57 protein-coding genes, 1 tRNA gene and 1 pseudogene (2 of these 59 cut by a window edge) are annotated in these 55741 nt (G+C 62.5%); 27 read left to right on the top strand and 32 right to left on the bottom strand.

Going from position 1 to position 55741, the window contains the following annotated elements:
- The 4 genes from clpX to PZL22_RS24335 all read right to left on the bottom strand — a co-directional run.
- Positions 1-725, bottom strand: the 5' portion of a protein-coding gene (clpX, locus tag PZL22_RS24350) for an ATP-dependent Clp protease ATP-binding subunit ClpX (protein WP_003531807.1). The gene continues 553 nt to the left of window position 1, outside the view; the window shows 725 of its 1278 coding nt (coding positions 1-725); it begins with the start codon at positions 723-725; its stop codon lies off the left edge, out of view.
- Positions 726-1019: 294 nt separating this feature from the next.
- On the bottom strand, positions 1020-1646 hold the full coding sequence (clpP, locus tag PZL22_RS24345) for an ATP-dependent Clp endopeptidase proteolytic subunit ClpP (RefSeq protein WP_003531805.1): 627 nt from the start codon (positions 1644-1646) through the stop codon (positions 1020-1022).
- A gap of 276 nt (positions 1647-1922) precedes the next feature.
- Complete coding sequence (locus PZL22_RS24340) at positions 1923-3488, bottom strand: phospholipase D family protein (protein WP_003531803.1); 1566 nt, start codon at positions 3486-3488, stop codon at positions 1923-1925.
- Between the two features lie 108 nt (positions 3489-3596).
- Complete coding sequence (locus tag PZL22_RS24335) at positions 3597-4454, bottom strand: endonuclease/exonuclease/phosphatase family protein (protein ID WP_003531801.1); 858 nt, start codon at positions 4452-4454, stop codon at positions 3597-3599.
- Positions 4455-4625: 171 nt separating this feature from the next.
- On the opposite strand from PZL22_RS24335, the gene PZL22_RS24330 reads away from it, so the two are divergent.
- Positions 4626-5873 carry a cytochrome P450 gene (locus PZL22_RS24330; protein ID WP_003531799.1) on the top strand — a complete coding sequence of 416 codons (1248 nt, stop codon included), beginning with the start codon at positions 4626-4628 and terminating at the stop codon, positions 5871-5873.
- A 760-nt stretch (positions 5874-6633) separates the two neighbouring features.
- Here PZL22_RS24330 and PZL22_RS24325 read toward each other — a convergent pair.
- Genes PZL22_RS24325 through PZL22_RS24315 form a run of 3 tightly spaced genes read right to left on the bottom strand, consistent with a single transcriptional unit; the run spans position 6634 to position 8740 of the window.
- On the bottom strand, positions 6634-6975 hold the full coding sequence (locus tag PZL22_RS24325; protein WP_003529216.1) for a cupin domain-containing protein: 342 nt from the start codon (positions 6973-6975) through the stop codon (positions 6634-6636).
- Positions 6976-7003: 28 nt separating this feature from the next.
- The gene (locus tag PZL22_RS24320; protein WP_003529218.1) at positions 7004-8284 is read right to left on the bottom strand and encodes an O-acetylhomoserine aminocarboxypropyltransferase; all 1281 of its coding nucleotides are present in this window, start codon (positions 8282-8284) and stop codon (positions 7004-7006) included.
- Positions 8285-8311: 27 nt separating this feature from the next.
- The gene (locus tag PZL22_RS24315; RefSeq protein ID WP_003529220.1) at positions 8312-8740 is read right to left on the bottom strand and encodes a CoA-binding protein; all 429 of its coding nucleotides are present in this window, start codon (positions 8738-8740) and stop codon (positions 8312-8314) included.
- Between the two features lie 191 nt (positions 8741-8931).
- On the opposite strand from PZL22_RS24315, the gene PZL22_RS24310 reads away from it, so the two are divergent.
- Positions 8932-9768, top strand: a complete 837-nt coding sequence (locus PZL22_RS24310) for an EamA family transporter (protein WP_003529222.1) — start codon at positions 8932-8934, stop codon at positions 9766-9768.
- Between the two features lie 86 nt (positions 9769-9854).
- Here the strand turns inward: PZL22_RS24310 and PZL22_RS24305 are convergent, their stop codons facing one another.
- The gene (locus PZL22_RS24305) at positions 9855-10676 is read right to left on the bottom strand and encodes an enoyl-CoA hydratase (RefSeq protein WP_003529224.1); all 822 of its coding nucleotides are present in this window, start codon (positions 10674-10676) and stop codon (positions 9855-9857) included.
- 168 nt (positions 10677-10844) lie between these two features.
- On the opposite strand from PZL22_RS24305, the gene PZL22_RS24300 reads away from it, so the two are divergent.
- From PZL22_RS24300 to argC, 5 genes are all read left to right on the top strand, one after another.
- On the top strand, positions 10845-11276 hold the full coding sequence (locus PZL22_RS24300) for a PaaI family thioesterase (protein ID WP_003529226.1): 432 nt from the start codon (positions 10845-10847) through the stop codon (positions 11274-11276).
- A 219-nt stretch (positions 11277-11495) separates the two neighbouring features.
- Positions 11496-11960, top strand: coding sequence for a 50S ribosomal protein L13 (rplM, locus tag PZL22_RS24295; RefSeq protein WP_003529229.1), 465 nt, complete (start codon positions 11496-11498; stop codon positions 11958-11960).
- A 2-nt stretch (positions 11961-11962) separates the two neighbouring features.
- The gene (rpsI, locus tag PZL22_RS24290) at positions 11963-12430 is read left to right on the top strand and encodes a 30S ribosomal protein S9 (protein ID WP_003529231.1); all 468 of its coding nucleotides are present in this window, start codon (positions 11963-11965) and stop codon (positions 12428-12430) included.
- 154 nt (positions 12431-12584) lie between these two features.
- A complete protein-coding gene (gene speB, locus PZL22_RS24285; protein WP_003529233.1) occupies positions 12585-13541 on the top strand; it encodes an agmatinase in 957 nt (318 codons plus the stop codon).
- 93 nt (positions 13542-13634) lie between these two features.
- Positions 13635-14567, top strand: coding sequence for an N-acetyl-gamma-glutamyl-phosphate reductase (argC, locus tag PZL22_RS24280; RefSeq protein ID WP_003529235.1), 933 nt, complete (start codon positions 13635-13637; stop codon positions 14565-14567).
- 70 nt (positions 14568-14637) lie between these two features.
- Here the strand turns inward: argC and PZL22_RS24275 are convergent, their stop codons facing one another.
- Positions 14638-15741, bottom strand: a complete 1104-nt coding sequence (locus tag PZL22_RS24275; RefSeq protein ID WP_003529237.1) for a COX15/CtaA family protein — start codon at positions 15739-15741, stop codon at positions 14638-14640.
- A 207-nt stretch (positions 15742-15948) separates the two neighbouring features.
- Here PZL22_RS24275 and PZL22_RS24270 point away from each other — a divergent pair, with 207 nt between their 5' ends.
- Both PZL22_RS24270 and PZL22_RS24265 read left to right on the top strand, forming a co-directional pair.
- On the top strand, positions 15949-16161 hold the full coding sequence (locus PZL22_RS24270) for a DUF2842 domain-containing protein (protein ID WP_003529239.1): 213 nt from the start codon (positions 15949-15951) through the stop codon (positions 16159-16161).
- Positions 16162-16172: 11 nt separating this feature from the next.
- Positions 16173-16913, top strand: coding sequence for a metallophosphoesterase family protein (locus PZL22_RS24265; protein WP_003529241.1), 741 nt, complete (start codon positions 16173-16175; stop codon positions 16911-16913).
- A gap of 3 nt (positions 16914-16916) precedes the next feature.
- Here the strand turns inward: PZL22_RS24265 and PZL22_RS24260 are convergent, their stop codons facing one another.
- A complete protein-coding gene (locus PZL22_RS24260) occupies positions 16917-17567 on the bottom strand; it encodes a CatB-related O-acetyltransferase (RefSeq protein ID WP_284718581.1) in 651 nt (216 codons plus the stop codon).
- 281 nt (positions 17568-17848) lie between these two features.
- On the opposite strand from PZL22_RS24260, the gene PZL22_RS24255 reads away from it, so the two are divergent.
- On the top strand, positions 17849-19102 hold the full coding sequence (locus tag PZL22_RS24255) for a GNAT family N-acetyltransferase (RefSeq protein WP_003529244.1): 1254 nt from the start codon (positions 17849-17851) through the stop codon (positions 19100-19102).
- A 2-nt stretch (positions 19103-19104) separates the two neighbouring features.
- Here PZL22_RS24255 and PZL22_RS24250 read toward each other — a convergent pair whose 3' ends face one another.
- Complete coding sequence (locus tag PZL22_RS24250) at positions 19105-21243, bottom strand: GumC family protein (RefSeq protein ID WP_003529246.1); 2139 nt, start codon at positions 21241-21243, stop codon at positions 19105-19107.
- Between the two features lie 209 nt (positions 21244-21452).
- Between PZL22_RS24250 and PZL22_RS24245 the strand changes: the two genes are divergently transcribed.
- The 6 genes from PZL22_RS24245 (at position 21453) to PZL22_RS24220 (ending at position 27939) form a co-directional block, all read left to right on the top strand.
- Complete coding sequence (locus PZL22_RS24245) at positions 21453-22028, top strand: polysaccharide biosynthesis/export family protein (RefSeq protein WP_003529250.1); 576 nt, start codon at positions 21453-21455, stop codon at positions 22026-22028.
- Positions 22029-22033: 5 nt separating this feature from the next.
- Positions 22034-23203: a glycosyltransferase family 4 protein gene (locus PZL22_RS24240; RefSeq protein ID WP_003529251.1), complete on the top strand. Its 1170-nt coding sequence runs from the start codon at positions 22034-22036 to the stop codon at positions 23201-23203.
- Between the two features lie 58 nt (positions 23204-23261).
- Entirely contained in the window at positions 23262-24824 is a 1563-nt protein-coding gene (locus PZL22_RS24235) for an undecaprenyl-phosphate glucose phosphotransferase (RefSeq protein WP_003529253.1), read from the top strand.
- The gene (locus PZL22_RS24230) at positions 24821-26065 is read left to right on the top strand and encodes an O-antigen ligase family protein (protein ID WP_003529257.1); all 1245 of its coding nucleotides are present in this window, start codon (positions 24821-24823) and stop codon (positions 26063-26065) included. The genes PZL22_RS24235 and PZL22_RS24230 overlap by 4 nt, the downstream gene beginning before the upstream one ends.
- The gene (locus PZL22_RS24225; protein WP_003529258.1) at positions 26062-27390 is read left to right on the top strand and encodes a glycosyltransferase family 4 protein; all 1329 of its coding nucleotides are present in this window, start codon (positions 26062-26064) and stop codon (positions 27388-27390) included. The genes PZL22_RS24230 and PZL22_RS24225 overlap by 4 nt, the downstream gene beginning before the upstream one ends.
- A 285-nt stretch (positions 27391-27675) precedes the next feature.
- Entirely contained in the window at positions 27676-27939 is a 264-nt protein-coding gene (locus PZL22_RS24220) for a hypothetical protein (protein WP_003529259.1), read from the top strand.
- Positions 27940-28117: 178 nt separating this feature from the next.
- On the opposite strand, the pseudogene PZL22_RS24215 reads toward PZL22_RS24220, so the two are convergent.
- Positions 28118-28383: pseudogene (locus PZL22_RS24215) on the bottom strand (hypothetical protein).
- 652 nt (positions 28384-29035) lie between these two features.
- Here PZL22_RS24215 and PZL22_RS24210 point away from each other — a divergent pair.
- A complete protein-coding gene (locus PZL22_RS24210; protein ID WP_003529261.1) occupies positions 29036-29311 on the top strand; it encodes a hypothetical protein in 276 nt (91 codons plus the stop codon).
- A gap of 448 nt (positions 29312-29759) precedes the next feature.
- Here PZL22_RS24210 and PZL22_RS24205 read toward each other — a convergent pair.
- Positions 29760-29836, bottom strand: a tRNA-Pro gene (locus tag PZL22_RS24205).
- Between the two features lie 184 nt (positions 29837-30020).
- Between PZL22_RS24205 and PZL22_RS24200 the strand changes: the two genes are divergently transcribed.
- Entirely contained in the window at positions 30021-30236 is a 216-nt protein-coding gene (locus PZL22_RS24200; protein WP_003529263.1) for a hypothetical protein, read from the top strand.
- A gap of 63 nt (positions 30237-30299) precedes the next feature.
- Here PZL22_RS24200 and PZL22_RS24195 read toward each other — a convergent pair whose 3' ends face one another.
- The 6 genes from PZL22_RS24195 to PZL22_RS24170 all read right to left on the bottom strand — a co-directional run bounded on the left by PZL22_RS24195 (position 30300) and on the right by PZL22_RS24170 (position 34802).
- Entirely contained in the window at positions 30300-30830 is a 531-nt protein-coding gene (locus tag PZL22_RS24195; protein ID WP_003529274.1) for a MerR family transcriptional regulator, read from the bottom strand.
- A gap of 142 nt (positions 30831-30972) precedes the next feature.
- Positions 30973-31311, bottom strand: coding sequence for an integration host factor subunit alpha (locus PZL22_RS24190; protein WP_003529278.1), 339 nt, complete (start codon positions 31309-31311; stop codon positions 30973-30975).
- Positions 31312-31404: 93 nt separating this feature from the next.
- Positions 31405-32376 carry a beta-ketoacyl-ACP synthase III gene (locus PZL22_RS24185; RefSeq protein ID WP_003529280.1) on the bottom strand — a complete coding sequence of 324 codons (972 nt, stop codon included), beginning with the start codon at positions 32374-32376 and terminating at the stop codon, positions 31405-31407.
- 18 nt (positions 32377-32394) lie between these two features.
- Positions 32395-33438, bottom strand: a complete 1044-nt coding sequence (plsX, locus tag PZL22_RS24180; RefSeq protein WP_003529283.1) for a phosphate acyltransferase PlsX — start codon at positions 33436-33438, stop codon at positions 32395-32397.
- A 193-nt stretch (positions 33439-33631) separates the two neighbouring features.
- Positions 33632-34183, bottom strand: a complete 552-nt coding sequence (locus PZL22_RS24175; protein ID WP_003529291.1) for a YceD family protein — start codon at positions 34181-34183, stop codon at positions 33632-33634.
- Between the two features lie 82 nt (positions 34184-34265).
- Positions 34266-34802 (bottom strand): ubiquinol-cytochrome C chaperone family protein, encoded by a 537-nt coding sequence (locus PZL22_RS24170; protein ID WP_010969116.1) that lies wholly within the window; start codon positions 34800-34802, stop codon positions 34266-34268.
- 137 nt (positions 34803-34939) lie between these two features.
- Between PZL22_RS24170 and PZL22_RS24165 the strand changes: the two genes are divergently transcribed.
- A complete protein-coding gene (locus tag PZL22_RS24165; protein WP_003529293.1) occupies positions 34940-35446 on the top strand; it encodes an outer membrane protein assembly factor BamE in 507 nt (168 codons plus the stop codon).
- A gap of 72 nt (positions 35447-35518) precedes the next feature.
- Here PZL22_RS24165 and PZL22_RS24160 read toward each other — a convergent pair whose 3' ends face one another.
- From PZL22_RS24160 to ribH, 4 genes are all read right to left on the bottom strand, one after another.
- Entirely contained in the window at positions 35519-37654 is a 2136-nt protein-coding gene (locus PZL22_RS24160) for a sodium-translocating pyrophosphatase (protein ID WP_003529294.1), read from the bottom strand.
- 200 nt (positions 37655-37854) lie between these two features.
- Positions 37855-39081: an MFS transporter gene (locus tag PZL22_RS24155; protein ID WP_003529295.1), complete on the bottom strand. Its 1227-nt coding sequence runs from the start codon at positions 39079-39081 to the stop codon at positions 37855-37857.
- 6 nt (positions 39082-39087) lie between these two features.
- Positions 39088-39570 (bottom strand): transcription antitermination factor NusB, encoded by a 483-nt coding sequence (gene nusB / locus PZL22_RS24150; protein ID WP_003529296.1) that lies wholly within the window; start codon positions 39568-39570, stop codon positions 39088-39090.
- A complete protein-coding gene (gene ribH / locus PZL22_RS24145) occupies positions 39567-40028 on the bottom strand; it encodes a 6,7-dimethyl-8-ribityllumazine synthase (RefSeq protein ID WP_003529297.1) in 462 nt (153 codons plus the stop codon). Before ribH ends, nusB begins: the two co-directional genes overlap by 4 nt.
- Positions 40029-40278: 250 nt before the next feature.
- On the opposite strand from ribH, the gene PZL22_RS24140 reads away from it, so the two are divergent.
- The 3 genes from PZL22_RS24140 (at position 40279) to PZL22_RS24130 (ending at position 42122) form a co-directional block, all read left to right on the top strand.
- Positions 40279-40782, top strand: coding sequence for a cupin domain-containing protein (locus PZL22_RS24140; RefSeq protein ID WP_003529298.1), 504 nt, complete (start codon positions 40279-40281; stop codon positions 40780-40782).
- A gap of 36 nt (positions 40783-40818) precedes the next feature.
- Positions 40819-41358 carry a GNAT family N-acetyltransferase gene (locus PZL22_RS24135; RefSeq protein ID WP_003529300.1) on the top strand — a complete coding sequence of 180 codons (540 nt, stop codon included), beginning with the start codon at positions 40819-40821 and terminating at the stop codon, positions 41356-41358.
- 413 nt (positions 41359-41771) lie between these two features.
- Positions 41772-42122, top strand: a complete 351-nt coding sequence (locus PZL22_RS24130) for a hypothetical protein (protein WP_003529302.1) — start codon at positions 41772-41774, stop codon at positions 42120-42122.
- A gap of 86 nt (positions 42123-42208) precedes the next feature.
- On the opposite strand, the gene PZL22_RS24125 is transcribed toward PZL22_RS24130, so the two are convergent.
- The 7 genes from PZL22_RS24125 to PZL22_RS24095 form a co-directional block, all read right to left on the bottom strand.
- Positions 42209-42829 (bottom strand): riboflavin synthase, encoded by a 621-nt coding sequence (locus tag PZL22_RS24125; protein WP_003529304.1) that lies wholly within the window; start codon positions 42827-42829, stop codon positions 42209-42211.
- Positions 42830-44035 (bottom strand): bifunctional diaminohydroxyphosphoribosylaminopyrimidine deaminase/5-amino-6-(5-phosphoribosylamino)uracil reductase RibD, encoded by a 1206-nt coding sequence (gene ribD, locus PZL22_RS24120; protein WP_284718580.1) that lies wholly within the window; start codon positions 44033-44035, stop codon positions 42830-42832.
- Between the two features lie 17 nt (positions 44036-44052).
- The gene (nrdR, locus tag PZL22_RS24115; protein WP_284718579.1) at positions 44053-44526 is read right to left on the bottom strand and encodes a transcriptional regulator NrdR; all 474 of its coding nucleotides are present in this window, start codon (positions 44524-44526) and stop codon (positions 44053-44055) included.
- Positions 44527-44538: 12 nt separating this feature from the next.
- Entirely contained in the window at positions 44539-45834 is a 1296-nt protein-coding gene (gene glyA / locus PZL22_RS24110) for a serine hydroxymethyltransferase (RefSeq protein WP_003529312.1), read from the bottom strand.
- A 184-nt stretch (positions 45835-46018) separates the two neighbouring features.
- The gene (locus tag PZL22_RS24105; protein WP_003529314.1) at positions 46019-47350 is read right to left on the bottom strand and encodes a L,D-transpeptidase family protein; all 1332 of its coding nucleotides are present in this window, start codon (positions 47348-47350) and stop codon (positions 46019-46021) included.
- 425 nt (positions 47351-47775) lie between these two features.
- Positions 47776-48288 carry a transcriptional regulator LdtR gene (ldtR, locus tag PZL22_RS24100; RefSeq protein ID WP_003529316.1) on the bottom strand — a complete coding sequence of 171 codons (513 nt, stop codon included), beginning with the start codon at positions 48286-48288 and terminating at the stop codon, positions 47776-47778.
- A gap of 130 nt (positions 48289-48418) precedes the next feature.
- Entirely contained in the window at positions 48419-48856 is a 438-nt protein-coding gene (locus PZL22_RS24095) for a DUF6163 family protein (protein WP_010969110.1), read from the bottom strand.
- A gap of 180 nt (positions 48857-49036) precedes the next feature.
- Between PZL22_RS24095 and hemB the strand changes: the two genes are divergently transcribed.
- From hemB to PZL22_RS24075, 4 genes are all read left to right on the top strand, one after another.
- On the top strand, positions 49037-50050 hold the full coding sequence (gene hemB / locus PZL22_RS24090; RefSeq protein WP_003529320.1) for a porphobilinogen synthase: 1014 nt from the start codon (positions 49037-49039) through the stop codon (positions 50048-50050).
- A gap of 82 nt (positions 50051-50132) precedes the next feature.
- Positions 50133-50597, top strand: coding sequence for an RDD family protein (locus PZL22_RS24085; protein ID WP_003529322.1), 465 nt, complete (start codon positions 50133-50135; stop codon positions 50595-50597).
- A 95-nt stretch (positions 50598-50692) separates the two neighbouring features.
- Positions 50693-51472 carry an arginyltransferase gene (locus PZL22_RS24080; protein WP_003529324.1) on the top strand — a complete coding sequence of 260 codons (780 nt, stop codon included), beginning with the start codon at positions 50693-50695 and terminating at the stop codon, positions 51470-51472.
- A gap of 3 nt (positions 51473-51475) precedes the next feature.
- On the top strand, positions 51476-52381 hold the full coding sequence (locus PZL22_RS24075) for a DMT family transporter (protein WP_003529327.1): 906 nt from the start codon (positions 51476-51478) through the stop codon (positions 52379-52381).
- Between the two features lie 203 nt (positions 52382-52584).
- Here PZL22_RS24075 and PZL22_RS24070 read toward each other — a convergent pair whose 3' ends face one another.
- Both PZL22_RS24070 and parC read right to left on the bottom strand, forming a co-directional pair.
- Positions 52585-52923: a helix-turn-helix domain-containing protein gene (locus PZL22_RS24070; protein ID WP_013844272.1), complete on the bottom strand. Its 339-nt coding sequence runs from the start codon at positions 52921-52923 to the stop codon at positions 52585-52587.
- 158 nt (positions 52924-53081) lie between these two features.
- Positions 53082-55358 carry a DNA topoisomerase IV subunit A gene (gene parC / locus PZL22_RS24065; RefSeq protein WP_003529331.1) on the bottom strand — a complete coding sequence of 759 codons (2277 nt, stop codon included), beginning with the start codon at positions 55356-55358 and terminating at the stop codon, positions 53082-53084.
- Positions 55359-55541: 183 nt separating this feature from the next.
- On the opposite strand from parC, the gene PZL22_RS24060 reads away from it, so the two are divergent.
- Positions 55542-55741, top strand: partial view of an aq_1923 C-terminal domain gene (locus PZL22_RS24060; RefSeq protein WP_284718578.1) — the beginning only. The gene runs 991 nt beyond the window's last position; only the first 200 of its 1191 coding nucleotides appear in the window; the start codon lies at positions 55542-55544; its stop codon lies beyond the right edge, outside the window.

Below are 55741 nucleotides of genomic sequence, written 5' to 3'. Positions count from 1 at the left end.
GTATCCACCTGCAGGAATTCCTGCTGCGGATGCTTGCGGCCGCCCTGGGGCGGTACCGAGGCGACGGTACCTTCCATGATCTTCAAAAGCGCCTGCTGCACGCCCTCGCCCGAAACGTCGCGAGTGATCGACGGGTTGTCGGACTTACGGGAAATCTTGTCGACCTCGTCGATGTAGACGATGCCGCGCTGGGCGCGCTCGACGTTGTAATCGGCCGCCTGCAGGAGCTTGAGGATGATGTTCTCGACGTCCTCACCGACATAGCCGGCCTCCGTCAGCGTCGTCGCGTCGGCCATCGTGAAGGGAACGTCGATGATGCGGGCGAGCGTCTGCGCCAGATAGGTCTTGCCGCAGCCGGTCGGCCCGACCAGCATGATGTTCGACTTCGCCAGCTCCACGTCGCTGCTCTTTGCCGCATGTGCAAGGCGCTTGTAGTGGTTATGCACGGCGACCGACAGGATGCGCTTGGCCTGCTGCTGACCGATGACGTATTCGTCGAGGACCTTGATGATCTCCTGCGGCGTCGGAACGCCGTCGCGGGACTTGACCATCGAGGTCTTGTTCTCTTCGCGGATGATGTCCATGCAGAGTTCGACGCATTCATCGCAGATGAACACGGTCGGTCCGGCAATCAGCTTGCGGACTTCATGCTGGCTCTTGCCGCAAAACGAACAATAGAGGGTATTCTTCGAGTCACCGCCGTTGCTACCGCTGACCTTGCTCATTTCCACTTCCTTCCAGCACGCCGGACACCTTCGGAAAGATATCACGGACACTCAGTTCGCCTTGCACGTCGGCTCCAGGCGCCGCCCAAGGCTCTTGGGAGTACTCACCGTCCCGGGCGGAGGCCCGATCACCGGTTGCAACGACTCTCCCGATCAAATCCGAATGCTATGCCCCTTGTTCCAACATAGCATTAAGGATTCATATTAACGGCTTTGCCCCTCGGATAAAGCCCCTTCGCCATTACAAATGTGTCACAATTACATCTGTGGCGACACAAAAGCCCGTGTTCGAACCTATTCCATGCCCTCGACCGCATCGCGCGACGTGATCACCTTGTCGATCAAACCCCAGTCGAGCGCTTCGTCCGCGCTCATGAAATGATCGCGGTCGAGCGTCTGCTCGACTTCTTCGTAGGTGCGGCCGCAATGCTTGACGTAAACCTCGTTCAGCCGGCGCTTCATCTTGAGAATGTCGCGTGCATGCCGTTCGATGTCGGACGCCTGGCCCTGGAACCCGCCGGAGGGCTGGTGGACCATGATGCGCGAATTGGGCGTTGCGAACCGCATGTCCTTGTGACCGGCGGCAAGCAGCAGCGAGCCCATCGATGCCGCCTGGCCGATGCAGAGCGTCGATACCGCCGGCTTGATGAACTGCATGGTGTCGTAGATCGCCATGCCCGCCGTCACGACACCGCCCGGAGAGTTGATGTAGAGAGCGACTTCCTTCTTCGGGTTTTCCGCCTCGAGGAACAGCAGCTGTGCGCAGACCAGCGTCGCCATGTGGTCTTCGACCGGTCCCGTCAGGAAGATGATGCGCTCCTTGAGCAGTCGCGAATAGATGTCGTAGGATCGCTCGCCGCGATTGGTCTGCTCAACAACCATCGGCACCAGCGCCATGGCCGTATCAACTGGATTTCTCATATCGAACCTTCATCAATCGGGACCGCATCCCTTCGCGGACCGGAATCATCGGATAAGCCTCAGACCTTACATAGAGTGTCAATGCCCTTCACTTCAAGACGCGAACATTCGATAAACTGAATAGTCGCAGGCCCGGGGTCCAGAGCTTTTCATCGGCGTGGCGGATTGGCGGTAGAACAATTTTCCAATTCTTGATGCCGTCGCGCATGCCCCCGGCCACCTTCCTCACAGGCATTCGCAATAGCGCGGTAAACGACCGGTAAATTCCGTCGCCTCTCAAAGCTGTGACTCCAACGGCAGAAAGCGGATCACGCCGGCGATCAGCCGCCGGAGAATGCCTGCGTCCGGCTCGCGCCGCAGCAGCCGCAGGGAGCCGTTCGTCCGATCCCGCCATGCGGGCCGGCCGTCCTTCAGCATCAGGCGATAGCTCCGTTCCGGCGCCGTTTCCTCGTCGAATATCGATTGGAGCTCGGCGGCGAGCGCCTCGTCGGAAAAGACGATGCCCATCTCGGTGTTGAGCGACGCGGAACGCGGATCGAAGTTCATGGAGCCGACGTAGCCGCAGAGGCCATCGACGACGAAGGCCTTGGTGTGGAGGCTCGCGTTTCGCGCTCCGAACAGCGACATGCGGTGACGATCGAAGAAATCGCCGCGCTCCTTGAGCTCGTAGAGCTCGACACCGCCGTCAAGCAGCCCTTTGCGATACTTCACGTAGCCGCCATGCACTGCCGCGACATCGGTTGCAGCGAGCGAATTCGTCAGCACCGCCACCCTCGCGCCCTTTCCCGCGAGGAGCGCCAGCACGCGCGTCCCCGCTGCGCCGGGGATGAAGTAGGGCGAGATGATCCGCAGATCACGGCTGGCGCCCTTGATCAGTGGGAACAGTTCGCGCAGCAGCCAGTTCTGCCGCTTCTGCATCAGCGCCTTTTCCGGCGGGTCGAACGCCATGCGCACATCCGCGCTGCGATGGAGGGTCCGGCTTCCCCAGTATGAGCCGGGACCCGCAGCCGCCGCGTCTGCGACCCTTTCCAGATAGAAGCGCGCGGCCGCCGTGCGCGCCAGCCCGTCCAGCGCCTCCCTCAGCGCCGGAAGGTACTGCTTGCGCGGCGTCCTGAGGGCTGCGATCGGCAGCACCGACGTGCTGTTCCAGTAGAGATCGAACATGGCCGTCGCCTGGTCGACGACCGGACCCGCCATCCAGACGTCGAGGTCACGGAAGTTCGACAGTTCGGCCGCGTCGAAATAGGCATCACCGATGTTGCGCCCACCGGATATCGCCAGCCGGCCATCGGCAACCCACAGCTTGTTGTGCATCCGGCGCGTCGCACTGAAGGCCCGTATCGCCATTTCGAACCCGCGGCGGAAGCGGTCCGTTCGTGCCCGGCTTGGGTTGAAGAGGCGCACGTCGACATTCGGATGGGCGTCGAGCGAAATGCAGAGACGATCATGGATTCCTGCATTGATATCGTCGAGCAGCAGGCGGACGCGAACGCCGCGGTCGGCCGCCCGGATGATCTCGCGCGTCAGCAGAAACCCCGTCAGGTCGTCCTTCCAGTAGTAATATTGCAGGTCGAGGCTGCGCCCCGCCCGGCGCGCCGAAAGCGCCCGCGCAACGAAGGCTTCGATGTTATCGGAAATGAGCGCGACCACGCTCTCGCCGGGCTGGGCGGCACCCAGCAGTGGGCCCAATTGCCGATCGATGCCCGTCTCGTCTCCGCCGATGGGGAGCGCGAATGAGGGTTCGGTCCGCGGCCTGCGGCCAAACCAGCCGTAGACATAGAGGACCGCGACCAGGAAGAGCCCGCAGAGCGCTACGAGAAAAAGTGCAACCCACGACCACATCAGATGCTGCCCTGCCGCATGTTTCACCGGAGCCGGATCAAGGGTGAAACATGCAGAAACCAAAGTACGACGGCGACCATTGCGCCTTCTATGAGGCGTGCGACACCGCTATCCCTGCCCCGCATCGGCCAATCGGGCCTCCTCATCCTCGGGGCCGTCCTTCTGGACAACCTTGAGATCGATCGAGGCCTTGACGGGCAGATGGTCCGAAGCCACGCGCGCCAGCGGCGTGTCGTGCACGGCCACCGAGGTCACCAGATGATGCGGATTGCCGAGAACCCGGTCGAGCGGCAGCAGCGGAAAGCGCGAGGGAAAACTGGCAACGGCTGAATGCGACGGGTCGAATATCGGACTGAGGAAGCTGAGCGAGGAGCGTTTGCCCATGCGCCACTCGTTGAGGTCGCCGATCAGCAGCGTCGGCCGGCCGGCACCGTCCGCCGTCGCCTTCAAAAGCGTTTCCGCCTGGCGCGCCCGGGAATGACGCAGCAGGCCCAGGTGAGCGGCGATCACCCGCAACGGTCCCGCTTTCAGGTCGAGATCGACGACGAGGGCACCGCGCGGCTCGACGCCCGGCAATTTCAGCTGCCGCACGTCGGAAACCGCACCCTCACGGATAAGCAGGACGTTGCCATGCCATCCGTGGCCTTTCTCGCTAAAAGGCGAAATCGGAACGGAGACAAGATGCGCCTCACGGCGCAGGTGCTCGAGATCCAGGAGCCCCGCGCGCTCGCCGAATCTCTGGTCGGCCTCCTGAAGCGCGACGATATCCGCACCGATCTCGGCGATAACCTGCGCAATTCGCGGCGGGTCGAAGCGCCCGTCGGTGCCCACGCATTTGTGGATATTATAGGAGGCGATCACGATGTCGCCGCGGTTAACGGCGGCATCACGGTTGACGACCGTGGGCCGCCGCTTTCGTATCGCCGCCATAATGCCCGCGGATAGATTGCCTTGCGCCTTTGCCATGCCGCTCCCTGCTTGCTGCCGCATCATGCTCAAATAGGTCGGGCGGTGCTACCGAAAAAGTATCTATCGCCGATGTTGTTCCTTCCGGTGCCGAGGCACTTGCAGTCAGCCCTCATGGCGCAATAGAGATGCGGATCGCCATCCGATTGCAGCATTCGAAGAGTCGATATCATGTCCATCGCCCCCGGTATCACCATCGACGGCCCCGCCCGGCGCGTCTCCCTTGACGTCCGCAACCCCCGTTTCTTCCGCAATCCGCTGCCGGCCTACGCGGCGCTCCATGCGCAATGTCCGGCCTTTTTCTGGGAAGAGCCGCAGCAGTGGTTCTTTGCGGGCTACGAGCAGGTGAACAGCCTGTTGCGCGACCGTCGCTTCGGCCGACAGATCCTGCATGTCGCGACCCGGGAAGAACTCGGCATGCCGGAGCCGAAACCGCATCTGAAAGATTTCGATGCACTCGAGGCGCACTCGCTGCTCGAACTGGAGCCTCCGGCCCATACGCGGCTGCGCACGCTCGTCAACCGCGCCTTCGTCTCCCGTCAGATCGAACAGCTCAGGCCGGAAATCGAGGCGCTCTCGCATGCGGTGATCGACGGCTTCGAGAAGGATGGCGAGACCGAGCTGTTGAAGACCTATGCCGAGACGATCCCGGTAACCATCATCGCGCGGATGCTCGGCATTCCGGTCGAAGCGGCGCCGCGTCTGCTCGACTGGTCGCACCGCATGGTGAAGATGTACGTGTTCAATCCCAGCCTGGAAACGGAGTTCGACGCCAACAATGCATCGGCGGAGTTCGCCGGCTACCTGAAAGGGATCATAGCCGGGAAGCGGACAAACCCGGCCGACGACCTGCTCACGCATATGATCACCTCGGAGAAAGACGGCGAGCGCCTGTCGGACGCGGAGCTGATTTCGACCACGGTCCTCCTTCTGAATGCGGGCCACGAGGCGACGGTTCATCAGATCGGCAATGCCGTGCGCACGATCCTGCAGTCCGGCCTCTCGCCCGCCGGACTTTTCTCGGACGAGAAGGCGACGGAGCGCACGGTGGAGGAGTGTCTGCGCTTCGCCGCGCCCTTGCACATCTTCCAGCGCTACGCCCTCATGGATATCGAGCTGGAGAACGGCATCGCCCTCAGGAAAGGGGACAAGATCGGCCTCATGCTGGGGGCGGCGAACGTCGATCCGCGCAAATTCTCCTCTCCCGATACGTTCAGGCCGGACCGCAACGAAGGCGCCAATCTTTCATTCGGCGCCGGCCTGCACTTCTGCATCGGCGCACCGCTGGCACGGCTGGAGTTGCAGATTTCGCTGCCGATCCTGTTCCGACGGCTTCCCGGGATGCGGCTCAAGAACGAGCCGCCGGTCAAGGACGCCTTCCACTTTCATGGTCTGGAGCGGCTCGATCTCGTCTGGTGAGCGGCGGCTCGAAATCGCTAACTTCCCCCAACCTCATTCCTGTGCTTGTCACAGGAATCCAGCCACCCCAAGTCCTTGGGCTGAAAGAACTCTTCCCGCGCCGCAGACGCGGCGCTGCTGGATCCCTGTGACAGGCACAGGGATGAGGGCGAAAGGAGGGACGGATGCAGTCCGTCGATACGTCGGTACTATCCACAGGCCGCGCCGCAGTTGAAATATGCCCGCACACCCGCAAGCGGACACTGCCGTAACGCATACCTTCTCCCAACCTCATTCCTGTGCCCGTCACAGAAATCCAGCCAGACCAAGTCCTTGGGCTGAAAGACTCTTCCCCCGCCGCAGACGCGGCGCTGCTGGATCCCTGTGACAGGCACAGGGATGAGGGTGGAAGTGGGGACGGATGCCGTCCGTCGATACGGAGATACTATCCTCAGGCCGAGCCGCAGGTGAAATATGCCCGCACACCCACAAGCGGACACTGCCCGTAACGCATACCTTCCCCCAACCTCATTCCTGTGCCCGTCACAGGAATCCAGCAAGCCCAAGTCCTTGGGCTTAAAGAACTGTTCGGCGCCGCAGACGCGGCGCTGCTGGATCCCTGTGACAAGCACAGGGATGAGGGTGGACGTGGGGACGGATGCCGTCCGTCGATACGGAGATACTATCCTCAGGCCGAGCCGCAGGTGAAATATGCCCGCACACCCGCAAGCGGACACTGCCGTAACGCATACCTTCCCCAACGTCCTCATCGCGGCCGGCGTCAGACGCGGATCACGTAGTCCTTGCGAGTCGTTTCAACGACTTCCCAGGTTCCCTTGAAGCCGGGTCTCAGCACCAGGCTGTCGCCGGCTCTGAGATGAAGGGGTACCCCGCCCTCTTCGGTCACGATCGAATGACCTGAGAGGATGTGGAAATATTCCCACTCGTCATAGACGATGCGCCACTTGCCCGGCGTGGCCTCCCATATGCCCGCATAGAGCCCGCCGGCCTCCTCGAAATTCCAGGTGCGAAATTCCGGATTTCCAGAAATCAGCCTGTCGGGCGCCGGCGCCCCGATCTCAGCTTCGACAGAAGACGGATCGAAATTCAGCATATGGCTCATGGGAAGCCTCCACGTCCTGCAGTGCCTCTCAGGCCTTGCCCAGCGCCTGTTCCAGATCGGCAATGATGTCGGCCACATCCTCGATGCCGACCGACAACCGGATGACGTCGGGTCCGGCGCCTGCGGCGACCTGCTGCTCCGGCGTGAGCTGCCGGTGCGTGGTCGATGCGGGGTGGATGACGAGCGAACGCGTGTCGCCGATATTGGCAAGATGGGAGAACATTTCCAGTGCCTCGACAAAGCGCTTTCCCGCCTCGTATCCGCCCGCGAGCCCGAAGGTGAAAACGGCTCCCGCCCCCTTCGGCGAGTAGCGTTTCTGCAGTGCGTGGTTCGGATCGCCTTCGAGCCCGGAATAGCGGACCCAGGACACTTTTTCATGCCCCTTCAGCCATTTAGCGACCTCCAGCGCGTTGTCGCAATGGCGCTGCATCCTCAGCGGCAGCGTCTCGACGCCGGTCTGGATCAGGAAGGCGTTGAAGGGCGAAATGGCCGGACCGAAGTCCCTCAGACCCAGTACCCGTGCGGCGATGGCGAAAGCGAAGTTGCCGAAGGCCTGGTGCAGGACGACGCCGCCATATTCGGGCCTCGGCTCCGACAGCAGCGGATACTTGCCGGATTTCGACCAGTCGAACGTACCGCCGTCGACGATGATGCCACCCATCGAATTGCCATGACCGCCGATGAATTTGGTGAGCGAATGGACGACGATATCGGCGCCGTGTTCGAGCGGCCGCATCAGATAGGGCGTCGCCATCGTATTGTCGACGATGAGCGGCAGTCCGTGTCGCCGCGCAACGTCAGCGATCGCGGCTATGTCGACGAAGGTGCCGCCCGGATTGGCGAGGCTTTCGATGAAGATCGCCTTGGTGCGTTCGTCGATCTGCGCATCGAAGCTTTCGGGCTCCGCCGAATCGGCCCAGCGGACCTGCCAGTCGAAGGCCTTGAAGGCATGGCCGAACTGATTGGCCGACCCGCCGTAAAGCTGTCTGGCGGAAACGAAATTGTCACCCGGCCTCATGATCGTATGGAAAACCAGCAGCTGGGCCGCATGCCCCGAGGAAACGGCCAGCCCGGCGGTCCCGCCTTCGAGCGCCGCGATCCGCTCCTCCAGCACCGCCTGCGTCGGGTTCATGATGCGGGTATAGATATTGCCGAATTGCTGGAGGCCGAAGAGTGCGGCCGCATGATCCGTGTCGTTGAAGACGAAGCTGGTCGTCTGATAGATCGGCGTCGCCCGCGCACCGGTCGTCGGATCGGGCTGGGCCCCGGCGTGAATTGCAAGCGTGCTGAATCCGGGTCCGGCTTTCATCGTCGTTCCTCCCTCAATTATCAAGGATCATCCGACCAGTCGCGGATATTCGATTGCCGGGCAACGGTCCATGACGACCTTGATGCCTGCGGCCTCAGCCTTGGCGGCAGCTGCGTCGTCGCGGACGGACAGTTGTCCCCAGATGACCTTGGGCAGGGCCGGCAGCGCCAGGATCTCGTCGACGAGCGCGGGCAAGGCCGAAGCCGCACGGAAGACGTCCACCATGTCGATCGGCTCCCCTATATCCGCGAGGCGCGCTACCACCGGCTGGTCGAGGATCGTACCGCCCGCATGGCCGGGATTGACCGGAATGACGCGGTATCCCTTGCGGAGAAGGAAGGCCATGACGCGATAGCTCGGCCGCTCCGGCTTCGGCGAGGCGCCGACGAGCGCGATGGTCTTCGTCTCGCGCAGGATGTCGGCAAGATAATAGTCCGGGTAGGCGTCGTGGTTCATGCTTGTTGTCCGGGCATGTTCATCATGCGGAGCGATAGTTGGCGTGGAGCGGCCGCGAGTCAACCGAGGCACCTTCCCCCGGCCATGCATTTCAACCGTTTCGTTGCGATCGATCCGTAATTCCGGTTGCATTTCGGCAAATGCGAGCCCACAACCGGCTTTCCCGCCCAATCACCCCGCCGAGGTTCATCTTGCCGCCGGACGTCATTGCGCTCGTACTTCTCGGAGCGCTGCTGCACGCGACCTGGAACGCGCTCGTCAAGGCCGGTACGGAAAAATCGCTCGACGCCGCCATGGTGTCGCTTGGCGGCGCGGTCGTGGCGCTCCCCTTCCTGCCCTTCCTCCCGATGCCCGGTTCCGAGGCCGTGCCTTACATCCTGGTTTCGGCACTTTTCCAGTTCGCCTATTTCCAGCTGGTCGCAGCCGCGTACCGCGCAGGTGACATCGGGCTGGTCTATCCCTTGATGCGCGGCGTCGCTCCTCTGCTCGTTGCGGCGACGAGCAGCCTCGTCATCGGCGAGGAACTGACCGGCGGCGCGATGGCCGGCATCATGACGATCTGCGCGGGCGTGCTGACGCTCGCCTTCGAATCCCGCAAGGGCGGCAGGCACGCCATCGTTCTGGCACTGCTCAATGCCTGCGTGATCGCGAGCTATACCTATGTCGACGGGATAGGCGCCCGCATCTCCGGCAATGCCATATCCTACACGCTCTGGATGGCATTGCTGCCGCCGGTCCTGCTCTTCGGCTGGGCCTTTGCCCGGCGCGGCGTCAAGCCGGTCGCGCGGCATGTGAGCCGTCACTGGTGGCGCGGGCTTATCGGCGGCGCCGGATCGATCGGCTCCTATGGCCTTGCGCTCTGGGCGATGACGAAAGCCCCGGTCGCCACCGTCGCGGCGCTCCGCGAAACGGCAATCCTCTTTGCCGTGGTCATCTCCGTCGTGTTCCTCAAGGAGCGCGTCAGCGCCTGGCGCATCATCGCCGCCTGCATCATTGCGCTCGGTGCCTTGCTGCTCAGGCTCGCCTGAGGCCTAGGACATAAAGCGCGCCGCGCTGTAGGTCGTTATCATGCATGTCGTATCCAAAACCGCTGCACACTTTTGGGCGGCATGCACTATTCCTCCTTCCATTCCGGCATGCGCTTGCCGAGAAAGGCACCGATACCTTCCTCGGCATCGCGGGCGAGCATGTTCTCGACCATCACACCGACAGCGAAGTCGTAAGCATCGGCAAGCGGCATTTCCGCCTGGCGATAGAAAGCCTCCTTGCCGATCTTCAGCGCCTGCGGCGACTTCGAGGCGATGATCGACGCATATTTGTCGATGACCTGGCGCAGATATTGCTGCGGGACGATGCGATTGACGAGACCGAACTCCTTCGCTGTCCCGGCATCGATCGTCTCACCGGTCAAAAGCATCTCCATCGCCTGCTTGCGATGGGCGGCGCGCGTCAGGGCGACCATCGGCGTAGAACAGAAAAGACCGATATTCACGCCGGGGGTGCAGAAGGTCGACGTGTCGGTGCAGATCGCGAGATCGCAACTGGCGACCAGCTGGCAGCCCGCGGCGGTCGCGAGGCCATCGACTTCGGCGATGACCGCCTGCGGCAGCCTGGTGATCGTCAGCATGACTTCGGCTGCTAGGCGAATCGTTCGCTCGAAGAACGCCCGGCCTCCGTCGGGGTCGGCCCTGTGGGAGGTCATTTCCTTGAGATCGTGGCCGGCGGAGAAGAGCTTGCCTGTCGCGGCGATCACGACGACCTTGATCTCTTTCGAGACGGACGCCTCCTCGAGCGCCGCCAGCAATGCTTCCATCAGGGCGATCGAAAGCACGTTTGCCGGGGGATTGTTGAGGGTAAGCCGCAGGACCGGGCCATCGAACTCCCGCAGCAAGGGTCCGTTCGACTCTTCTTTCCTGAATGAAACGACGTCCGCCATGGTTCTCTCCCATATCGAAGTTCGTGCCGTGGTACGCCGCCGTCACCGCTCTTTCAAGCCCGCGCGCCGGACTGACCCATAACTGCGTAAGACCAATTTCCCGCTTGCGCGGCGCTGCAGGACGTTCTGTAACGGGTGCAACAAGGCAAGTAACATGGAGAGGACGCGATGACCCTGCAGCCGGTCATGACCGTCGATGAGCTCAACCGCTTTCTCGACACCGATTTTCCGCAGGTCCACACGGACGGGAAGGTCTTCTCGGTGACCGAGACCGGACCGGGCTTCGCCACGATGCGGCTCGACCCGAACGAGCGCCACATCCGTCCGGGCGGCACGGTCTCGGGCCCGACGCTCTTCGCGCTGGCGGACGTGTCGGCCTATATCGCGCTCATCGCGCATATCGGTCCGGTCGCGCTTGCCGTCACCACCAGCCTCAACATCAACTTCCTGCGCAAGCCGGAACCGGAACCACTCGAATGTACCTGCCGGATTCTCAAGCTTGGCAAACGGCTGGCCGTTCTCGACGCCTCGATAAAGCCGGTGGCAAGCCCCGATTTGGTCGCTCATGCGACGGCGACCTATTCCATTCCGCCTCGCTGAAGTGTGGTATTATAAAACCACATCGCTAACCGTTTGAATTCACTTCATCTTCTTTCATGACGCGCGGAAAGTCGGCCTTGACCTTGTTTGCGAGCTTCCGTATAAGCTGCCCCAGATCGCGGTCCGACTGGGCCGCCTTCTTTTTTGCCCTCCTCGAGGTCAAAGCAAGCAACAAGAAACGCCCGGCTTCGTTCCGGGTCCAAACGAAAGAGTTTAGATATGGCAACCTTCGTTCAGAAGCCTGCAGAGGTGGAGAAGAAGTGGATCCTCATCGACGCCGAAGGCCTCGTTGTCGGTCGCCTCGCTTCCCTCATCGCAAACCGCCTGCGCGGCAAGCATAAAGCCACCTACACGCCGCATGTCGACGACGGCGACAACGTCATCGTCATCAATGCAGAGAAGGCCGTCCTCACCGGCAAGAAGTACACCGACAAGAAGTACTACTGGCACACCGGTTACCCCGGCGGCATCAAGGAGCGCACCGCGCGCCAGATCATCGAAGGCCGCTTCCCGGAGCGCGTCATCGAGAAGGCCGTCGAGCGCATGGTTCCGCGCGGCCCGCTCGGCCGTCGCCAGATGAAGAACCTGCGTGTCTACGCCGGCTCGAACCACCCGCACGAAGCACAGCAGCCGGCCGTCCTCGACGTCGCCAAGCTGAACAGCAAGAACACAAGGAGCGCCTGATAATGGCTGACCTTTCCGCTCTCAAGGAAATCGCCACGACCGCGGAACCGGCTGCTCCGGTTCACGTCAAGAAAGTCGACGCCCAGGGCCGCTCCTACGCGACCGGCAAGCGCAAGGACGCCGTCGCCCGCGTTTGGATCAAGGCCGGTTCCGGCAAGATCACCATCAACGGCAAGCCTTTCTCGGACTATTTCGCCCGTCCGGTTCTGCAGATGATCCTGCAGCAGCCGGTCGTCGCGGCTGCCCGTGACGGCCAGTTCGACATCGATGCGACCGTTGCCGGCGGCGGCCTTTCCGGCCAGGCCGGTGCCGTTCGTCACGGCATTTCCAAGGCCCTCACCTACTTCGAACCGGGCCTGCGCCCCGTTCTGAAGCGTGGCGGCTTCCTCACCCGCGACAGCCGCGTGGTCGAGCGCAAGAAGTACGGCCGTGCCAAGGCACGTCGTTCGTTCCAGTTCTCCAAGCGCTAATCGCTGGCAGACTGCACTTTCGAAGGCCGGGCTCGTCCCGGCTTTTTTTCATGCTCCGTGGGCCAAGGGTTCCCGTGCACATGATTTTGACGCCGGGCTCTTGCCTTGCCCCGATCGATTGGCCAACGTCCCGTCCATCCGACGGGAGAACAGCATGGCCAACAAGTCGATCGACCACGCGATCACTGCAAAATCACTGACGACGGCGGCCTCCGATCCGACGCATGCCGGCATCCTTTCCTTCATGCGGCGGAAATACACCAAGGAGCTCAAGGGTGTGGAGGCGGTCGTCTGGGGAATCCCGTTCGATGCGGCCACGTCGAATCGCCCCGGCGCACGCTTCGGGCCTCAGGCGATCCGCCGTGCATCGGCGATCTTCGACAACGATCCGCAATATCCGTTCCAGCGCGACCTGTTTGCCGACATGGCGACGATCGATTACGGCGATTGCCTGCTCGACTACGGCAAACATGCGAGGACTCCCCAGACCATCGAGCGCGAGGCGTCGAAAATCCTGAAGTCGGGCGCCTACCTGCTGACGCTCGGCGGCGACCACTTCGTCACCTATCCCATCCTGAGGGCCCATGCAGCCCTGCACGGGCCCCTCGCCCTCGTCCAGTTCGATGCCCATCAGGACACCTGGCCGGACGAGAAAGGCCGCATCGATCATGGCGCCTTCGTCGGCCGCGCGGCACGCGAGGGACTGATCGACGTGGAACGCTCGATCCAGATCGGCATCCGGACGCATGCACCGGAGGATTGCGGCATTCGGATCGTCTACGGCTACGAGCTCGAGGAGATGCGCGCCGAGGAGATCGCCGATACCATCATCCGCCATGTCGACAATCGCCCCGCCTATCTGACCTTCGATATCGATTGCCTCGACCCGGCCTTTGCGCCCGGCACGGGCACGCCCGTGGCCGGCGGCCCCTCGAGCGCAAAGATACTATCGGTCCTGCGCAAACTCGGAGCGCTTCATATCGCCGGAAGCGACGTGGTCGAGGTGGCGCCCGCCTACGACCACGCGGACCTCACCGCCATTGCTGGCTCGACCATCGCCATGTATATGCTGGGCCTGCGTGCCGAGTGGCTGGCGGAGAGGCGCGGCTGATCGAAGCGGCTGCGTGCGCTCAAGAAATTGATTCAATTCTATGCCAGACTGATTCCGGAAACGCCGCTAACGGACTGCAGGAGCAGGGAAATCATGAAACCGAAGATCTTTATCGATGGCGAACACGGCACGACGGGCCTGCAGATCCGTGTGCGCATGGCCGGGCGTACGGATCTCGAACTCCTGTCCATTCCGGAAGCAGAGCGACGCAATGCGGCGATGCGTGAGGACCTTCTGAACAGCGCCGATATCGCCATCCTATGCCTGCCGGACGACGCCTCGCGGGAGGCCGTTGCCATGGTGGCCGGAAACAATCGCGTGCGCGTCATCGACACTTCGACCGCGCATCGCGTCGCTCCCGACTGGGCCTATGGCTTTGCCGAGATGGACAAGGCGCAGCCCCAGCGGATCCGCGACGCGCGCCATGTCGCCAATCCCGGCTGCTACCCGACCGGAGCGATCGCCCTGATCCGCCCTCTGCGCCAGGCGGGTATCCTGCCGGATGGCTATCCCGTCACCGTCAATGCGGTTTCGGGCTATACCGGCGGCGGCAAACAGATGATCGCGCAGATGGAGGACGATCAGAATCCGGACCACATCGGCGCGCCGCATTTCCTTTATGGGCTTACGCTGAAGCACAAGCACGTGCCGGAAATGAAGATGCACGGGCTCCTCGAGCGCGCACCGGTCTTCAGCCCTTCCGTCGGCAAGTTCGCGCAGGGGATGATCGTGCAGGTGCCGCTCTATCTCGAGGACCTGGCTGCCGGTGCAACGCTCGAAACGATCCATCGTGCCCTCGTCGACCATTATGCGGGACAGTCGATCGTCGAAGTCGTGCCGCTTGACGAGAGCGCCAAGCTCGCCCGGATCGATGCGACGGAGCTCGCCGGCAGCGACGCCATGAAGCTTTTCGTCTTTGGCACCAAGGGCGGAGCGCATGTCAATCTGGTCGCGCTGCTCGATAATCTCGGCAAGGGCGCCTCGGGCGCCGCCGTCCAGAACATGGACCTGATGCTGTCCGCCTGACACAGCAAATCGAGACGAAAACCCCGGCAGCGTTCCTGCCGGGGTTTTCGTTCGTTCGATCGCAGGCAAATCAGTCGCGCATTTCTATCGCCGTGTCTCTCGTATAGGTGCCGACGAAGCCGCGCCAATGGGCGATCGCGAAGCCGAGCACGACGAGCGCACCGCCCTGATGCAGCACGCCCCAGCCGATCGGTACCTGCAGAAGCAGCGTCGTAATGCCGATTGCCGCCTGCACCGTCACCAGCGCGAACAGGAGCACCGAGCGGCGGGCATGTGTCGTCTCCGGCGCGGCGCGGAGCGACGCGATCATGTGCCAAAGCGCCAATGCGAACAGCAGATAGGCGCCGAGACGGTGTACGAACTGCACCGTCTTCGGATTTTCGAAGAGATTGATCCAGGCGGGCTGCTGCACGAACAGGCCGCCCGGCACGATCGCCCCGTCCATCAGCGGCCAGGTGTTGTAGCTCAGACCCGCATCGAGACCCGCGACGATCGCGCCCAGATAGATCTGGAAGAGGCTCATGATCGCTATGGCCCCGGCCATCCCTTGCGACCTTTTCGTCGGATGCGCGTCGTCGGAATGCGGACACAGCCCCCGGTAAATCCACATGCAGGCGGCGAAGATCAGGCAGGCGATGGTCAGATGCGTGGCGAGCCGGTACTGGCTGACTGCAGTCCGTTCCGCCAGACCGGAGGATACCATCCACCAGCCGATGAAGCCCTGAAAACCGCCGAGCGCCAGGATTCCGAGAAGCGGCAGCCGCAGACGTCGCTCGATCCGCCCTGTGACCCAGAAGAAGAAGAGCGGCAGGGCGAAGATCACGCCGATGCCGCGCGCGAGCAGCCGGTGCGCCCATTCCCACCAGAAGATGGTCTTGAACTCATCGACCGTCATGCCCTTGTTGATCTGCTCATATTGCGGAATGCGCTGGTAGAGACGGAATTCCTCCTCCCATTCCTCCGCGGAGAGCGGCGGTATGACGCCGTGGACGGGTTTCCACTCGGTGATCGACAAGCCGGATTCGGTCAGTCGCGTCGCCCCTCCGACGAGCACCAGCGCAAACAGAGCGAAGAGAACGGCGGCAAGCCAGCCGCGGATCTGCCGGCGGTTGCGCTCGGTTCTGCCGATCTCTTTGAGCAGCATCTGTTCTGTTGCCAATTCGGCGTGGGCCATGGCACTCCCTCATCTGTCGCCGGAAACGGTACCGTTATGCCGGCGTTGCCGGTCAGGACGGTCTGAAAGCCGTTGATTTGCACCAGAGTGCCGTGCAAAACAAGGCCGAACCCTTTGCGGCATGCCGTCGCGGGCCGCCCGAGTGCCAGCGTTGCCGCCACTCGGGCCGCCCGAGTGCCAGCGTTGCCGCCACCGAAAGAACGAAAAATGCCCGTACGCCTCCGAAAACTGATCGGCACCGTCCTGCTCATCATCCTCGTCGTCGTCTACGCACTTGCGGCCGTTACCTTCGCTTCCCTGCTGCTCGGCGCGTCTCCCTGGTGGGTGCATCTGCTTTATTTCTTCTTCACCGGCCTGCTGTGGGTTCTTCCCGCCATGCTGATCATCAAGTGGATGGAAAAACCCGCCGCCGATCATTGAGGTTTCCAGGTATGAGAATCGCGGTAATCTCCGATATCCACGGCAACGATCTCGCGCTCGAGGCCGTGCTTGCCGACATCGATGCACAGGGCATCGACGAGATCGTCAATCTTGGCGATCATCTGAGCGGCCCGCTGAATGCCGCCCGGACGGCGGAGATCCTGATCGGCCGCCGTACCGCTGCGATACGCGGCAATCACGACCGCTATCTTCTCACGCTCAGCCCTGCCCGCATGGGATTGTCCGACCGCTCCGCCCATGACGAACTCGATGAGCACCACCTCCACTGGCTGGCCGCTCTGCCGGCGACCCTTGTCTATCGGGACGCTCTCTTTCTCTGCCATGGCACGCCGGCAAGCGACGAGACCTACTGGATGGAGGCGCTGACGGGCGATGGCATCGTTCACATGGCGCGGCGCGCGGAGATCGAGCGCTTTGCCGACGGTATCGAGCATCCAGTGATCCTCTGCGGCCACACGCATGTTCAACGCGCCCTGCGGCTTTCGGGCGGGCGGCTGCTGGTCAACCCGGGCAGTGTCGGCTGCCCTGCCTATGACGACGACCGGCCGGTCGCGCACAAGGTCGAAACCGGTTCGCCGGATGCCCGCTACGCCATTGTCGAGCGGGCCTCCGGCGACTGGAACGTCACCTTCCGCTGTGTCGGCTACGATCACATGGCGGCGTCGCTCCTCGCGGCCGAACGCGGCCGCGCCGAATGGGCAAGGGCGCTCGCGACCGGATTCCTCGACTGACTTCTACCGGGCGCCTTCCAGTGCATCGAGATCGGCGCCGGTTATCGCCGCGATGTTGCGCGTCACCTTGTCGATCGGCCAACGCCACCAGGCAATCGCCTGCAATCGCTCGATCGTCGCATCGGGGAAGCGCAATCTCACCACCCGTGCGGGATTGCCCGCGACGACGGCATAGGGAGGCAAATCCTTCGTAACGACCGCTTTTGCCGCAACGATCGCGCCATCGCCGATCGTCACGCCCGGCAAAATGGTCGCCTCCATGCCGATCCAGACATCGTTTCCGACGGTCGTGTCGCCACGATAACCGGTCCTGTAGGCGTCAGGGTCGAAGCCATCGCGCCAGGCACCGGGGAAGATGCCGAACGGAAAGGTCGAGAAGCCTCCGGTCGCGTGGTTGGCCCCGTTCATGATGAACTGTATGCCGGTCGCCAGCGCACAGAAGCGGCCGATCACCAGCCGATCGCCCACGAAGTCATAGTGATAGAGAACGCACTTCTCTTCGAAGCGCTCGGGACCGTCCGGATCGTCGTAATAGCTGAACTCGCCGGCCTCGATCAGTGGCGAGCGCACGATGTTCCTGAGAAATCCGATGCGCGGGAACTCGGCGACGGGAAAGGCGGCGCCTGGATCAGGCGCGGAATGGATGGGTGGCATTATTCGCTCCAGGGAAATGGTCGTCCTAGCAGACATTCAGGCCGGCTCTGCGGTCCGGCTGCACGAAACCGCTTGAACCCGGACCTTTCTCGGTGGCGCATCTGCCCCTCCATCGAACGGCAGAGAACTTAACGCGCCTGCGCCGGCAATTCCAGCCGCCGCCTGTTTCGGCTTCATATTCCCCTAACCCTGTTGTCTGCCGGGCACGCGAGTGCCTGCCGGATTAATCAGATCTATCGGAATTTCCGCTTCAATGGCTGCATCACGCATGCGGATCGACAATGATGGCAAGTTCCGATTTCACCCTTTCGCCGGAAACCAGCGCCGGGCGGTATCATTCGGCCGGTAGCCTCGCCCATGGAGGCAGCGCTGCCGACCGGATCACCATCTCCGTCCACGCGAACATGGCCGAGATCGAAGCGGAATGGCGCGCGCTTGACGAAAGCAGCGGCAATTCGCTGCATCAGAGCTTCGACTGGTGCGCGGCGTGGACAAAGACGCATGGCAGCGAGGTGCTGATCGTCCGTGGCGCCGCCGGCAGGGAGCCGCTTTTTCTCCTTCCTTTCGAGATCGAACGCAGCCCGCTTCTCCGCGCGGCGCGCCTGATCGGCTCGGAGCACAGCAATCTCAACACCGGCCTGTTCGGCGCCGGCATCGGCAACGTGCCCGCTGCGGAGCTCACGGCAGCGCTGACCGGCGGTATCGGTCGCCAGCTCCGCCGTTTCGCGGACGTGATCGTGTTCGACCGGACGCCGCGGATCTGGCGCGGCGCGCCGCACCCCCTCGCCGTTCTGGCCGGCATCGAGAACCCGAACGCCTCGTTCCAATTACCGCTTCTCGGCACCATGGAGCGCACGCTCGCCCAGGTCAATGCCAAGCGGCGGCGCAAAAAGATGCGCATATCCGAAAGGCGCCTCGCCGAGATCGGCGGCTACGACTATGTGATCGCTCGCGAAGCGCAGGAGGCCCATGCCCTGCTCGAGACATTCTTCCGGCAGAAAGCCGCCCGCTTCGAGACACTCGGCCTGCCGGATGCCTTTCGCGAGGCGGAGACGCGCACCTTTTTCCACGCCCTGATCGATGCCAGGGGCCCCGAGCCCGGCAACCTCCTGGAGCTCAATGCCATAAGGCTGAGGGGCGAACACGCCGGCCGCGTTGTCGCGGTCGCCGGTCTCTCGCGCAAGGGCGACCACGTCATCTGCCAGTTCGGTTCGATCGACGAGGAAATCGCCGCGGATGCCAGCCCGGGCGAGTTGCTGTTCTACAGGATGATCGAGCGTCTTTGCGCAGAAGGCGTCGCCCTCTTCGACTTCGGCATCGGCGATCAGCCTTACAAGCGGTCGTGGTGCACGGTCGAGACGCCGTTGCGCGACATCGTTCTGCCCCTGACGTTCCGCGGCCGGCTGGCCGCCGGCGGTTTCAGGGCGATCGCCCGGGCGAAACGGTTGGTCAAGGCCAACGAAACGCTTTATGCCTTCATTCAACGGCAGCGGCAGCGGCGACAGACATCGGCTGCCAACGCGGATGAAGCGTGACGTTATGCAGCGCGGCGGTCGGGAAAATCTGGGCCGTCCTGCCCCTTCCCGGTCATCAGCACGACGTCGCGATATCCGGCTTCCCCGAAACTCATCAGCATTTCGACGATCTCATCGTCGCTGATCGACGGTGCCGACAGGATGATCTCGGTGCCCTCGTGCCGTGCCACCTTGGCCACGGCCTCCGCGTCGGCCGACCCGCATTCGATCAGGACGAGATCGTAGGCATTGGCGAGCGCAACGATGATGATCTGCAGCCGGTCGATGCCGCGCATCGCCGCATGAGGGTCGGCGTCGCCATGGGGTATGATATGTGCTTCGGACAACCTGTCCGAATGAATCGACTCGGAGAAGGCGACTTCGCCCATGAGCAGATTCGTGACCCCGGCAAGGTCCCGCGATTGTGCCATGAGCCGCGTCGGACAGGCCGAACCGGAAAGGTCGATCAGCACGACTTTCTGCTCGTCCTCGGCCAGAAGGCGCGCCAGCATCACGGTCGCCGTCGATCCCTCGTCGCCGCCCGGGGATACCGAGACCGCAATCCGCACACCGTTGGCACGAAGATGTTCGGCGACCGACTCGATCGAAAAGTCGTGCTTCGATGCCGCATTTTCATCGTCGCCGTTATCCTCAGGCGCAGGTTCCACCGCGAAGAGAGCAGGTGCGGGATTTTCTTCGACGGCACCAGGGACTGAAGGCATTTCTGCCGGCTGACCCGGGGCCGGTGCTTCGGGGACCGAGACCGGCCTTAGCGCCCGGCCGCTGAAAAGTTCGCCGAGCATGATGACGACGCAACTGACCAGGAGGCTCGCAAAGGCAGCGACGATCGTTATCGGCAGCACCTTCGGGAAACTCTGGCTGGTCGGGACCACGGCGCGCGAAATCACACGCGCATCGGCCGGAGTTGCGTTTGCAACGGTACGCGAGGTCGCCTCGCGGTATCGGGCGAGATAGGTTTCGAGCAGTTGGCGCTGCGCCGTTGCCTCGCGCTCGAGCGCGCGCAGCCCGACTTCCTCCTCGCCCGCCTGCGCCGATTGCGCCTTGAGCGTGTTCATTTGCTGAACGAGCTGCTGCTCGCGCAGTTGCCCGACCTTCGCCTCATTTTCGAGGCTCGCAAGAATCTTCCGGGTCTCCGACCGGATCGCCCCTTCGATCCCTTCGAGCTGGGACTTGAGCCCCTTCAACCGCGGATGACCGTCGAGCAGTGCCGTCGACAGGTCTGCGATCTGCGCCTGGACGTTGGCGCGGTTCTCCTTGAGACGCTGGATCATCGGCGAACCGACGATGTCGGCAAGCGTGTCCGCCGGACGGCCGTCGGCGAGCGCCGTCCGCATACCCTCGGCGCGCGCAGCCGTGTTCGCCCGCTCCGACCGCACCCGTGCAAGCTCCGTCGAAATGTCGGTAAGCTGGCGCGTGGCAAAATTCTGCGTCTCGCCGGCCGGAAGCAGGCCCGATTCGGCGCGGTAAAGCGCGACCTTCGCCTCCGCCTCGCGCACCTTCTCGCGCAGGTTGGCGATCTCCGGCTCCAGCCAGCGGCTTGCCTCGGAGTTCGAGTCGAGCTTGGCTCCGCTCTGCAGCGAAAGATAGACATTGGCCATTTCGTTCGGAATGGCGGCCGCGAGCTTCGCGTCCTTCGAGGTGAAGGCGATGGCGATCACACGCGACTTTTCGACCTGATAGACCTGCAGCTTCTCTTCGAACTCCTTGAGCACCCGTTCTTCCGGCGGCAAATCGAGAGGATTCTTCTTCAGGCCCAGCATCACCAGGAGATCGGACGCGGCAGAAGGCCGTGCGGAGGGGTCGAACTCGTCGAGTTCGTGAAGCTTCATGTTGCGCGCGACCTGCTTGATCAGGTCCGCCGAACGCAGGACCTGCACCTGGCTGAGGATGCCCGACTCGTCGAACATCCGGTCGGAGCCATTCTGCGAAACTTGATTGGCGCCGCTGAACTCGGGCTCGCGCGACTCTATCAGGACGCGCGTCTCGCCCTCGTAATCGGGAGCGACCATCTTGGCAGCCGCGAAGGCGACGGCAGCGGCCCCAACCGTGGCGAGCAGCACCCGCACGCGGCGTTGCCAGATGGCGCGAAAAAGCCCGCCGAGATCGATATCCACATCCTGCTGCCCGCCGATGCCCGACATGCCTGCACTCCAAAGCTTTCTCGTTTGGCGGGAAGGTAAACGAACATGGTAACCCAACGGTTAATTTCCGCTGCAACCAGAGGGCGGCATGCGTCATGGATCGGAAGGACATTCGATGCCGGAAATTCTCGTGGCGGATTTACCGGCCATTAACCCTAACGGATCGATAACATCGGCGAACGGTGATCGTTTTCGGAGCCCCTAACCGCATGTCGACCGCAGCCAACAAGAGAACAAGCGTCTTCGCCGTTGCGATTTTGTCGGCGCTCGTCGGCGGTTGCACGAATTACCAGCCCGCCCCCAAAGGCTTCAGCCAGGCGACGGTGCAGCCCTATCGGCTGGACAGCGGTGACCGCCTGCGCATCAACGTCTTCGAACAGGCAAGCCTCAGCGGCAGCTATACGGTCGATCAGGCCGGCTATGTCGCCTTCCCGCTGATCGGGGCCGTTCCGTCACGCGGGCATACGCTTCCGGAACTGGAGGGGATGATCGCATCCAAGCTGCGCCAGGGCTTCCTCAAGGATCCGGACGTCACGATCGAGGTCGACCGCTACCGTTCCGTCTTCATCATGGGCGAAGTGGGACAGGCCGGCCAATATGCCTACGTTCCGGGGATGACGGTACAGAATGCGATCGCCGTCGCAGGCGGCTTCACGCCACGCGCCAACCAGGCGACCGCCGACATCACCCGCAAGATCAACGGCCGCATCATCACCGGACGCGTTCCGATAACCGACCCGGTTCTCGCCGGCGACACCGTCTATATACGCGAACGACTGTTCTGATCGCCATGAGCGAACGCCCCTTGCGCATTCTTCATTGCTTCAGATCCCCGGTCGGCGGCATATTCCGGCACGTGCGCGACCTTGCCGAGGCGCATGCGAATGCCGGGCATCAGGTCGGAATCCTTTGCGACAGCACCACCGGCGGTGCCCACGAGGACGCGCTGTTCGAAGAGGTTCGCCCTCATCTGGCACTCGGCATCATCCGCGTACCGATCCCTCGTTCGATCGGGGCATCGGACGCCGCGGCGCTATGGCGCGGCTACAAGGAAATCAGAAGTTTGCAACCGGATGTATTGCACGGGCACGGCGCCAAGGGCGGCGTGCTGGCGCGCATCGTCGGTTCAGCCCTGCGGGTCAACAAGTATCGCGTAGCCCGCCTCTATTCGCCCCATGGAGGCAGCCTTCATTTCGAGCGCCGGTCCCTGGCAGGTTCGCTCATTCTCCGCGTCGAGCGCCTGCAGGAACGCCTGACCGACGCCCTCGTCTTCGTCTGTGAATACGAACGCCGCACCTACGGTGCCAGGGTCGGCCTTCCACTGGCACGCAACGAGCTGATCTATAACGGCATCGACGACGCGGAATTCGAACCCGTCGAGACGGGGCCGGGCGCTGTCGATTTCCTCTATATCGGCATGATGCGGGACCTGAAGGGTCCCGATCTTTTTATCGAAGGATTTGCCGCAGCCGAAGAGATCGCCGGCCGCAGACTTTCCGCCTTGATGGTTGGAGATGGCCCGCAGCAGCGGCAATACGAAGAAATGACCCTGCGCATGGGCCTCGCAGATCGCGTCAGGCTGCTGCCGGCAATGAGGGCGCGCGAGGCTTTCGCTCTGGCCCGCAAGGTCGTCATTCCCTCCCGCGCGGAATCCATGCCCTATATCCTTCTGGAAGCGCTCGCCGCCGGAAAGCCCGTAATCGCGACCCGCGTCGGAGGAATCCCGGAGGTTCTCGGGGCCGATAGCGAGGCGCTCGTCCCACCCGGCGATGCGGGGGCGCTCGCCCGTCTCATGGCCGACGCCATCCGGGACACCGGCTGGGCTGCCCGGACGATGCCCGACGCGGAACGGTTCAAATCCCGCTTCGCCGCATCGGTGATGACCAGACACGTGATGCAGCTTTATCGGGACCTCACCGAGGAATCGCTTGTGCCGCAGGGGCGGCTGCGTACAACGTAAGCGTTTCTTAGTGGCTTTCTGCTATCCGGGCGAAGGACTTCAGCGCCGGAAAGCGACCATGAACCAGTTTGACAGGCCAGAGACCTTCGATCCCGAAGCGCTTCGCAAGAAGGTCTCGGAGATCCGCAAGACCACCACCGAACAAAAGGACGGGACAAGGGGCAATGCGGGGCTCAACCCGCTGGCGAAGCAGATCGCCCTTCAGTTCCGTGCGGACACCTATACACCGGCGATGATCACCGGACTCATCCGGCTTCTCGACTTCTGCGCGCTTTTTGCCATCGGCTACGGCATCAATGCACAATATGTCGCGCCGACGCTGGAGCAGCTGCCGGTTTATCTCCTCATCCTCGCCGGCGGGCCGGCGCTTGCCGTTGCCGCCATGCAGGTCGCCGACGCCTACCAGGTACCGGCACTGCGCGCCTGGCTCAGGATGACGCCGCGCGTCCTCGGCGCCTGGACGGCTGCCTTCGGCGCGATTGCGCTCGGCCTCTTCTTTCTCAAATCGGGCCACCTCTATTCGCGGTTCTGGATCGGCGCATGGTTCCTCGCCGGCGGGTTCTTCCTCGTCGCGGAGCGCGCATTCATCGCCTATTCGATCCGCCACTGGTCGAGAAACGGCACCATGGAACGGCGAGCCGTCATCGTCGGTGGCGGGCAGCCCGCGAAGGACCTGATCCGGGAGATCGAGCATCAGCCGGACAACGACATCCGCATCTGCGGGATCTTCGACGATCGAGACGAGCGCCGGTCCCCGAATGTGATTGCCGGTTATCCGAAACTCGGGACAGTGGACGAACTGGTCGAATTCGCCCGCCTCGCCCGCATCGACATGCTGATCATCTCGCTGCCGCTGACTGCGGAAAAGCGCATCCTCGCACTCCTCAGAAAGCTGTGGGTGCTTCCGGTCGACATTCGGCTTGCGGCGCACGCCAACAATCTCCGTTTCCGCCCACGCAGCTATTCGCATGTCGGGCAGGTCCCGATGCTCGACATCTTCGACAAGCCGATCGCCGACTGGGATTCCGTCGCCAAGCGCTGCTTCGATATCTTTTTCAGTCTGGTGGCGCTCGCTTTGCTCTGGCCCGTCATGCTCGCCGCCGCCGTCGCGGTGAAGGTCACTTCGCCCGGTCCGATCATCTTCAAGCAGCACCGCCACGGCTTCAACAACGAGACCATAGAGGTCTACAAGTTCCGCTCGATGTACACACATATGAGCGACCCGACCGCACGCAACGCCGTAACCAAGAACGACCCTCGCGTAACCCCCCTCGGACGCTTCCTGCGCAAATCCTCGATCGACGAGTTGCCCCAGTTCTTCAATGTGCTGAAAGGCGAGCTCTCGCTCGTCGGGCCGCGTCCCCACGCCGTGCTCGCGCAGACGAAGGACCGAACCTATTCCGATGTCGTCGAAGGCTATTTTGCCCGCCATCGCGTCAAGCCGGGAGTGACCGGCTGGGCGCAGATCAACGGCTGGCGCGGTGAAATCGACAACGACGAAAAGATCCGGTTCCGAACGGCATTCGACCTCTACTATATCGAGAACTGGTCGCTGCTGCTCGACCTGAAGATTCTCATCCTCACGCCGTTCCGGCTGCTGAACACGGAAAACGCCTATTGACCGCGGTCACCGCATCGCGGCCGGTTATCCTTCGCCCGCAGCTTGCCGCGATTTCGCTCGTCGGCTCCTGCCTGGTGACGATCGGCGTCTTTCTGTCCGGGTTCGTCATCGCCGAGCCCGCGCCCTACGAGGTCTTCATGGCGGGGCTCATCGGCCTCTGGGCGCTTTTCGGCCTCAGGATCTCCCGTGCCACGGCTCCGCTCACGGTCCTTCTCGTCCTGTTCATGATCGGCGGTATCCTGTCGCTGACGGTGATGGCCGACCTTGGGACCGGTCCGATGTATATGGCCGTTACCGGCTTCCTCTGCCTCACGGCGGTGTTTTTTGCGGCCATCATCGAAGAGAGCCACCAGCGCCTGCCGCTCATCCTCAACGCCTGGGTGGCGGCCGCGGTCATCACCGCCCTCCTCGGCATCCTCGGCTATTTCGGCGCGATACCGGGTGCGGCGAACTTCACGCTCTATGATCGCGCAAAGGGAGCGTTTCAGGACCCGAATGTCTTCGGACCGTTCCTCGTAGCCCCCACCCTCTATCTCCTTCACGGGCTGCTGACGCAGCCGATCAGCCGGGCGCCCTTGAAGATCGCCGGCCTGCTCGTGCTCACGCTCGGCGTGTTCCTCTCCTTCTCGCGGGCCGCCTGGGCTCTCGACCTGTTCTGCGTCGTCGCTTTCGTCTTCGTCATGCTGCTCAAGCAGCGCAGCGGTCTCTTCCGCCTCCGGATTCTCGTGCTGACGCTCTCCGGCGCCCTGTTCGTGGTGGCAGCACTCGTGGTCGCCCTGCAGTCGGACCAGGTCGCGTCTCTCTTCTCGAGCCGCACCCAGCTCGTCCAGGATTATGACGGCGGACATCTCGGGCGTTTCGACCGGCACCGGATCGGCTTTCTGATGGCCATGGAAAAGCCGCTCGGCATCGGCCCCATGGTGTTCAGCACCATGTTTCCCGAAGACGAGCACAACGTGCTTCTGAAGAGCCTGACATCCTATGGATGGCTCGGCTTCGTCGCCTATGTCGCGCTCATCCTCTGGACGCTGTCGCTCGGCTTCCGCTTCCTGCTGCTCGAGAGGCCGTGGCAACCATATCTGATGATCGCCTGGACCACGCTGATGGGCCATGTCGGTATCGGCAACGTGATCGACACCGATCACTGGCGCCATTTCTACCTGCTTCTCGGCATCCTTTGGGGGTGCGCCGCGCTCGAATATCGCCATAGAAGGCAGATCCGCTCCGGAACGCCCGCATGACCACGAGTCGCGAGCCGCCCGACGCCCCTCTGCGCCTGCTCGAGGTACTGGAACCCGGCGGCGGAGGGTCCGGACGCCACTTTCTCGATCTTTGCCGCGGCATGCATGCGCGCGGCCACCATGTCGAAGCGATCTATTCTCCCGTTCGGGCCGAAGACGGCTTCGTGCGCGAACTCAAGGCGCTCGGCCTTCCCGCCATTCATGCGGTCGGCATGCGCCGGGCGCCCGGCCCCTCCGACTGGTCCTGCTTACGCGCCATAAATCGCATCATCCGCACTGCCGGGCCGTTCGACGTCATTCACGGCCACAGTTCCAAGGCCGGAGCCCTGACGCGCCTGCGCCTCCCGGGAAGGCACGTGCCGCGCGTCTACACGCCGCATGCCTTCAGGACGATGGACCCGACGCTCGGGCGCGGCGGCCGACTGATTTACGGGGCGATCGAAACACTTCTCGCCCGCTTCTTCACCGACCATCTCGTCACGGTCTCCGGTGACGAATTCGCCCATGCGCTGTCGATCGGCATTTCGGGAAAGGGCATGTCCGTTATCGTCAACGGCGTCGACACCCCTTCGCCCGATATGGCGCAGACGGTGCGCGCCAGCTTCGGCATTCCGGCGGACGCCTTCGTTTTCGGCTTCATCGGCCGGCTCTCGGCGCAAAAGGCGCCCGAGCGTCTCCTCAATGCCTTCGGCAAGGCCGCGTCGGCGGTCAGGAACAGTCACGTCGTCATGATCGGATCGGGAGAATTGGAGGAAGAGGTCCGCGCCGCGATCGCCGCAAGCGGCTTGCAGAACCGCATCCATCTGACCTCGGCCTTTACGGGACCTCAGGCGGTACCCGCATTCGATCTCCTCGTCATGCCGAGCCGCTACGAGGCAATGTCCTATGTGATGCTCGAAGCGGCAGCCGCCGGCCGGCCGATCATCATTTCCGACGTCGGCGGAGCCGGAACGGCCGTCGATCACGGAGAGAACGGCTACATCGTTCCGAACAGCGAGGACGTCTCACCGCTTGCAAGAGCGATGATAGCGGCGGCCGACCCGGATATGTTTCGGCGCCTTGCCGGCGCCGCCGCGGCGCGCCGGGACCGTTTTACACTGAAACGTATGCTCGACGAGACGGAAGAGGTTTACCGACGAATGGCAGCGCAGCGCCGCCGACAGCAGTCAGTAAGATCGAATCAAGAAGACTGGAAACCGACGGAAATGATGAAAGCCGCTCAATCACTGCAGGGGGCTAAGGGATTGATTTTGATCGTCGGAGCGGTGGATTCGAACCCGGGACCCTTGACCCAAGGAGAGAGGGCTACTTTCTGGACGCCCTGATACAAAAGGCATTGCGGCATATCCAGAAGATCAGGTCGGGAATTATTTCGGGACTCGGTGAGCGCGGTTTTGCCTCCGGGCGTTCTGAGGCTAGGGCAGGACGAACACCGCCGCCTGGTCATCTCTCGCGGCCTGTTTCCCACCGCAACCGTTCCGTCCGACAGCGTACGGCGGCTCGCGTTTCTCCGAGATGGGGCGTATACTATCTTCATCATCGGCTCATTTCCACGGGCACCGATGGCTGGGAGATCATCGCGCTTTCGCCCTAATGGTGGAGATTGCGCCATGCGCTCCGATATCCATGTCAATCCAATCAGTCCTTATGACCTCGACGTGATAGACTCTGTCTTCCGGGCTGAGTTACGCAAACGAAAGCTGTCCCGCTGCAGCGAAGAAGCAGAACAACTCGCTGCGAAGCTGATCAGTCTCTACCAGGCAGGTCGCCGGGATGCTCATGAACTCGCGGCCGCTGTGGCGGTCGCCGCCAAGGCAACCGACATCTCTGTTGATAGTTCGTCACAGCAGCACAAGTCAGGCACATCCTGCTGAGACGTCGAATATCCCCCCGGTCTTCCCGCTCTCGGATGCCTTGGCCGATGGGTGCTGCAGGTCGCCGTCATCGGTCCGGGGCGCGATACCCAACCCCGGCGACCAAGACCGGCTGAGCGAAAATGGCATTCTTTCGGTCCAGGGCAACCGCCGGCGTGTCTTCGTTCCAATACCAAGGTTAATACCGATAATATCCATAGATCGGACGAGCGCCGCGCTTGCACTTGATCTCCTCTTGTACTCGTCATCGTCCCACTTGCGCTCGATCTTGCAGCCGCCACGGCGATATTCCTCTTTGAAGGCCCTTCGCTCATAACGAGGCCCGTCGTAGTAGCCGCGCCAGCGGCCGTGGCCGCTTTCGTCTTTCCAGGGGTCAGCAAAGGCCATACCGGCCATGCCCGTGAGCGCGACGCCAACGGAAATTGCCGTGGTTACGATCTTCATAGTCCTGCTCCTACTGACATCGGAATCTAACGTTCCTGCGATGCCTTGGTTTCCGGGAGAGGGTTCTCCCACCTGACGGTCGAGGACAGATCAGACCTTAGTCCGGCTCGTTGAAAGCAAAGGTCTTAGGCCGGTGACCGAGCGAAACCTTTGATGCATATTGGAGTTGTCACCCCCGAGCGGCCCCCCTCGTCAGCCGCTCGAGTGTGGTACCTCGGAGCTGCATAATTGTCCCTTCAATGCAGCCCTGAGGCCCACCGCCTTACAGCGCACCGTCGTAGTGGCTTGGGACCGAAACCGAGAGGATTTGGTTGATGCGCGACAGAGACGATTACGGGCTGCCGAAACACTAAGCATTATACTTATCGATTTTGACGATTGCCGTTTACCTGATCGCGCAGACGCATTCTTACAAAATGAGAGCCGGGATGTCGCGGTGTACATTCCGACCGCTTCTGGCCAGAACAACGTTTCGGAATAGTCCGGCGCCGCAGGGCGCGGCCGATTACCGCGAGCAGCACGCGCCTGTCATCGAAGATGCCGTCGGCGAGACAAGCGACAGAGCCAGACGCAGTATCTCGTATAAAGAAAGCTATATCTCATAACATTAGCAATCGCTGTATTATACAACTGGCCAAGGGAGGAAGCGCAGATGGACAAACCTCGGGACGAACTGTCTCTCAGCGAAGGAGACAGACGCGAGTTTCTAAAGACTTGCGGCCGCTTCGCTGCCGTCACACCGCCTGCCGTGACAATGTTGCTTTCAACGAGCCTCACCTCCGACGCCATCGCAGCCTCGGGCAGCGGCTCGAGCGGCGGCAAGGGCGGTGGGGGCGGGAATAGCACAAAGGGCGGCAAAGGCGGAAATAGTACCAAGGGTGGAAAGGGCGGAAACAGCTTAAAAGGGAAAGCCAAACCGGGTAAGTGAAATGCGCGCGCCGTGGCACACGAGCCTCTCTTCTTCGGCTCGTCTGTCATCGTATGCACAGTGCCAGCAATCAAGTGCTCCCTCGAGGAGGATCGGACTCCTAGCGCAGGATGCTGGGTCCAGAAAGGGAGGATGGAACGCAGTCGGCTCGAAGTGAGGCACCCCTCGATCCGACAGACGTCGATTTGCTCCAGCGCGTCTTCGATATTGCTCGCGAGCGCCTCGATTAAAACGACGATGCGCTATGCTCACGTCCTCGACGAGGAGGTGGCGGAAACCCTCGAATCGCTCTTCAACTCGAAACGTGCACAAAGGAAGAACAAATGACGTGGAACGTTTTTCGGGACTATTCGCTTCCGAACAGTGAATCTGAGCGCGTTTCGTTCCCATATTTCCGGTAGGGCTACCGAAAGCGCCAATCGTATCGCGTTGAAACCCAAGCGGAAAATGGTCGGAGCGGCGGGATTCGAACCCACGACCCCTTGACCCCCAGTCAAGTGCGCTACCGGGCTGCGCTACGCTCCGACCCGCTTGGTTACAAGCCCGCTCTCATTAGTCGGAACATTCGCCCGGCGCAAGGGGGAAAATGGAGCTCGCCCTTCACTGGAGACCGCCGGCTGTAGCGGAAGCGGCGAAACAACAGTTTTGTGATTTGGATCGATGCCCTGCGCTGGATAAACTGCGCCCTGCAAACCACAGGAGAAGCCCGATGAAGAGCATCCTCGTACTTGCAGCCGCCTTCGCCTTATCGGCGACGGCAGCGTCAGCCGATTGCCTGGGCCATTCCAAGACCACGGCATCGATCGACAAAGTGGACAAGGAGATCACGACGGCGAGCGTGGCAAAGGCCGAGCAGTCGACCGCTGACGATCTCCTCCTGAAACAGAAGAAAGAACAGCAGTCGACGGAAGAAGCGGCCGAATAAGTTGGTCACAACCGAGTTGGGCCTCGGCAGCGCTTTCGAGGCCCCCTTCCCGTGCCTTCCCTGCTACCGAACCTGGTCGAGAAGACGCTTGCATTCGAGGAGGTCGTAGAGCGCTTCCTGCAGCAGCGCCCTGTCTTCCTTGCCGACCGATGTCTTGCCGATGGTAATCTCGGTATCGTCGCCTCCGTTGCCGAAAGAGAAGAAGCGCCGGCTCGCCGGCGCCTTCGGGCGGCCGACGATCTGGTCCTCCTCCGCGACGCCCGCCTTGGGCGGCGCCGGCTCTTCGTTGCTGGAAGCGGCAAGCGCCTCGACGGTCGCAAGGTCACCGCTCGCGATGGCGGCGACGAACTTGTTGCCGTTGGCTTTCAAGAGCTTCTGCACACCCTTGATCGTATAGCCGTGATCGTAGAGGAGGTGGCGGATGCCCTTGAGCAGGTCGACATCCTCGGGGCGATAGTAGCGGCGCCCGCCGCCGCGCTTCATCGGCTTGATCTGCTGGAACCGGGTCTCCCAGAAACGAAGCACGTGCTGGGGGAGATCGAGTTCGTCCGCAACCTCGCTGATGGTGCGGAAAGCATCCGGGCTTTTTTCCATGTGGTCCCATCTCCATAAGGCGCTCGCCGGACAAGATCGGCGGCGCGACGCACGGATCGTCGTGCGATGATTACACGAATCACGCCTACTTCAATGGCTTATGGATGGGTTTTCAACCACATTTGTGGTCGCCGACGGCAGTTCAGCCAGCCGGGTTGGACGGCTTCAGTTTGGACTTGCGGCTCAGATGCGCCTTCAGGACCCGCTGCTTCAGGACATTCGAAGCCTTGAAGGTCATCACCCGGCGCGGAGAAATCGGCACTTCCTCGCCGGTTTTCGGGTTCCGGCCGATGCGCTCGTTCTTGTCGCGCACCTGGAACGTTGCGAAAGAAGACAGCTTCACGCTCTCGCCACGCACGATTGCGTTGCAGATCTCGTCGATAACGGTCTCTACGAGTTCGGCGGACTCCGTGCGAGACAGACCCACCTTGCGAAAAACCGATTCAGCCAAGTCTGCCCGCGTTACTGTTTTTCCGCTCATCTTCCCCCACCGATGTCTGGCATGCCGATCAGCGATTGAAGACTATTGCCCTTGTCTTTTCCGGTCAAGCGCCTGCCGTAATTCATTATTTTCTTACCAGCGAAGAAGAACGGAGCCCCAGGTGAAGCCCCCGCCCATCGCTTCGAGCATTACGAGATCACCCTTCTTGATGCGGCCGTCAGAGGCGGCGGCATCGAGGGCAAGCGGAATCGATGCCGCGGAGGTGTTGCCATGCAGGTCGACGGTAACCACAACCTTTTCGAGAGGGATGCCCAGCTTCTTGGCCGAACCGTCAATAATGCGGCGATTGGCCTGGTGCGGAACCAGCCAATCGATGTCGTCCGCGGTCGTTCCGGTTGCCTCGAAAGCCGCCTCGATCACGTCGGTGATCATGCCGACCGCGTGCTTGAAGACCTCGCGCCCTTCCATCCGGAGATGGCCGACGGTGCCGGTCGTCGACGGCCCGCCGTCGACATAGAGCTTGTCGCGGTGGGCGCCGTCGGAGCGCAATTGCGCCGTCAGAACGCCCCGATCAGCCTTGGTGCCGGCCGCCTCCTGCGCCTCCAGGACGATTGCGCCGGCGCCGTCGCCGAACAGCACACACGTCGTCCGGTCGGTCCAGTCGAGAAGCCGCGAGAAGGTCTCTGCGCCGATGACCAGCGCGCGTTTGGAGAGGCCGCCGCGAATATAGGCGTCGGCCGTCGCCACCGCGTAGACGAAGCCGGAACAGACCGCCTGCATGTCGAATGCCGCACCGTGCCGCATGCCGAGGCGGTTCTGGATGTTGACTGCGGTTGCAGGGAAGGTGTTGTCCGGAGTGGAGGTCGCGACGATGATCAGGTCGACGTCGTCCGGCGTCAGCCCGGCTCTCTCGAGCGCCGCCCGCGCCGCCGCCTCGCCGAGAGAGGCGCTCGTCTCGCCCTCGCCTGCGATATAGCGCTGGCGGATGCCGGTCCGCTGCACGATCCATTCGTCGGACGTGTCGACCCTGGATTCGATTTCCTTATTGGTCATCACTCGCTTTGGCAGTGCAGCCCCGAAGCCGCGCACGACAGAACGGATCATCTACTCAAACCTCATCATTCATGCCCGCGGAACGGCTTCGGACGGCTGGGCGCCATGATACCGTGCCAGGTCGGCCTCGATCTTCGCCTTGAGGCCGTTCTTCACCATATCGTATCCGACGTCGATGGCCGCGGCGAAGCCCTCGGCGTCCGCGCCGCCATGGCTCTTGATAACGATGCCGTTGAGGCCGAGGAACACCCCGCCATTGACCTTTCGCGGATCCATCTTCTCGCGGAGCCGGTCGAAGGCTCCCTTGGCGAAGACGTAGCCGACCCTTGCAAGAAGCGTGCGCGACATCGCGGCGCGCAGATATTCGGCGATCTGACGCGCCGTTCCCTCTGCTGCCTTCAGCGCGATATTGCCGGAAAAGCCCTCGGTGACGACGACATCGACGGTGCCGCGGCCGATATCATCGCCTTCGACGAAGCCGTAATATTCGATTCCCTCGACGTCGGCCTCACGGATGAGGCGCCCGGCCTCCTTAACCTCTTCCTGACCCTTGATCTCCTCCACGCCGACGTTCAGAAGGCCGACGGAAGGACGCTCGACCTCGAAGAGTGCCCGGGCCATTGCGCCGCCCATCAGGGCGAAATCCATGAGTTGCTGCGCGTCCGCGCCGATCGTCGCGCCGACGTCGAGGACGATGCTTTCGCCCTTCAGCGTCGGCCAGATGGCGGCGATCGCCGGCCGCTGAATGCCCTGCATCGTCCTCAGACAGAACACCGACATCGCCATCAGCGCGCCGGTGTTCCCCGCCGAGACGACCACATCCGCTTCGTCGGCGTTGATCGCGTCGATCGCCTTCCACATGCTCGATTTGCCGCGTCCGCGCCGAAGCGCCTGGCTTGGCTTTTCGTCCATGCCGACGGCGATCTCGCAATCATGGAACGTGCTGCTCGCCTTGAGCTTCGGGTGCTTGGCGAGCAGTTCGATGCATCGCGCTTCCTGGCCAAAAAGAACGAACTTTATGTCCGGGTGACGTTCGAGCGCTCTCGCTGCGCCCGGGATGACGACTTCAGGACCATAGTCGCCTCCCATCACGTCAAGTGAAATTCTGACCACGCGTGTCTTATCCTTTTTTCCCGCCACGCAACATATTTCGCCCCTCAAGCATTAAGCGGCGGCGATCCATGTTCCTTCTGATAGTGGGGCCGGCATGCAATGTCTCGGCGCAACGGCCCCTTGGCTGGAGTCGGGCCAAAATACTGCTTTTCGTCGGCGTGACAACCGAATTGTAAGCCGGGGCCTAGCCGTTTCAATCCTTTTTCCAGTCCTTCAGCACCGCGAACGGGTTCGGTCGTTCGTCGTCCGCTGCGGAGCTTTCGATGCGCTCGCCGAAAGCGGCGCCCGGCTTGCGCGGATAGGGATCGATGGCGAGCGCGACGTGCTCGCTGACGACCACGCCGGCATCGATCGTATCGCCTGTGAAGGTATCGGGCAGGTCGGGCCCGTCCGGATCGACGATCATCTCGCCGCCATCGGTGTCGGCCTGCCGCGCGAGACGTGATCCCTCCGGCACGAGGATCGCCTCCACCGGCTCCCGGATATCCGACTCGACCGGCTCGAGCGTCACGACGCAGGTCTGCACGATGTGCGCACGAACCTCGCCCTTGATCTTCACACCGTCCTTTTTCCAGCGAGCAATCTGCAGGTCGGCGGCAAGAGAAGAGACGCCGTCCACGCGCCAAAGTTTGGCAAGAGCTCGCAGTTCTGCATCGTTCGCCGACACATGCACGGTGACAGGATTTGCCGAAATATGCCCGACCTTCACCGGATAGGAGAATGCCGATTTGCTCTCTTGCTTCATGTTCAGGTCCTTCCTCGCGCCGGCGCCGCGGCAGGGCGCGGTCGGCACGCTGCCATTCGATCGACGAACGATCGCGGCGCTTTTACGTTCCGGCCGGGGGGATGCGCAACTGACCCGTCTCCACGGCCTCTTCGGCAGTATCCGAGAGCACGGACTCGACCGCAAGGAGGTAGGAGGCGAGGCCCCGCATGGACGGCGCGTCCTCCACGTCGGCGTGAAAATTGCGCCTCAATGCGGCCGCCAATGCGCCGGCATCCCGTCCTTCGAGGGCCGCAGCGTAGGATTCGAGGCGGCCATAGAACATGCCGGCAAGTTTCTTCATCTTCTTCGGCACGCTCGCATCGCCCACGCCGAGCTCGCGGATGGAATGATCCACATCCTCGAAGAAGGCGTCGACAATCTCCTGCGCGATTTCCTGGCCGGCTCGCGCCGAGCTGCGCGTGCGGCGGAAATAAAGGATCAGAATCGCCGACAACATCTCGAAGCGCCCCATGACGGTGTCGGGCACATCGAGGTCGGTATAGAGAAACGGCTGGCGCGCCGCCGCGGTCAGTGCCGCATATTGGCGCTTCACAATCGCAATATTGCCGCTTTTTTTCTTGAACAGTCCAAAAATCATCACAGAGGCCGGCTGGCTTTCTCGAAATCAGGGGCAAGCGCCCATGATCATGTTGCATGATAGCCGAAGCTGGTTTACCGAAGCGGGCACGAATTGCAATGGCCGATCTGCCAATCGTTACTCCAGGGGAGCAGTCCTTGACGAAGCGGTATTTGACGACAAACCTCAAAGTCCTGGGCCGTGCCGTGCTCGTGGCTTCCCTTTGCACTACCGCCCTTTCCGCCTGCATGTCCGCAAATGTGGGTGAAGTCCTGCATCAGGGCTATGTCGTCGACCAGGAAACGCTGGCACTCGTGCCGGTCGGATCGAGCCGCGAGCAGGTACTGCTCTCGCTCGGCACGCCTTCCACGACCGCGACATTCGACAATGAGGTGTTCTACTACATCTCCCAGACCCGCAAGCGGCCGGTCGCCTTCATGAAGCCGAAGATCATCGATCAGTCCATCCTCGCCGTCTATTTCGACAAGGAAGGCACCGTCAGCCAGCTCGCGCACTACACGATGAAGGACGGGAAGGTATTCGACATGCTGACGCGCACGACGCCGACCGGCGGCAAGGAATCGAGCTTCCTCGGCCAGCTCCTGTCCGGCCCCGGTGCCGGACAGGCCGCCGCGCGCAACCTGTTCAAGGACTTCGGCAAGTAACCGAGCCGCAACGGCGCGAAAAAGGCCCGCGAGACCAGGTCCCGCGGGCCTTCTGCTTTCAAGACGCCTGCGTCAGGCCAGAACGGCGAGCAGGAGAAGGGCCACGATGTTGGTGATCTTGATCGCGGGGTTAACCGCCGGACCGGCCGTATCCTTGTAGGGATCGCCGACGGTGTCACCCGTCACCGAGGCCTTGTGCGCTTCGGACCCCTTCATGTGGCGCGTGCCGTTGCGGTCGACGAAGCCGTCCTCGAAGCTCTTCTTCGCATTGTCCCAGGCACCGCCGCCGGACGTCATCGAGATGGCCACGAAAAGGCCGTTGACGATCACGCCGAGAAGCGAGGCACCGAGCGCCGCGAAGGCGGACGCCTTCGAGCCGGAGATCAGCAGCACGCCGAAATAGACGACGATCGGCGCCAGCACCGGCAGCAGCGACGGGATGATCATTTCGCGGATCGCCGCCTTCGTCAGCATGTCGACGGCCCGGCCATAGTCCGGCCGATCCTTGCCTTCCATGATGCCCGGCTTTTCCTTGAACTGGCGACGAACCTCCTCCACGACGGCGCTCCCGGCACGGCCGACGGCGGTCATCGCGATGCCGCCGAAGAGATAGGGAATGAGACCGCCGAAGATCAGGCCGGCGACGACGTAAGGATTGGACAGGTCGAAGGAGATCGTCCCGACGTCGGCGAAATAGGGATGCTTGTCGCCATTGGCGGCGAAATAGGCGAGGTCGTTGGAATAGGCGGCGAAGAGCACCAGGGCGCCAAGCCCCGCTGAACCGATCGCGTAACCCTTCGTCACGGCCTTGGTGGTGTTGCCGACGGCGTCCAATGCATCGGTCGACTTGCGCACCTCGGGCGGCAGATGCGACATCTCGGCGATGCCGCCGGCATTGTCGGTCACGGGACCGAAGGCGTCGAGCGCTACGATCATGCCGGCAAGACCGAGCATGGCGGTCACGGCGATGGCCGTCCCGAAGAGGCCGGCGAACTGATAGGTCGCGATGATGCCGCCGACGATGACGATGGCCGGCAAGGCGGTCGATTCGAGGGACACGGCGAGGCCCTGGATCACGTTGGTGCCGTGGCCGGTAACCGATGCCTGCGCGATCGAGTTCACCGGCCGCTTGTTCGTCCCCGTATAATATTCGGTGATCACGACGATCAGCGCGGTGACGATAAGGCCGATAATACCGCAGAGAAACAGGTTCCAGCCGGTGATGTCCATGCCCGCGACGGTTCCGATCGAACCCCATCCGATCGTCAGCGATGTCGCAGCGCCAAGGCCGAGGATCGAAAGAGCGCCCGTAACGATCAGCCCGCGATAGAGCGCGCCCATGATCGAGGCGTTGGCGCCGAGCTTGACGAAGAAAGTGCCGATGATCGAGGTGATGATGCAGGCCGCGCAGATCGCCAGCGGATAGGTCATGACGGTTGCGAGCACCGGGGCTCCGGCGAAGAAGATCGATGCAAGCACCATCGTCGCCACGACGGAGACCGCATAGGTCTCGAAGAGGTCGGCGGCCATGCCGGCGCAGTCGCCGACATTGTCGCCGACGTTGTCGGCGATTGTCGCCGGGTTGCGCGGGTCGTCCTCGGGGATGCCTGCTTCGACCTTGCCGACGAGGTCGCCGCCGACATCGGCGCCTTTCGTGAAGATGCCGCCGCCGAGACGGGCGAAGATCGAAATCAGCGACGCCCCGAAGCCGAGCGCGACAAGCGCATCGATGACCTCGCGCGCGGCAGGCTCATGCCCGAGGCCTACGGTGAGTATGAGGTAGTAGACCGAGACGCCCAGGAGGGCGAGGCCGGCCACCAGCATGCCGGTGATTGCACCGGATTTGAATGCGATGTCGAGACCGGAGGCGAGACTGACCGAGGCGGCCTGGGCCGTACGGACGTTGGCCCTGACCGAAACATGCATGCCGATGAAGCCCGCGGCACCTGAGAGCACCGCACCGATAAGGAAGCCGATGGCAGCTGCACCCGACAACAGGAGCCATGCGGCGATGAAGACGACGACACCGACGATGGCAATGGTTGTGTACTGACGCGTGAGGTAGGCCTGCGCCCCCTCTCTGATAAAACCTGCGATTTCTTGCATGCGGGCATTCCCCTGGTCGGCGGCAAGCACCGACTTTGTCGCCCAGATGGCATAGACCACCGAAAGCAACCCGCATGCGATAACGCCCAACAATATGGTCATTTCGCACTTTCCTCCGTTACAACCTGCGGGCTCATCCCTGCCGCAGGCCCCTCTCTCCGCGAATCACGCGCCGCCTCCTCAAGCGACGCGTTTTCGCGGCGCGGCCAGAGTGCTGTTGCCGATGTGGATCGTCAAGCCCCTGAAATTGCCCGCATGCCGGCCTTTTCAGGGTCCGGGAAGCCTTCGGGTAAAACAGGCTTTCAGGCGGTGGCCTGCTTGCCTGCGCGCATGAGCGGGAGAAGGAGAAGAAGGCAAAAACCGGCCACCGGCCAGACAGCCGCGCTCAGCATGTCCCAACCATAGGCGGAAAGCACCTTGCCGGACGCGAAGGAAGAACAAGCGACGGCTGAGAAGAGAACGATATCGTGAAAGCCCTGGACCTTGTCTGCCTCATGCGGCCGGTAACTCTGCGCGACGATCGCCGTGGAGCCGATGAAACCGAAATTCCAGCCGAGGCCGAGCAGTGACAGCGCGCCCCAGAAATTCCAGAGTGCGACACCGAGGTGAGCCACGGCAGCGCAGGCCATCAGCAGGAGGAGACCACAGGCGACGATGCGTTCGGCGCCGAAGCGGCTGATCAGCCAACCCGTGACGAAACTCGGAGCGAACATCGCAAGCACATGCCATTGGATTCCGAGCGTCGCGAGATCGCTCGAAAAACCGCAGCCGACAACCATGGCGACGGGCGCGCCCGTCATCATGAAGGTCATCAGGACATAGCTGGAAATCCCGCAGATCATTCCCGTCATGAAACGCTGGCTGCCCGCAATCTCGCGCAGCGGGCGCGCGGGTGGCTGCTCGTGATGGGTCGATGCCGTTGTGTGGTCGGGCAGCCGCAGCGGCACGAAGAAGAAGAGCGCGCCGATGCAGACCGGTACGAGAGCGACGAAAGCACCCGCAAACCACACGGGCGCGAAGTAATCGCCCGCGAAAATGACGATCTGCGGTCCGAGGATCGCCGAGACGATGCCGCCTCCCAGAATCCAGGAAATCGCCTTGGCCTTGTAGAAGGACGGCGAAGCGTCGGCTGCGGCAAAGCGGAGCTTCTGCGTAAAGCCGTTGGAAGCGCCGAGAACTGCGAGGCCGCAGGCGAAGAACCAGAAACTCTCCCGGAAAAGTGCAGCCGTGGCGAGCACGCCGCCGAGCGCAGCGATCGACGCACCGGCGATGAAGGCGAAGCGTCGGCCAACGAGTCGCGACAACACCGCAACGAGCACGACGCCGAGCGCCATGCCGAGATTGTAGGCGGTGAGCGGCGCCGTCGCGAGCGACTTGTCTTCGCCGAGCAACTGGTGGCCGGCAACGCCGCCGACTGCAAAACTGATCGGTCCGACAACGCCGAGCAGTGCCTGGGCGACGGTAAGCAACTGCACGTTTCGGCGTGCCTCGCGGAGGACCGTTCCCATTTCTGCCGGCTCGGCGGCCATCCGCGCTTACTTTCTCTGGTCGCCGCGAACCTGTTTGGCGATCCGGTCGAGGACGGCGTTGACGAGCTTCGGCTCTTCGTCCTGGAAGAAGGCCTTGGCGATCTCGACATATTCGGTCACGATCACCGGAACCGGCACATCCTTTCGCTCAAGGATCTCGAAGGTGCCGGCGCGCAGGATTGCGCGGACGGTGGAATCGAGCCGGGAAAGCGCCCAATCGTCCTGAAGCGCCGAGCCGATCAACGGATCGAGCTTGCGCTGGTCGCGCACGACGCCCGCAACGATCGAGCGGAACCAGGACGCGTCTGCCCGGAGATAGGTGTCACCGTCCAGTTCCTTGCCGAGGCGATGTTCCTCGTATTCGGCGACAATCTCCAGGACGCCGGTCCCGCCGACATCCATCTGATAAAGCGCCTGAACGGCTGCAAGGCGCGCGGCGCCACGCTGGTTGACCTGTTTCAGCGGCTGATCCGAAGGGGTGTTCGTCACTTCTCTGCGCCCAATCTTTGCTTCAGTTCGATCATGGTCAGGGCGGCGCGCGCGGCGAATCCGCCCTTGTCGCCTTCCGTACGGCGGGCCCGTGCCCAGGCCTGCTCGTCGTTCTCGACCGTCAGAATGCCGTTGCCGAGCGCCAGGCTCTCGCTGACGGCGAGATCCATCAGCGCGCGCGCGGACTCGTTGGCGACGATGTCGAAATGGTAGGTCTCGCCGCGGATCACCATGCCGAGCGCAACGAAGCCGTCATATTCCGCCCCGCCTTCGTCGGCACCATCGAGCGCCATGGCGATCGCCGCGGGAATTTCCAGTGCCCCCGGGACCGTCACAATATCATAAGTGGCGCCGGCCGCATCCAGCGCATGTTTCGCTCCATCGAGCATCGCGTCGGCCATATCGTCATAGAAACGCGCTTCCACAATCAGGATGTGGACGGGCTTGATCTTCGCCATGGATCACCTGTCTTGAAAAATTCGGACCGGACTTGGCCGGTGCAGGCGGCGGTCAAACCATGCCCGGCACGGAATGGCAAGTAAATTCCGTTAACCGAAGGGCATTTGCCGTACCGCAATCTTCGATATTGGTGGAGCCGAACAGCAAACCCGCTTGTAACGGCGTCAACTGTCTCTAATCCTTAAGCGCGCCCAGGCCGATTCCGCGAGGTCGAGCCGGGCATGAGACGCGACCAGGAGGACGACTGCGATGACGGACGCGCAAAGGCCCATCGTCAATCCGAAGAACCTGAAGCTCGACCACTGGCGCCGTGGTTCGTTCTTCGAATCCAGCGACGTCTCTTTCGGGGCGCTTCTCGGTCTCAAGGATATCGGCATCGGCTACGGCGAGGTTCCGCCCGGCAAATCCGGGTGTCCGTTCCATAACCACCATGTCGAAGAAGAGCTGTTCATCATCCTCGAGGGGGAAGGAACGTACCGTTTCGGCAGCGAACGCCATGCGGTCGGACCAGGCGACATACTCGGAGCGCCCGCTGGCGGCCAGGAGACCGCGCATCACCTCATCAATACCGGCACGCTGCCGCTCAAATACCTGTCCATTTCCACCATCGCGGCCACCGAAATCTGCGAATATCCGGACTCCGGCAAGTTCCTGGCAAGGACCCGGCGTCCGGGCGAAGGCCAGGCGTCGTTCGACTTCATCGGCCGCGCGCCCTCGGCGGCCGACTATTGGGACGGTGAACCGGGCTTCTGAACTCTACTCTTCCCTGTCAGAATAAGCGGAGCGACAATGCACAGCGTCCCCACGATCGAAACCGAGCGGCTATTCCTGCGCCCCTACCGGCGCGACGACTTTTCTTCCTATTGCGCACTCTTCGGCGACGAGGAAGTGACCCGCTATACCGGCGGCGTGCCTTACACACGCGAACAATCCTGGACGCGATTCCTGCGCCAGGTCGGCATGTGGCACTACTTCGGCTTCGGCTTTTTCGCGATCCAGGACAAGCAAACCGGCGCCTTTATCGGAGAGGCCGGCTTCCACGAAGCGCATCGCCAGATCACGCCCTCGCTGGAGGGAACGATGGAGACAGGCTGGGCGATTTCTCCAAAAAACCACGGCCGCGGCCTGGCGACGGAAGCCGTGACCGCCGCCCTCGCCTGGGCCGACCGTCAGTTTCCCGCGCTGAGAAAGACCTGCATCATCGAACCGGGCAACCAGGCTTCGATCAATGTCGCCCTCAAACACGGTTTCAAGGAATTCTGGCGCACAACCTATAACGGCCGGCCGATGGTCATGTTCGAAAGGCGGTCGAGGGCATCCGAGGCTTAGAGCTGTATGAGGAAAAGTGTGTGCGGTTTTCCGCTCGCATCCCGCGTCTGAACTTCCTGGAACCGATCACCTTCATGTCTTAAGTCGATCCGACCCAAAACATGGTGATCCAGGCGCCGCGCGGAAAAGCGGAAAGATGAACAATTCTTAATTATTTTCAGCCTTTTACGCCACCGAAACGGCCACATTCCGGTCCACTTTCGTGACCGTTGGCACGGCGCGAGATCCTGGTCGGACACAACAAGGCGCAGTACCAACCAGTCGAAACGGTCCAGCTTTCTTCGCTGCGGGCGACATCACCCGTAAACGACCCGTGCTGGCCTGCAGGCTGCGCCTCAGAGAAGCAAACGGCCGTGGCAGGTCACGTGACCGATCGTCGCTGGGGCAGCCGCAAAACCAAAAGGAGCATGACAATGAACAGCATTGCGAAAATCTCCGTCATCGCCACCCTCTCCGCCCTTACCTTCGCCGGAATCTCCCAAGCGGCGAGCGTCGAAATGAACTGGCCGGACCGGATCGACCAGACCGTGCGCACCTTCAAGGGCGACAATTTCCGCGTTGTCGATGTCGATACGTTGAGCCGCCAGAACCAGACCCGTATGCGAGTAGACAAGGCAACACCGGGGCAGCGTGCCGCATTGCAAGCCGCTGTCGAAGCCAACAGACCGCTGCTCGCTTCGCTTAGGGCACGCAATGTCGAACTGGACAACGTCGCCGCGGCGAAGCAGGCGGCCGATGGCGGACTGACGATCTACCTCCGCTGACCTTTCGGCCGGCTACCCGACAATCTCGTCCGCCCCCACTTTCGGGGGCGGACTTGTTTTGACGGGCGATTTCTTTCAGCCAGACGTTATTCCTGCTTGGGAGCCGGGAATTCCGCCAACCGCGCGGCGTAGCGCGCCATCGTGTCCACCTCGAAATTGACGAGATCGCCGGACTTGCGTTCGCCCCAGGTCGTCACTTCGAGCGAATGTCGGATCAGCAATACGTCGAATTCGACGCCATCCACCTTGTTCACGGTGAGCGACGTCCCGTCGAGCGCCACCGAGCCCTTGGGCGCGACGAATTTCGCGAGATGTTCGGGTGCCCTGAGGCGGAAGCGCACGGCTTCCCCCTCCGCTTCGACGGCAAGGATCTCCGCTTTGCCGTCGACATGGCCGGAGACGATGTGACCGCCCAGTTCGTCGCCGATCTTCAGCGAGCGCTCAAGATTGATGCGCGTGCCCTCACGCCAGTCGGCGATCGTCGTCAGCCTCAGCGCTTCCTCCCATGCCTCGACCTCGAACCAGCGTTCGTTGCTGCCGGCTTCCGGAAGTGACGTGACGGTCAGGCAGATGCCGGCATGCGCGACCGAGGCACCCAGATCGATCGTCTGCGGGTCGTAATTCGTGGCGACGCGAAGCTTGATGCCTTCCTCGAGAGGTGTGACCTTCTCGACCGTACCGATGTCGGTGATGATGCCTGTAAACATTCAGCTATCTCTCTCGTAATCCTCGAAAATATCGTCGCCATAGCGCGTCGTGCGGCGAAGCGTGAAGCCCTCCGGCACCGACGTCCTTTGAAATGGGGATGAAATACCACCTTCGCCAATGGCTGCCGGACCGGTGAAAAGCAGGATTCGATCCACCAGATCCGCATCGAGAAAGGAACGCGCCGCTCTGGCCCCACCCTCCACGAGCAGGGAGGAGATGCCCCGGGATGCAAGTGCGGCCAGGAGGTCTGGGATGGTATCGGCGCTCAGCAGCTCGGCCCCCGCAGCTTCGAGGGCTCCTCGACGGGCGTCGTAATCGGTCCCTGCCTCCGCGAGCGGAGAGAGGACTGGTTCTCGGGTCGAACCCGAGGAGAGGGGCAAACTGCTCTGCCCCTCATCCGCCCTTCGGGCACCTGCTCCCTGCTCGTGGGAAGAAGGATAGCCCGCGTCTCCCGTTACGACGATCAGCGGAACGTCGCGCGCAGTGCGGACCAATTTCGACTCGAGCGGCAGATCGAGGCGGCGGTCGAGCACGATCCGGACCGGAGAGCGCTCCTCCAGCCCTGGCATCCGCACCGTAAGTTCCGGATCGTCGGCAATGGCCGTACCGATACCGACGAGGATCGCGTCCGTCTCGGCACGCAACACCTGCACCTGGGCGCGAGAGACGGCACCGGAAATCCTCACCTGCCCCTCGCCTCTCCGTCCGATCATGCCGTCCGCGGAAACCGCAAGTTTCAGAGTCACATGCGGGCGTTTCTTGCGCTGACGCATGAGGTAGGCCTCGAGCACACGCCCGCCCTCTTCATGGAGCGTGCCTATGTCGACGTCAATGCCGGCGCCGCGAAGCATCACCACGCCGCGGCCGGCAACGCGTTCATCGGGATCGAGGATGGAAACGACGACACGGCCGACCCCCGAGGCGATCAGCGCATCTGCGCAGGGCGGGGTCTTGCCATGATGCGAGCAGGGTTCGAGGGCGACATAGGCGGTCGCTCCCCTCGCCTTTTCGCCCGCCTCCGCAAGCGCCTGCGTTTCCGCGTGCGGTCGCCCGCCCGGAGCGGTCACGGCTCGGCCGACGATCGTGCCCTTGTTGACGATGATGCAGCCGACCGAGGGATTGGTGGAAGTCAGGCCGAGATTGCGCCTTGCAAGCCGCAGCGCCGCCGCCATGAAACGTTCGTCTTCACGTGCCGGCTCGCCCATACCGCTTGTTCTCCGGGTTATTCGCCCGGATCGCGGGCAATCTTGGCGCTTATCTCGGCGATCACCTTTTCGAAATCCTCCGCATGGGAGAAATCGCGATAGACCGACGCGTAGCGCACGAAGGCAACGTCGTCGAGGCTCTTCAACGCCTCGAGCACCTGAAGGCCGATTTCCTCCGAGGGAATTTCGATTTCGCCCGAGCTTTCGAGCCGGCGGACGATGCCCGACACCGCCCGTTCGATCCGGTCGCGATCCACCGGGCGCTTGCGAAGCGCGATCTCGAAGGAGCGCAGCAGCTTATCCCGGTCGAAAGGAACCTTCCGACCGGTCTTCTTGATGATCATCAGCTCACGCAGCTGCACCCGCTCGAAGGTCGTGAAGCGGCCGCCGCAATCCGGGCAGATGCGGCGGCGGCGAATGGCGTTCCCGTCCTCCGCCGGACGGGAATCCTTCACCTGACTGTCTTCGGAACCGCAATAGGGGCAGCGCATGCAGCCGTCCGATCACATATAGCCGTACATCGGGAAGCGGTCGGTGAGCTTGATCACCTTCTCGCGCACGCCAGCCTCGACAGCGGCATTGCCCTCGTCGGAATTGGCGGCCTTGAGACCGTCGAGCACCTCGACGATCAGTTCGCCGACCTCCTTGAACTCCGCCTCCTTGAAGCCGCGCGTCGTACCGGCCGGTGCACCGAGGCGCACGCCGGAGGTGACGAAGGGCTTTTCGGGGTCGAAGGGAATGCCGTTCTTGTTGCAGGTGACGTAGGCACGGCCGAGAGCAGCTTCGGCACGCTTGCCGGTCGCATACTTCTTGCGCAGGTCGACCAGCATCAGGTGGTTGTCGGTACCGCCCGAGACGATGTCCAGGCCGTTGGCCTTCAAGGTTTCGGCAAGGGTGCGGGCGTTCTTGACGACCTGGGCCGCATAATCCTTGAAGGAGGGCTGCAGCGCCTCGCCAAGCGCGACGGCCTTGGCGGCAATCACGTGCATCAGCGGCCCACCCTGGAGACCGGGGAATACGGCGGAGTTGATCTTCTTGGCGATTTCCTCGTCATTGGTGAGGATCATGCCGCCGCGGGGGCCGCGCAGGGACTTGTGCGTGGTCGTCGTCGCAACGTGGCAGTGCGGGAACGGCGACGGATGCTGGCCACCGGCCACGAGACCGGCGATGTGGGCCATGTCGACCATCAGCCACGCGCCCACCTCGTCGGCGATCTCGCGGAAGCGCTTCCAGTCCCAGATGCGGGAATAGGCCGTTCCGCCGGCGATGATCAGTTTCGGCTTCTGCTCGCGCGCCTTCCTGGCGACTTCGTCCATGTCGAGAAGGTGATCGTCTTCGCGCACGCCGTAGGAAACGACGTTGAACCATTTGCCCGACATGTTCACCGGGGACCCATGGGTCAGGTGGCCGCCGGAATTGAGGTCGAGGCCCATGAAGGTGTCGCCCGGCTGCAGCAGCGCCAGGAAGACCGCCTGGTTCATCTGGGAGCCCGAATTCGGTTGCACGTTCGCGAAGTTGACGCCGAAGAGCTTCTTGGCGCGCTCGATCGCGAGTTCCTCGGCGATATCGACATACTGGCAGCCGCCGTAATAGCGCTTGCCCGGGTAACCCTCGGCGTATTTGTTGGTCATGATCGAGCCCTGCGCCTCGAGCACGGCCCGTGAAACGATGTTCTCGGAGGCGATCAGCTCGATCTCATGGCGCTGGCGGCCCAGCTCCTTCTCGATCGCACCGAAGATTTCCGGATCGCTGTCGGCGAGAGAGCGGGTGAAGAAAGCGTCGTTGGTCTGTGAAAGCATCGGCTCGAGGCTCCTCTGAAGGGTGGCTGTTCTTTAGCTTCCTCGCACGCGGAGAGCAATATCCGCTATGCGGATTGCGTCATTTCCGCCATCCGCCGCGCCGGGTTCGCAGAGCCGCCTCCAATTGAAAAAGCCGCGCGTTCGATGAACGCGCGGCCTCTGATGAGGAGTGCGGCATTTTTGCCTATTGCGGCAGGGCGTCTGCGTCGATGGGACCGGCTGACTGCTCGATCCCCGTCGTCGTTTGCAGCGCGAGTTCGGCCGCACCGTCGCGCTGGTAGATGTCGTCGCGGAACTGGACGACCCGGTCTTTTGCCGACCAGGCGGTGATATAGGTGAAGTAGACCGGGACCTCTTCGGCAAGCTTGATCGGCGTGTTGACGCCGGACTTGATCGTCGCCTCGATCTGCTGACGCGCCCAGCCTGGAGTTTCCTTGAGCAGCCAGGTGGAGAGGTCGCGCACGTTCTGAACGCGCACGCAGCCGGACGATTCGAAGCGCATCAGCTTGTTGAACAGGCCCTGCTGCGGTGTGTCGTGCATGTAGACGGCATGCTCGTTGTGGAAGTTGATCTTCGTCGAGGACATCGCGTTGATCTTGCCGGGATCCTGGCGGAACATCAGATTCGGCGCCTTCTCGGCCTGCCAGTCGATCGTTTCCGGCGACACTTCGTTGCCGTTGCCGTCGAGAAGGCGGATCGCGTTGCGCGCGAGATAGGTCGGATCCTTGCGCATCAGCGGCATGATGTCCTTCTGGATGATCGAGCGCGGCGCCGTCCAGTAGGGGTTGAGGATGACCTCGTAAATCTTTGAATTGAGGATCGGCGACTGGCGGTCGATCTTGCCGACGATGGCCGTATGGCGCAGCGCGACGCGGCCGTTCTCCACTGCCTCGATATAGGCCGCAGGAATGTTGACCATGACGTAGCGCCGGCCGAGGTCGCCCGACATCGACTGAAGCCGCACCAGGTTTGTCTCGAGCTGGGCGAGCCGGGTCGAGGCGTCGACGTTCATGGCCTTCAGGGAATACTCGCCGATCACGCCGTCCGCCGGAAGGCCATGGCGCGCCTGGAAGCGCTTGACGGCGCCGTCGACATAGGAGTCGAAGGAAGAGGAAATGCCAGCGGACTGCGGCAGATCGCCGGAGATCATCAGCCGCTGACGCAACTGCTGGACGGAAGGATCGGTAACGCCGATTTCGAGCCTTTGGGTGCTCGCAGGCGTGACCATCGGCCAGCCTCCGGCGGATGCGATCTGCTGATAATCGAAGATCGCCTGCTGCAAATGTGCGATCGTTTCAGGGCCGAAAACCGGTGTGTTGGAGAGAACCGCCGTAGCCGTACGCGAAGCCTTTGCGTCGAACTGGTCGTCCCAGGAGCCGCGACGCGGCGAATTGATGATTTCGTTCAGCGCATCCTGAGCGCCGGCAGCACCCGCCCATGCGGCGGCACCGAAGGTTGCGGCCGAGCGCAGAAATGCGCGGCGCGAGAAAGCATCAATTCCGTTCTTTTTCGACATAGTCCCACCGTCTCAATGCGCCAGAAGCGCGCTGCCCGAGCCCTAAAGCGCATAACGCGATGCGCTTTACGTCTTTGCATTCATGCAAGTCGCGTCCCAAAACCGATGTGCGCTTTTGGGCGACATGCATTAGCACGGTCATGGTTAACAAAGGTAAACCCCCGTGCCACCCGGCCCTCAAATCGCTTCACGTTCCCGCGAACAAGAGCCGCCCCGGCAGGCGAGCCGCGCAACCGACCTCCGCCACATGGACGTGATCGCGCACCTACCGCACCCAAGCGTCGCTGTCACAGCAATATGGCCAATTCGTGTCTGCGCGCCGCCGGCGGGGCGCAGCGCTGCAACTACATGGCGCGAAAAGCAGCAAAGGTCGGACACGCAGGGATTGCGCCCGACCCTTGAGACTGAAGGTAAAACCCGCCCGATTAGAGGCGATAGAGGATTTGATCGTTCCAGAAGCGGTCAAGACGCTGCAGGAGCTTGTTCATCTGGGTGAACTCGTCGCTGCCGATCCCGCCGACCTTCTGGATCGAACCGATGTGGCGCTCATAGAGCTTGGCGACAGTTTCGGCGATCTCCTGCCCCTCTTCCGTAAGGCTGATGCGGACCGAACGGCGGTCGACACGGGAGCGCTGGTGGTTGATCAGGCCGAGATCGACGAGTTTCTTGACGTTGTAGGAAACGTTCGAGCCCAGATAGTAACCGCGGGAGCGAAGTTCGCCGGCAGTCAGTTCGGAGTTTCCGATATTGAAGAGCAGGAGCGCCTGGACGGCATTGACGTCGCTGCGGCCCTGACGATCGAACTCGTCCTTGATGACGTCGAGCAGGCGGCGATGCAGGCGCTCGACGAGGTGGAGGGATTCCATGTAGAGACCACGGATCGTTTCTTCCTGCGGGTCTCTGGGCGCAACAACCTGCGGCTTCATCTTGGTGTTCATTTTCGTGCCTCACTGTTTCGTTTGGCGGTGTCTCTTTGTCTTCCCGCCTTGAGTGAGACCCTATCGAATACGTATAAAATTCTACTTAAACCGCAGCCTTAACATGAACTTACCGCGGACCGAGCCTGTCTCAGGGTGAATCAACCCTTACCTTCCGCACCTGGCGCAGTCGCTGATAGAGCAGCGCGGCCCGGAAGAGCACGAAGGTGACGGCGACGGATCCGTGGAGCACGATCAGCAACGGACGGTGGCCGAGGATGCCGGGATAGAACTTGTCCATCGCGATCTCCGTCGCGGCGGCAACCACCCAGACGACCGGCCCCCAGGAGACCAGAAGCCAGAGCCCGATGGCAGCGACCGGATAGACGACCGCTAGGGCCGTGGCGGCCGCGCGCCACTCCGGCGACAGAAGATCGAAACGGCCGGCGCCGTTATGGGAAAAGCCGATCAGCATGGCCCAATAGCTCAATGCGAACCAGAAGCAGGACGCGCCGACCAGGCGCAGGAACCAGGCGAAGAGCACCTCGGTCAGCGACGGTTTCGGCACATGAACAGAATCATGAAGCATGGCCGGCAAGATAGGCCGAGCGCCGGCGAACCACCAGCGCGAAGGACGGGAATGCGCCGCGATGCACTCGACGGGCGGAAAAAATGCCGCAGGCGGGTGGCGGGCAATGCGGGTTTTCAACCCCTGAAGGCGCATGATAAACCGCCTTCACGCACGATCAGGAAAGAGGGACGCGGCGCGATGAACGACAGGACAAATCTTGTGGACAGGATCACCGGACACCGCCGCATGCGCCGCAATCGCAAGGCGGATTGGACGCGCCGGCTGGTCCGGGAGAACCGCCTGACGGTGGACGACCTGATCTGGCCGATCTTTGTCGTGCCCGGCAGCGGCATCGTCGAGCCGATCGCTGCGATGCCGGGCGTCAACCGCATGAGCGTCGACAAGGCGGTCGAGGCGGCGAAGGAGGCGGCCGGCCTCGGCATCCCGGCCATCGCCACCTTCCCCAATATCGACATGGTGCTTCGCGACGAGACCGGATCCGACAGCCTCAACGCCGACAATCTGATCAATCAGGCGACGCGGGCGATCAAGAAGGCCGTACCCGACATCGGGATCATCACCGATGTCGCGCTCGACCCGTTCACCAGCCACGGGCACGACGGCATCCTGCGGGGCGGCGAGATCGTCAACGACGAGACGGTGGAGGCGATCGCCAGGGCGGCGGTCATTCAGGCCGACGCCGGCTCCGACATCATCGCGCCCTCCGACATGATGGACGGGCGGATCGGCGCGATCCGCGAGGCGCTCGACGCGGCCGGCCACCAGAATGTCGGCATCATGTCCTATGCGACGAAATTCGCCTCCGCCTTCTATGGCCCTTATCGAGAGGCGATCGGCACCGGCGGCCTGCTCAAGGGCGACAAGAAGACCTATTACATCGATCCGTCGAACGGTACGGAGGCGATCCGCGATGCGGCACTCGATGTGGAGGAAGGCGCGGACATGCTGATGGTGAAGCCCGGCCTGCCCTATCTCGATATCTGCTGGCGGATGAAGGAAGCCTTCGGCCTGCCGGTCTTCGCGTATCAGGTTTCCGGCGAATACGCGCAGATCAAGGCAGCCGCCGCCAATGGCTGGATCGATGGCGAGCGGGTGATGCTGGAGACGCTGCTCGCCTTCAAGCGGGCGGGTTGCGACGGGATCCTCAGCTACTTTGCCGTCGACGTGGCTCGAATTCTCGCGAAACGCTGACGCCGGCGGCAGAACGGCCAGTGCATTGTTTTACCGCATTCGCTCCCCATATCTTGGGTGGATAGCAATTTGAGGCACGCGCATGAGCATGCATAATGAAGAACTGAGGCTTCCGAGCGAGGACTGGCGCGCCTATCAGGGCGTACTGTCACGCAGGATATTCGCCTTCATCATCGATTACCTCATCGTCGCGCTGCTGTGGATACCGGCGGCCGTCGTGGTCTTCTTCCTCGGCATCCTGACGCTCGGCCTCGGCTTTCTCCTCTACCCGGTCCTCTTCGCTTTGGTGGCGATGCTCTATTTCGGACTGACGGTCGGCGGCCGCGAGCAGGCGTCACCCGGCATGAGGATCATGGGCGTTGCGATCGCCCGGACGGATGGTCGGCCAATGGATTTCCTGACGGCAATCGTCCATCTGGCGATATTCTGGATCGCCAATGCGCTGTTGACGCCGCTCATCCTGCTGATCGGCCTCTTCACCGACCGCGGCCGTCTGCTGCACGACCTGCTGATCGGCACCGTGGCCGTTCGGCGCGACATGTACTGACGGGACCGTTACGCCGAACGAGTGTGTTGACGTTTTCCATTCTTCGGCCATGCTATTACGATGAGCAACCGCACGAAGAGTGATCCCCCCGCTCGATGAACACGCAGACCGCACCGTCTCCTCAGTTCTACCTGACCGCACCGGCAGCCTGTCCCTATCTGCCGAACCAGATGGAACGGAAGGTATTCACCCATATGGTGGGAGAGCGGGCGCCGGAGCTCAACGACCTGCTGACGCAGGGCGGCTTCCGCCGCTCGCAGAACATCGCCTACCGCCCCGCCTGCGAGACCTGCCGGGCTTGCATTTCCGTGCGCATACTCACCAACGAATTCGCACCCACGCGATCCATGCGCCGCGTGCTTGCGGCCAATGGCGACATCGTCTCCGCGGAATATCCGGCCGAGCCATCGAGCGAGCAGTACAATCTCTTCCGGCGCTATCTCGACTGTCGCCATCAGAAAGGCGGCATGTCCGACATGTCGGTGCTCGACTATGCGATGATGGTCGAGGATACCCATGTGCACACGAAGATCATTGAGTACCGGTTGCGGGTAGAAGGCGACGGCATCAACGACAAGGCGCGAGGCCCCCTGATCGCCACGGCCCTGACGGACCGGATGAGCGACGGCCTCTCCATGGTCTATTCCTTCTTTGATCCGGCTCTCTCCGAGCGATCCCTCGGCACCTACATGATTCTGGATCATATCCGCCGGGCGAAGGAACGCGGTCTGCCGCATGTCTATCTCGGCTATTGGGTCAAGGGATCGCGCAAAATGGGGTATAAGACAAAGTTTTTGCCGCAAGAGCACCTTATGGCCCGCGGCTGGGAGCGCTATTCTGGCGAGCACGATTCCACCAAACCCGCCACGGATTGAAAATTGACCCCATCCACTGACGCCGCCCGGCACCGGCGCGGCCTTGCCATCACCGGCCTCGGCGGCCTTGCGCTCTCCTTCGACATTCCGCTGATCCGGTCGGCAGATGGCGAGGTCTGGTCGATCCTTGCCGTGCGCAGCCTCTCGACCTTCCTTGCCGCACTCGCCACATGGGTGGTGATCAACCGCCTGCTCGGCCGCCGCGTCGCCCTGATCCCGGGAAAGGCCGGCCTGATCGCCGGGATCTTTTACGGCATCAACTCCTTCACTTTCCTGCTCGCCGTCTTCAATACGTCGACCGCGAACGTGGTCTTCATCCTGGCGTTCACTTCGATGTTCGCAGCGATCCTCTCCTGGATATTCCTTGGGGAGCGCCCCTCCAACGCCACCTTCCTGACGATGGCGGTCATGCTCGTCGGCGTCGGTGTGATCGTCAGCGACGGGCTCGAAAGCGGGCATGTCTTCGGCGACGCGATGGCGGCATCCTCGGCCTTCCTGCTCGCAAGCGCGATCACGATCAGCCGCGCCAGCGGCCGCGACATGTCGCTCGTGCCGCTGACGACGGCGATCTTCCCGGCGATCGCCGCCTTCATGCTTTTGCCGTCCGGCGGCCTCACGATCGCCGAGCCCGCCTACATCCTCTTCAACGGACTGGTGATGATCCCGCTTGCCTTCTTCTGTCTGGCGACGGGGCCGCGCTACCTTTCCGCTCCGGAAGTCGGCATGTTCTACCTGCTGGAGACCATTCTGGCGCCGATCTGGGTATGGATAGTCTTTGCCGAAACGCCGACGAGCCGAACGCTCCTCGGCGGCACGATCCTCATTCTCGCTTTGCTCGGCCATTCGTTTTGGCAGATGCGGATCAAGGCGGCGAGGGCGCGCATCGCCTGTGTGGAAGTTGCGGGATAAGAGTGCCCCTCATCCGCCTGCCGGCACCTTCTCCCCGCAAGCGGGGAGAAGGGGACTCGCGGCAATGCTCCGCATTCCTTCACTTACGAGAGAAGTGTTCGAGAGTGCCGCTTGTCCCTTCGCCCCGCGTGCGGGGAGAAGGTGCCGGCAGGCGGATGAGGGGCACTTTGCACCGATGACGCGAAGGCAGCGGCGCGATCCCACTATCGCTGTTCGGGCGTCCCGTCATCCCTGGAGGATTCCTGCATCTGCGACTGCATCGCCCAGAGCTCGCGATTGGTGTCGATCCACTCCGCGGCAATCTCGAGCGGCGCGGGATCGGCCTTGACGAGTTCCTTCCCGGCGTTCCACCGCCGGGCAACCAGCCCCGCTGTCTCCAGAACGGCCAGATGCCCCGCAAGGACATCCTGCCCGATGCCGATGGCCGCAGCGATACCCGCCGCGGGCGTTTCGCCGGCAAACAGGACTTCGAATATGCGGCGGCGCATCGGATCGGCCAGCGCCAGCAACGTATCGTCAAGAGCCGAGGTCATCGCGTTCATCTCGCCGCCGCATGGTCGCTCGAATCGGAGCCGATCTAAGGAACATGCAGGAGATCAAGGAATTACAGCGACTTTCAGGATAGCGAGGACACCGGCCCGCGCTATCCACCAACATTGATCCACGAACGCTCCGCGCTTGCAAGCCCGGTGTTACCGATCTAGCCGCTGAACTTGCCGCTCCGTGGGAAGCCCTTCGGGACGACCCTCCCGGCGCCGGCGCGATCACCCATCCACTCGATCAGTTCGTCCCTGGTCTTGGTGAAGACACGGCCGGCGCTGTCTTCCCAGGTAAGCCCTTCGGCGATTGCGAAAGAGCGGATATCGGAAACGCCGCCATCCTTGTAGCGCTGGAGACGCACACCCTTGCCGCGCGCCATTTCGGGAACCTGGACCAGCGGGAAGACGAGCATCTTGCGGTTCTCGCCGACGACGGCGAGATGATCGCCCTTGACCGGAACGACGAGCTTGGCCTCATCGGGCATGGTGACGTTCATCACCTGCTTGCCCTTGCGCGTGTTGGCGACGATATCGCTCTCGGTGACGACGAAGCCATTGCCGGCCGTTGACGAGACGATGAGCTTGCGGGCCGGATCGTGCACGAAGGCCGTCAGCACGTCCTGGTCGTTCTCCATATCGACCATGATGCGCAATGGTTCTCCGTGACCGCGCCCGCCGGGCAGCTTGTCGCCGCCAAGCGTGTAGGCCTTCCCGCCCGTCGTGAAGATGAGGATCTTGTCCGTCGTCTGGGCGGGAAACGAAACCTTCAGGCCATCGCCGTCCTTGAACTGGAGTGAAGACGTATCGGCGATGTGCCCCTTCAACGCCCGGATCCAGCCTTTCTCCGAGATGACGACCGTGATCGGCTCTTTTTCGATCATCGCCTGCTGAATGGCTTCGACATCCGCGTCGGGCGCGTCGGAGAAGGTGCTGCGGCGCTTGCCGAGCTCGGTCGCCTTGGCGAATTTCTTCTTGACCTCGCCGATTTCCCAGGCGACCGCCTGCCACTGCTTGTCACCAGAGGCGAGCAACGCCTCGATTTCCGCCTTCTCCTTCGACAGCGAATCGAATTCGGTGCGGATCTCGAATTCTTCGAGCTTGCGCAGCGAGCGCAGCCGCATGTTGAGGATCGCTTCGGCCTGGACATCGGTGAGCCCGAAGCGCTCGATCATCACGGCCTTCGGCTCATCCTCCTCGCGGATGATGCGGATGACCTCGTCGATGTTGAGATAGGCGATGAGATAGCCACCGAGAATCTCGAGCCGCCGATCGATTGCGGCGAGCCGGTGGCGCGAGCGCCGCTGCAGGACCTCCCGGCGGTGCGCCAGCCATTCGCTGAGCACCTCGTTGAGCGCCATGACCCGCGGTACGCGGCCCATCGACAGCACGTTCATGTTCAGCGGAATGCGGCTCTCGAGTTCGGTAAGCTTGAAGAGCGATTCCATCAGGATATTGGCGTCGACCGAGCGGCTCTTCGGCACCAGCACGACGCGGACGTCCTCGGCCGATTCGTCTCTGATATCCTCGAGAAGCGGCAGTTTGCGCGCGATGAGCAGTTCGGCGATCTTTTCGATCAGGCGCGACTTCTGGACCTGATAGGGAATTTCGGTGACGACGATCTGGAAGCCGCCCCGTCCCAGATCCTCTACCGCCCAGCGTGCCCGGACGCGAAAACCGCCGCGGCCGGTCCGATAGGACTCGGCCATGCTGGCGCGGCTCTCGACGATCACGCCCCCGGTCGGGAAATCCGGCCCTTCGATGCCGCCGCGCTGCGGATTGGCCGGATCGAACAGCAGATCCTCCACCGTCGCATCCGGATGCTTGATGAGATGGAGCGCCGCGTCGCAGAGTTCATGCGCATTGTGCGGCGGGATGGAGGTCGCCATGCCGACGGCGATACCGGACGCGCCATTGGCGAGCAGATTCGGGAAGGCACCGGGAAGCACGGTCGGCTCCTGGTCCTCCTCGTTGTAGGTCGGTCGGAAATCGACCGCGTCCTGGTCGATCCCCTCCAGGAGGAGGGCTGCGACCTCGGTCATCTTCGCTTCGGTGTAACGGTAGGCGGCAGCGTTATCGCCGTCGATATTGCCGAAGTTGCCCTGGCCGTCGACGACCGGATAGCGCTGGGAGAAGTCCTGCGCGAGGCGCACCAGCGCGTCATAGACCGACTGGTCGCCATGCGGGTGGAACTTACCGATGACGTCGCCGACGATACGGGCGCATTTCTTGAACGAGGAATTGGGCCTGAGGCCCATCTCGCTCATGGCATGAATGATCCGGCGATGGACCGGCTTCAGGCCGTCGCGAACGTCCGGCAGTGCGCGGTGCATGATGGTCGACAGTGCATAGGCGAGATAGCGCTCTTCCAGCGCCGCCTTCAGGTCAACCGGCTGAATGTTGTCATCCCCGCCAGACGGCGGCAAAAGGCTTTGTCCCATATGTCCTTGCTACCTCAACAGGCGCGGAACGGCAAGAATTCCGGGCTATGCCACTGTGGAGAACGTCACCGGCGGGTGATCCCTGCCCCGCCCCCGCACGAGTTTGCACTTGGCGGCAGAACTGCGCTTGCGTATCGTCCCGGCATGATCGACGCAATCAGAACATTTTCACAAGGAACTCCGATGATACATACGCGCAAAGTCCGCCTGATGCTGGCCAGCGCCGCCCTCCTTACACTCGCCGGACCGGCCATGGCCCTGGACGGCGCGGACATGATGCAAAAGCTCAATGCGGCGACGTCGCCCAACGGCACGTCCGTAACCTACGACAAGGCGGAGGCCAACGGCGACGTGGTGACGGTCACCGGCATGAAGCTGCAGGT

It is taken from the genome of Ensifer meliloti (assembly GCF_030064585.1).
GTDB classification, from domain to species: Bacteria; Pseudomonadota; Alphaproteobacteria; order Rhizobiales; family Rhizobiaceae; genus Sinorhizobium; species Sinorhizobium meliloti.
Note: the sequence above shows the minus strand (reverse complement) of the source record. Positions and strands in the feature narration are given on the sequence as shown.

What these genes read in the sequence shown, in the direction of transcription:
- clpP (WP_003531805.1), bottom strand. Translation starts at nt 1,646, where the DNA reads ATGAGAAATCCAGTTGATACGGCCATGGCGCTGGTGCCGATGGTTGTT.
- PZL22_RS24340 (WP_003531803.1), bottom strand. Translation starts at nt 3,488, where the DNA reads ATGTGGTCGTGGGTTGCACTTTTTCTCGTAGCGCTCTGCGGGCTCTTC.
- PZL22_RS24335 (WP_003531801.1), bottom strand. Translation starts at nt 4,454, where the DNA reads ATGGCAAAGGCGCAAGGCAATCTATCCGCGGGCATTATGGCGGCGATA.
- PZL22_RS24330 (WP_003531799.1), top strand. Translation starts at nt 4,626, where the DNA reads ATGTCCATCGCCCCCGGTATCACCATCGACGGCCCCGCCCGGCGCGTC.
- PZL22_RS24325 (WP_003529216.1), bottom strand. Translation starts at nt 6,975, where the DNA reads ATGAGCCATATGCTGAATTTCGATCCGTCTTCTGTCGAAGCTGAGATC.
- PZL22_RS24320 (WP_003529218.1), bottom strand. Translation starts at nt 8,284, where the DNA reads ATGAAAGCCGGACCCGGATTCAGCACGCTTGCAATTCACGCCGGGGCC.
- PZL22_RS24315 (WP_003529220.1), bottom strand. Translation starts at nt 8,740, where the DNA reads ATGAACCACGACGCCTACCCGGACTATTATCTTGCCGACATCCTGCGC.
- PZL22_RS24305 (WP_003529224.1), bottom strand. Translation starts at nt 10,676, where the DNA reads ATGGCGGACGTCGTTTCATTCAGGAAAGAAGAGTCGAACGGACCCTTG.
- PZL22_RS24300 (WP_003529226.1), top strand. Translation starts at nt 10,845, where the DNA reads ATGACCCTGCAGCCGGTCATGACCGTCGATGAGCTCAACCGCTTTCTC.
- rplM (WP_003529229.1), top strand. Translation starts at nt 11,496, where the DNA reads ATGGCAACCTTCGTTCAGAAGCCTGCAGAGGTGGAGAAGAAGTGGATC.
- rpsI (WP_003529231.1), top strand. Translation starts at nt 11,963, where the DNA reads ATGGCTGACCTTTCCGCTCTCAAGGAAATCGCCACGACCGCGGAACCG.
- speB (WP_003529233.1), top strand. Translation starts at nt 12,585, where the DNA reads ATGGCCAACAAGTCGATCGACCACGCGATCACTGCAAAATCACTGACG.
- argC (WP_003529235.1), top strand. Translation starts at nt 13,635, where the DNA reads ATGAAACCGAAGATCTTTATCGATGGCGAACACGGCACGACGGGCCTG.
- PZL22_RS24275 (WP_003529237.1), bottom strand. Translation starts at nt 15,741, where the DNA reads ATGGCCCACGCCGAATTGGCAACAGAACAGATGCTGCTCAAAGAGATC.
- PZL22_RS24270 (WP_003529239.1), top strand. Translation starts at nt 15,949, where the DNA reads ATGCCCGTACGCCTCCGAAAACTGATCGGCACCGTCCTGCTCATCATC.
- PZL22_RS24265 (WP_003529241.1), top strand. Translation starts at nt 16,173, where the DNA reads ATGAGAATCGCGGTAATCTCCGATATCCACGGCAACGATCTCGCGCTC.
- PZL22_RS24260 (WP_284718581.1), bottom strand. Translation starts at nt 17,567, where the DNA reads ATGCCACCCATCCATTCCGCGCCTGATCCAGGCGCCGCCTTTCCCGTC.
- PZL22_RS24255 (WP_003529244.1), top strand. Translation starts at nt 17,849, where the DNA reads ATGATGGCAAGTTCCGATTTCACCCTTTCGCCGGAAACCAGCGCCGGG.
- PZL22_RS24250 (WP_003529246.1), bottom strand. Translation starts at nt 21,243, where the DNA reads ATGTCGGGCATCGGCGGGCAGCAGGATGTGGATATCGATCTCGGCGGG.
- PZL22_RS24245 (WP_003529250.1), top strand. Translation starts at nt 21,453, where the DNA reads ATGTCGACCGCAGCCAACAAGAGAACAAGCGTCTTCGCCGTTGCGATT.
- PZL22_RS24240 (WP_003529251.1), top strand. Translation starts at nt 22,034, where the DNA reads ATGAGCGAACGCCCCTTGCGCATTCTTCATTGCTTCAGATCCCCGGTC.
- PZL22_RS24235 (WP_003529253.1), top strand. Translation starts at nt 23,262, where the DNA reads ATGAACCAGTTTGACAGGCCAGAGACCTTCGATCCCGAAGCGCTTCGC.
- PZL22_RS24225 (WP_003529258.1), top strand. Translation starts at nt 26,062, where the DNA reads ATGACCACGAGTCGCGAGCCGCCCGACGCCCCTCTGCGCCTGCTCGAG.
- PZL22_RS24220 (WP_003529259.1), top strand. Translation starts at nt 27,676, where the DNA reads ATGCGCTCCGATATCCATGTCAATCCAATCAGTCCTTATGACCTCGAC.
- PZL22_RS24210 (WP_003529261.1), top strand. Translation starts at nt 29,036, where the DNA reads ATGGACAAACCTCGGGACGAACTGTCTCTCAGCGAAGGAGACAGACGC.
- PZL22_RS24200 (WP_003529263.1), top strand. Translation starts at nt 30,021, where the DNA reads ATGAAGAGCATCCTCGTACTTGCAGCCGCCTTCGCCTTATCGGCGACG.
- PZL22_RS24195 (WP_003529274.1), bottom strand. Translation starts at nt 30,830, where the DNA reads ATGGAAAAAAGCCCGGATGCTTTCCGCACCATCAGCGAGGTTGCGGAC.
- PZL22_RS24190 (WP_003529278.1), bottom strand. Translation starts at nt 31,311, where the DNA reads ATGAGCGGAAAAACAGTAACGCGGGCAGACTTGGCTGAATCGGTTTTT.
- PZL22_RS24185 (WP_003529280.1), bottom strand. Translation starts at nt 32,376, where the DNA reads ATGATCCGTTCTGTCGTGCGCGGCTTCGGGGCTGCACTGCCAAAGCGA.
- PZL22_RS24175 (WP_003529291.1), bottom strand. Translation starts at nt 34,183, where the DNA reads ATGAAGCAAGAGAGCAAATCGGCATTCTCCTATCCGGTGAAGGTCGGG.
- PZL22_RS24170 (WP_010969116.1), bottom strand. Translation starts at nt 34,802, where the DNA reads ATGATTTTTGGACTGTTCAAGAAAAAAAGCGGCAATATTGCGATTGTG.
- PZL22_RS24160 (WP_003529294.1), bottom strand. Translation starts at nt 37,654, where the DNA reads ATGACCATATTGTTGGGCGTTATCGCATGCGGGTTGCTTTCGGTGGTC.
- PZL22_RS24155 (WP_003529295.1), bottom strand. Translation starts at nt 39,081, where the DNA reads ATGGCCGCCGAGCCGGCAGAAATGGGAACGGTCCTCCGCGAGGCACGC.
- ribH (WP_003529297.1), bottom strand. Translation starts at nt 40,028, where the DNA reads ATGGCGAAGATCAAGCCCGTCCACATCCTGATTGTGGAAGCGCGTTTC.
- PZL22_RS24140 (WP_003529298.1), top strand. Translation starts at nt 40,279, where the DNA reads ATGACGGACGCGCAAAGGCCCATCGTCAATCCGAAGAACCTGAAGCTC.
- PZL22_RS24135 (WP_003529300.1), top strand. Translation starts at nt 40,819, where the DNA reads ATGCACAGCGTCCCCACGATCGAAACCGAGCGGCTATTCCTGCGCCCC.
- PZL22_RS24130 (WP_003529302.1), top strand. Translation starts at nt 41,772, where the DNA reads ATGAACAGCATTGCGAAAATCTCCGTCATCGCCACCCTCTCCGCCCTT.
- PZL22_RS24125 (WP_003529304.1), bottom strand. Translation starts at nt 42,829, where the DNA reads ATGTTTACAGGCATCATCACCGACATCGGTACGGTCGAGAAGGTCACA.
- ribD (WP_284718580.1), bottom strand. Translation starts at nt 44,035, where the DNA reads ATGGGCGAGCCGGCACGTGAAGACGAACGTTTCATGGCGGCGGCGCTG.
- nrdR (WP_284718579.1), bottom strand. Translation starts at nt 44,526, where the DNA reads ATGCGCTGCCCCTATTGCGGTTCCGAAGACAGTCAGGTGAAGGATTCC.
- glyA (WP_003529312.1), bottom strand. Translation starts at nt 45,834, where the DNA reads ATGCTTTCACAGACCAACGACGCTTTCTTCACCCGCTCTCTCGCCGAC.
- PZL22_RS24105 (WP_003529314.1), bottom strand. Translation starts at nt 47,350, where the DNA reads ATGTCGAAAAAGAACGGAATTGATGCTTTCTCGCGCCGCGCATTTCTG.
- ldtR (WP_003529316.1), bottom strand. Translation starts at nt 48,288, where the DNA reads ATGAACACCAAGATGAAGCCGCAGGTTGTTGCGCCCAGAGACCCGCAG.
- PZL22_RS24095 (WP_010969110.1), bottom strand. Translation starts at nt 48,856, where the DNA reads ATGCTTCATGATTCTGTTCATGTGCCGAAACCGTCGCTGACCGAGGTG.
- hemB (WP_003529320.1), top strand. Translation starts at nt 49,037, where the DNA reads ATGAACGACAGGACAAATCTTGTGGACAGGATCACCGGACACCGCCGC.
- PZL22_RS24085 (WP_003529322.1), top strand. Translation starts at nt 50,133, where the DNA reads ATGAGCATGCATAATGAAGAACTGAGGCTTCCGAGCGAGGACTGGCGC.
- PZL22_RS24080 (WP_003529324.1), top strand. Translation starts at nt 50,693, where the DNA reads ATGAACACGCAGACCGCACCGTCTCCTCAGTTCTACCTGACCGCACCG.
- PZL22_RS24070 (WP_013844272.1), bottom strand. Translation starts at nt 52,923, where the DNA reads ATGAACGCGATGACCTCGGCTCTTGACGATACGTTGCTGGCGCTGGCC.
- parC (WP_003529331.1), bottom strand. Translation starts at nt 55,358, where the DNA reads ATGGGACAAAGCCTTTTGCCGCCGTCTGGCGGGGATGACAACATTCAG.